The sequence below is a fragment of the Chromatiales bacterium genome, assembly GCA_014762505.1.
Taxonomy (GTDB): domain Bacteria; phylum Pseudomonadota; class Gammaproteobacteria; order SpSt-1174; family SpSt-1174; genus SpSt-1174.
This window is the reverse complement of the sequence record JABURS010000035.1, coordinates 110,976-166,794: the sequence shown is the minus strand read 5'-3', so window position 1 is coordinate 166,794 and position 55,819 is coordinate 110,976. Positions and strand designations below refer to the sequence as shown.

General features: G+C 67.5%; 56 protein-coding genes (2 of these 56 only partly in view). 34 read left to right on the top strand and 22 right to left on the bottom strand.

Going from position 1 to position 55,819, the window contains the following annotated elements; genetic code table 11:
* Together HUJ28_07715 and lnt are read left to right on the top strand one after the other, a co-directional pair.
* Positions 1-690, top strand: the 3' portion of a protein-coding gene (locus HUJ28_07715) for a CBS domain-containing protein (protein MBD3619343.1). It extends 183 nt beyond the left edge of the window; the window shows 690 of its 873 coding nt (coding positions 184-873); its start codon lies off the left edge, out of view; its stop codon occupies positions 688-690.
* Between the two features lie 6 nt (positions 691-696).
* A complete protein-coding gene (gene lnt, locus HUJ28_07710) occupies positions 697-2,205 on the top strand; it encodes an apolipoprotein N-acyltransferase (GenBank protein ID MBD3619342.1) in 1,509 nt (502 codons plus the stop codon).
* An 11-nt stretch (positions 2,206-2,216) separates the two neighbouring features.
* Here lnt and HUJ28_07705 read toward each other — a convergent pair whose 3' ends face one another.
* Positions 2,217-2,735 carry a zinc ribbon-containing protein gene (locus HUJ28_07705; protein MBD3619341.1) on the bottom strand — a complete coding sequence of 173 codons (519 nt, stop codon included), beginning with the start codon at positions 2,733-2,735 and terminating at the stop codon, positions 2,217-2,219.
* 151 nt (positions 2,736-2,886) lie between these two features.
* Between HUJ28_07705 and HUJ28_07700 the strand changes: the two genes are divergently transcribed.
* The 3 genes from HUJ28_07700 to HUJ28_07690 all read left to right on the top strand — a co-directional run bounded on the left by HUJ28_07700 (position 2,887) and on the right by HUJ28_07690 (position 6,907).
* Positions 2,887-5,478, top strand: coding sequence for a leucine--tRNA ligase (locus HUJ28_07700; protein ID MBD3619340.1), 2,592 nt, complete (start codon positions 2,887-2,889; stop codon positions 5,476-5,478).
* Between the two features lie 103 nt (positions 5,479-5,581).
* Positions 5,582-5,974, top strand: coding sequence for a hypothetical protein (locus tag HUJ28_07695; protein MBD3619339.1), 393 nt, complete (start codon positions 5,582-5,584; stop codon positions 5,972-5,974).
* Between the two features lie 69 nt (positions 5,975-6,043).
* Positions 6,044-6,907 (top strand): NAD(P)-dependent oxidoreductase, encoded by an 864-nt coding sequence (locus HUJ28_07690; GenBank protein MBD3619338.1) that lies wholly within the window; start codon positions 6,044-6,046, stop codon positions 6,905-6,907.
* A 76-nt stretch (positions 6,908-6,983) separates the two neighbouring features.
* On the opposite strand, the gene HUJ28_07685 is transcribed toward HUJ28_07690, so the two are convergent.
* The 3 genes from HUJ28_07685 to HUJ28_07675 form a co-directional block, all read right to left on the bottom strand.
* Positions 6,984-7,427: a DsrE family protein gene (locus HUJ28_07685; GenBank protein ID MBD3619337.1), complete on the bottom strand. Its 444-nt coding sequence runs from the start codon at positions 7,425-7,427 to the stop codon at positions 6,984-6,986.
* 182 nt (positions 7,428-7,609) lie between these two features.
* Complete coding sequence (locus HUJ28_07680; GenBank protein MBD3619336.1) at positions 7,610-8,080, bottom strand: YbaK/EbsC family protein; 471 nt, start codon at positions 8,078-8,080, stop codon at positions 7,610-7,612.
* Positions 8,081-8,132: 52 nt separating this feature from the next.
* Positions 8,133-8,531: an OsmC family protein gene (locus HUJ28_07675; protein ID MBD3619335.1), complete on the bottom strand. Its 399-nt coding sequence runs from the start codon at positions 8,529-8,531 to the stop codon at positions 8,133-8,135.
* Positions 8,532-8,636: 105 nt separating this feature from the next.
* Between HUJ28_07675 and HUJ28_07670 the strand changes: the two genes are divergently transcribed.
* Positions 8,637-10,226, top strand: a complete 1,590-nt coding sequence (locus HUJ28_07670) for an inorganic phosphate transporter (GenBank protein ID MBD3619334.1) — start codon at positions 8,637-8,639, stop codon at positions 10,224-10,226.
* Between the two features lie 134 nt (positions 10,227-10,360).
* On the opposite strand, the gene HUJ28_07665 is transcribed toward HUJ28_07670, so the two are convergent.
* Positions 10,361-11,161, bottom strand: coding sequence for a ZIP family metal transporter (locus HUJ28_07665; GenBank protein MBD3619333.1), 801 nt, complete (start codon positions 11,159-11,161; stop codon positions 10,361-10,363).
* A 31-nt stretch (positions 11,162-11,192) separates the two neighbouring features.
* Positions 11,193-12,290, bottom strand: a complete 1,098-nt coding sequence (gene amrS, locus HUJ28_07660) for an AmmeMemoRadiSam system radical SAM enzyme (protein MBD3619332.1) — start codon at positions 12,288-12,290, stop codon at positions 11,193-11,195.
* 257 nt (positions 12,291-12,547) lie between these two features.
* Here amrS and amrB point away from each other — a divergent pair, with 257 nt between their 5' ends.
* Together amrB and amrA are read left to right on the top strand one after the other, a co-directional pair.
* Positions 12,548-13,354: an AmmeMemoRadiSam system protein B gene (amrB, locus tag HUJ28_07655; GenBank protein ID MBD3619331.1), complete on the top strand. Its 807-nt coding sequence runs from the start codon at positions 12,548-12,550 to the stop codon at positions 13,352-13,354.
* Positions 13,355-13,359: 5 nt separating this feature from the next.
* Entirely contained in the window at positions 13,360-13,932 is a 573-nt protein-coding gene (gene amrA, locus HUJ28_07650) for an AmmeMemoRadiSam system protein A (protein ID MBD3619330.1), read from the top strand.
* Positions 13,933-14,140: 208 nt separating this feature from the next.
* Here the strand turns inward: amrA and HUJ28_07645 are convergent, their stop codons facing one another.
* The 7 genes from HUJ28_07645 to HUJ28_07615 are packed head-to-tail and all read right to left on the bottom strand — an operon-like array spanning position 14,141 to position 20,956.
* The gene (locus HUJ28_07645; GenBank protein ID MBD3619329.1) at positions 14,141-15,163 is read right to left on the bottom strand and encodes a succinylglutamate desuccinylase/aspartoacylase family protein; all 1,023 of its coding nucleotides are present in this window, start codon (positions 15,161-15,163) and stop codon (positions 14,141-14,143) included.
* Positions 15,164-15,177: 14 nt separating this feature from the next.
* Complete coding sequence (locus HUJ28_07640) at positions 15,178-16,599, bottom strand: glutamate--cysteine ligase (GenBank protein MBD3619328.1); 1,422 nt, start codon at positions 16,597-16,599, stop codon at positions 15,178-15,180.
* Positions 16,600-16,621: 22 nt separating this feature from the next.
* Positions 16,622-17,077, bottom strand: coding sequence for a hypothetical protein (locus HUJ28_07635; GenBank protein MBD3619327.1), 456 nt, complete (start codon positions 17,075-17,077; stop codon positions 16,622-16,624).
* A gap of 52 nt (positions 17,078-17,129) precedes the next feature.
* Positions 17,130-17,810, bottom strand: coding sequence for a nucleotidyltransferase family protein (locus tag HUJ28_07630; protein ID MBD3619326.1), 681 nt, complete (start codon positions 17,808-17,810; stop codon positions 17,130-17,132).
* On the bottom strand, positions 17,807-18,802 hold the full coding sequence (locus HUJ28_07625; protein ID MBD3619325.1) for a phosphotransferase: 996 nt from the start codon (positions 18,800-18,802) through the stop codon (positions 17,807-17,809). Before HUJ28_07625 ends, HUJ28_07630 begins: the two co-directional genes overlap by 4 nt.
* Positions 18,799-20,064, bottom strand: coding sequence for an MgtC/SapB family protein (locus HUJ28_07620; protein ID MBD3619324.1), 1,266 nt, complete (start codon positions 20,062-20,064; stop codon positions 18,799-18,801). Before HUJ28_07620 ends, HUJ28_07625 begins: the two co-directional genes overlap by 4 nt.
* 58 nt (positions 20,065-20,122) lie before the next feature.
* On the bottom strand, positions 20,123-20,956 hold the full coding sequence (locus tag HUJ28_07615; protein ID MBD3619323.1) for a tetratricopeptide repeat protein: 834 nt from the start codon (positions 20,954-20,956) through the stop codon (positions 20,123-20,125).
* Positions 20,957-21,089: 133 nt separating this feature from the next.
* On the opposite strand from HUJ28_07615, the gene HUJ28_07610 reads away from it, so the two are divergent.
* From HUJ28_07610 to HUJ28_07600, 3 genes are read left to right on the top strand one after another with little or no spacing between them, the layout of a single operon-like run.
* The gene (locus tag HUJ28_07610) at positions 21,090-21,890 is read left to right on the top strand and encodes a hypothetical protein (GenBank protein MBD3619322.1); all 801 of its coding nucleotides are present in this window, start codon (positions 21,090-21,092) and stop codon (positions 21,888-21,890) included.
* Positions 21,887-22,684, top strand: coding sequence for a hypothetical protein (locus tag HUJ28_07605; protein MBD3619321.1), 798 nt, complete (start codon positions 21,887-21,889; stop codon positions 22,682-22,684). Before HUJ28_07610 ends, HUJ28_07605 begins: the two co-directional genes overlap by 4 nt.
* Before the next feature lie 10 nt (positions 22,685-22,694).
* The gene (locus HUJ28_07600) at positions 22,695-23,360 is read left to right on the top strand and encodes a class I SAM-dependent methyltransferase (GenBank protein ID MBD3619320.1); all 666 of its coding nucleotides are present in this window, start codon (positions 22,695-22,697) and stop codon (positions 23,358-23,360) included.
* A 56-nt stretch (positions 23,361-23,416) separates the two neighbouring features.
* Here the strand turns inward: HUJ28_07600 and argA are convergent, their stop codons facing one another.
* Together argA and argE are read right to left on the bottom strand one after the other, a co-directional pair.
* The gene (gene argA, locus HUJ28_07595; GenBank protein ID MBD3619319.1) at positions 23,417-24,706 is read right to left on the bottom strand and encodes an amino-acid N-acetyltransferase; all 1,290 of its coding nucleotides are present in this window, start codon (positions 24,704-24,706) and stop codon (positions 23,417-23,419) included.
* A gap of 112 nt (positions 24,707-24,818) precedes the next feature.
* Entirely contained in the window at positions 24,819-25,973 is a 1,155-nt protein-coding gene (gene argE, locus HUJ28_07590; GenBank protein MBD3619318.1) for an acetylornithine deacetylase, read from the bottom strand.
* 135 nt (positions 25,974-26,108) lie between these two features.
* Here argE and HUJ28_07585 point away from each other — a divergent pair, with 135 nt between their 5' ends.
* Both HUJ28_07585 and HUJ28_07580 read left to right on the top strand, forming a co-directional pair.
* Entirely contained in the window at positions 26,109-27,224 is a 1,116-nt protein-coding gene (locus HUJ28_07585) for a peptidase C39 family protein (protein ID MBD3619317.1), read from the top strand.
* The gene (locus tag HUJ28_07580) at positions 27,221-28,714 is read left to right on the top strand and encodes a RimK family protein (GenBank protein MBD3619316.1); all 1,494 of its coding nucleotides are present in this window, start codon (positions 27,221-27,223) and stop codon (positions 28,712-28,714) included. Before HUJ28_07585 ends, HUJ28_07580 begins: the two co-directional genes overlap by 4 nt.
* A 6-nt stretch (positions 28,715-28,720) precedes the next feature.
* Here HUJ28_07580 and HUJ28_07575 read toward each other — a convergent pair whose 3' ends face one another.
* Positions 28,721-28,921 carry a heavy-metal-associated domain-containing protein gene (locus tag HUJ28_07575; protein ID MBD3619315.1) on the bottom strand — a complete coding sequence of 67 codons (201 nt, stop codon included), beginning with the start codon at positions 28,919-28,921 and terminating at the stop codon, positions 28,721-28,723.
* A 128-nt stretch (positions 28,922-29,049) separates the two neighbouring features.
* On the opposite strand from HUJ28_07575, the gene ilvD reads away from it, so the two are divergent.
* The 3 genes from ilvD (at position 29,050) to HUJ28_07560 (ending at position 31,849) form a co-directional block, all read left to right on the top strand.
* Positions 29,050-30,957, top strand: a complete 1,908-nt coding sequence (ilvD, locus tag HUJ28_07570; GenBank protein ID MBD3619314.1) for a dihydroxy-acid dehydratase — start codon at positions 29,050-29,052, stop codon at positions 30,955-30,957.
* Positions 30,958-31,081: 124 nt separating this feature from the next.
* A complete protein-coding gene (locus HUJ28_07565; GenBank protein MBD3619313.1) occupies positions 31,082-31,459 on the top strand; it encodes a hypothetical protein in 378 nt (125 codons plus the stop codon).
* Positions 31,460-31,570: 111 nt separating this feature from the next.
* Positions 31,571-31,849 (top strand): calmodulin, encoded by a 279-nt coding sequence (locus HUJ28_07560; protein MBD3619312.1) that lies wholly within the window; start codon positions 31,571-31,573, stop codon positions 31,847-31,849.
* A 325-nt stretch (positions 31,850-32,174) separates the two neighbouring features.
* On the opposite strand, the gene rep is transcribed toward HUJ28_07560, so the two are convergent.
* Entirely contained in the window at positions 32,175-34,199 is a 2,025-nt protein-coding gene (gene rep / locus HUJ28_07555; protein ID MBD3619311.1) for a DNA helicase Rep, read from the bottom strand.
* Between the two features lie 161 nt (positions 34,200-34,360).
* Between rep and HUJ28_07550 the strand changes: the two genes are divergently transcribed.
* The 4 genes from HUJ28_07550 (at position 34,361) to HUJ28_07535 (ending at position 36,841) form a co-directional block, all read left to right on the top strand.
* Positions 34,361-34,693 carry a thioredoxin family protein gene (locus HUJ28_07550; protein ID MBD3619310.1) on the top strand — a complete coding sequence of 111 codons (333 nt, stop codon included), beginning with the start codon at positions 34,361-34,363 and terminating at the stop codon, positions 34,691-34,693.
* 2 nt (positions 34,694-34,695) lie between these two features.
* Positions 34,696-35,256, top strand: coding sequence for a 1,6-anhydro-N-acetylmuramyl-L-alanine amidase AmpD (ampD, locus tag HUJ28_07545; protein ID MBD3619309.1), 561 nt, complete (start codon positions 34,696-34,698; stop codon positions 35,254-35,256).
* A 90-nt stretch (positions 35,257-35,346) separates the two neighbouring features.
* The gene (ampE, locus tag HUJ28_07540; protein MBD3619308.1) at positions 35,347-36,222 is read left to right on the top strand and encodes a regulatory signaling modulator protein AmpE; all 876 of its coding nucleotides are present in this window, start codon (positions 35,347-35,349) and stop codon (positions 36,220-36,222) included.
* Positions 36,223-36,241: 19 nt separating this feature from the next.
* The gene (locus HUJ28_07535) at positions 36,242-36,841 is read left to right on the top strand and encodes a histidine phosphatase family protein (protein ID MBD3619307.1); all 600 of its coding nucleotides are present in this window, start codon (positions 36,242-36,244) and stop codon (positions 36,839-36,841) included.
* A 124-nt stretch (positions 36,842-36,965) separates the two neighbouring features.
* Here HUJ28_07535 and HUJ28_07530 read toward each other — a convergent pair whose 3' ends face one another.
* Positions 36,966-37,739, bottom strand: coding sequence for a hypothetical protein (locus HUJ28_07530; GenBank protein MBD3619306.1), 774 nt, complete (start codon positions 37,737-37,739; stop codon positions 36,966-36,968).
* A gap of 182 nt (positions 37,740-37,921) precedes the next feature.
* On the opposite strand from HUJ28_07530, the gene HUJ28_07525 reads away from it, so the two are divergent.
* The 11 genes from HUJ28_07525 to tldD all read left to right on the top strand — a co-directional run bounded on the left by HUJ28_07525 (position 37,922) and on the right by tldD (position 50,693).
* Positions 37,922-38,971: a DNA polymerase III subunit delta gene (locus HUJ28_07525; GenBank protein ID MBD3619305.1), complete on the top strand. Its 1,050-nt coding sequence runs from the start codon at positions 37,922-37,924 to the stop codon at positions 38,969-38,971.
* A gap of 117 nt (positions 38,972-39,088) precedes the next feature.
* On the top strand, positions 39,089-40,372 hold the full coding sequence (locus HUJ28_07520; protein MBD3619304.1) for a glutamate-5-semialdehyde dehydrogenase: 1,284 nt from the start codon (positions 39,089-39,091) through the stop codon (positions 40,370-40,372).
* 8 nt (positions 40,373-40,380) lie between these two features.
* Positions 40,381-41,046: a nicotinate-nucleotide adenylyltransferase gene (gene nadD / locus HUJ28_07515; GenBank protein ID MBD3619303.1), complete on the top strand. Its 666-nt coding sequence runs from the start codon at positions 40,381-40,383 to the stop codon at positions 41,044-41,046.
* Entirely contained in the window at positions 41,046-41,417 is a 372-nt protein-coding gene (gene rsfS, locus HUJ28_07510) for a ribosome silencing factor (protein ID MBD3619302.1), read from the top strand. Before nadD ends, rsfS begins: the two co-directional genes overlap by 1 nt.
* Before the next feature lie 6 nt (positions 41,418-41,423).
* Positions 41,424-41,894 carry a 23S rRNA (pseudouridine(1915)-N(3))-methyltransferase RlmH gene (gene rlmH / locus HUJ28_07505; protein MBD3619301.1) on the top strand — a complete coding sequence of 157 codons (471 nt, stop codon included), beginning with the start codon at positions 41,424-41,426 and terminating at the stop codon, positions 41,892-41,894.
* A 7-nt stretch (positions 41,895-41,901) separates the two neighbouring features.
* Entirely contained in the window at positions 41,902-42,525 is a 624-nt protein-coding gene (gene maf, locus HUJ28_07500) for a septum formation inhibitor Maf (protein ID MBD3619300.1), read from the top strand.
* Positions 42,519-44,003: a ribonuclease G gene (gene rng / locus HUJ28_07495; GenBank protein ID MBD3619299.1), complete on the top strand. Its 1,485-nt coding sequence runs from the start codon at positions 42,519-42,521 to the stop codon at positions 44,001-44,003. The genes maf and rng overlap by 7 nt, the downstream gene beginning before the upstream one ends.
* Positions 44,004-44,107: 104 nt before the next feature.
* The gene (locus HUJ28_07490) at positions 44,108-47,998 is read left to right on the top strand and encodes a TIGR02099 family protein (GenBank protein MBD3619298.1); all 3,891 of its coding nucleotides are present in this window, start codon (positions 44,108-44,110) and stop codon (positions 47,996-47,998) included.
* 67 nt (positions 47,999-48,065) lie between these two features.
* Positions 48,066-48,419: a hypothetical protein gene (locus HUJ28_07485; GenBank protein MBD3619297.1), complete on the top strand. Its 354-nt coding sequence runs from the start codon at positions 48,066-48,068 to the stop codon at positions 48,417-48,419.
* Positions 48,416-49,240 carry a carbon-nitrogen hydrolase family protein gene (locus HUJ28_07480; protein MBD3619296.1) on the top strand — a complete coding sequence of 275 codons (825 nt, stop codon included), beginning with the start codon at positions 48,416-48,418 and terminating at the stop codon, positions 49,238-49,240. The genes HUJ28_07485 and HUJ28_07480 overlap by 4 nt, the downstream gene beginning before the upstream one ends.
* Positions 49,241-49,247: 7 nt before the next feature.
* On the top strand, positions 49,248-50,693 hold the full coding sequence (gene tldD, locus HUJ28_07475) for a metalloprotease TldD (protein MBD3619295.1): 1,446 nt from the start codon (positions 49,248-49,250) through the stop codon (positions 50,691-50,693).
* A 141-nt stretch (positions 50,694-50,834) separates the two neighbouring features.
* Here the strand turns inward: tldD and HUJ28_07470 are convergent, their stop codons facing one another.
* Positions 50,835-51,098 (bottom strand): hypothetical protein, encoded by a 264-nt coding sequence (locus tag HUJ28_07470; GenBank protein MBD3619294.1) that lies wholly within the window; start codon positions 51,096-51,098, stop codon positions 50,835-50,837.
* A 304-nt stretch (positions 51,099-51,402) separates the two neighbouring features.
* Positions 51,403-51,903: a DUF615 domain-containing protein gene (locus HUJ28_07465; GenBank protein MBD3619293.1), complete on the bottom strand. Its 501-nt coding sequence runs from the start codon at positions 51,901-51,903 to the stop codon at positions 51,403-51,405.
* Between the two features lie 62 nt (positions 51,904-51,965).
* Between HUJ28_07465 and pmbA the strand changes: the two genes are divergently transcribed.
* The 3 genes from pmbA to HUJ28_07450 all read left to right on the top strand — a co-directional run bounded on the left by pmbA (position 51,966) and on the right by HUJ28_07450 (position 54,056).
* On the top strand, positions 51,966-53,309 hold the full coding sequence (gene pmbA, locus HUJ28_07460; protein MBD3619292.1) for a metalloprotease PmbA: 1,344 nt from the start codon (positions 51,966-51,968) through the stop codon (positions 53,307-53,309).
* A 92-nt stretch (positions 53,310-53,401) separates the two neighbouring features.
* A complete protein-coding gene (locus HUJ28_07455; protein MBD3619291.1) occupies positions 53,402-53,782 on the top strand; it encodes a rhodanese-like domain-containing protein in 381 nt (126 codons plus the stop codon).
* Between the two features lie 10 nt (positions 53,783-53,792).
* Positions 53,793-54,056, top strand: a complete 264-nt coding sequence (locus tag HUJ28_07450; protein MBD3619290.1) for a hypothetical protein — start codon at positions 53,793-53,795, stop codon at positions 54,054-54,056.
* A gap of 139 nt (positions 54,057-54,195) precedes the next feature.
* Here the strand turns inward: HUJ28_07450 and HUJ28_07445 are convergent, their stop codons facing one another.
* Both HUJ28_07445 and purN read right to left on the bottom strand, forming a co-directional pair.
* Positions 54,196-55,608 carry an NAD(P)/FAD-dependent oxidoreductase gene (locus tag HUJ28_07445; GenBank protein ID MBD3619289.1) on the bottom strand — a complete coding sequence of 471 codons (1,413 nt, stop codon included), beginning with the start codon at positions 55,606-55,608 and terminating at the stop codon, positions 54,196-54,198.
* A 39-nt stretch (positions 55,609-55,647) separates the two neighbouring features.
* Positions 55,648-55,819, bottom strand: the final stretch of a protein-coding gene (gene purN, locus HUJ28_07440) for a phosphoribosylglycinamide formyltransferase (protein MBD3619288.1). 539 nt of this gene lie beyond the right edge of the window; 172 of the gene's 711 nt are visible here — the last part of the coding sequence; its start codon lies off the right edge, out of view — the gene reads right to left on this strand; it ends in the stop codon at positions 55,648-55,650.

The following is a 55,819-nucleotide window of genomic DNA, read 5'->3' as shown; positions in this document are numbered from 1 at the left end:
GAGATGCAGGTACGGGACATCATGATCCCGCGTTCGCAGATGGTGGTGGTGGAGCACGATGCGCGGGTGGCGGAGATGCTGCCGGTGATCATCGACTCGGCCCATTCGCGGTTCCCCGTGGTGGGCGACAGTCGCGATGACGTGGAGGGCATCCTGCTGGCCAAGGACCTGCTGCGCTTCTACGCGGCGGAGCAGCGCGAGGAGGACTTCGACATCCAGGACTACCTGCGTCCGGCGGTCTTCATCCCCGAGAGCAAGCGTCTCAATGTGCTGCTCAACGAGTTCCGCAACAGCCACAACCACATGGCCATCGTGGTGGACGAGTACGGCGGCGTGTCGGGCCTGGTGACCATCGAGGACGTGCTCGAGCAGATCGTCGGCGAGATCGACGACGAGCATGACATCGTCGACGATGGCCACGACATCCTGCGTCACACCGACAACCGCTATACGGTCAAGGCGCTGACGCCGATCGACGAATTCAACGAATACTTCGGCACCGAGTACAGCGACGAGGAGTTCGACACCATCGGCGGCCTGCTGATGAACCGCTTCGGCCACGTGCCCAAGCGCGGCGAGGAGATCACGGTCGACCGCTTCGACTTCAAGGTGCTGCGCGCCGACAATCGCCGCATCCATCTGCTGCAGCTCAGCCTGCGGGCCAACGGCGGCGACGAGCCCGAGGCCTGATCCCGCATGAACTGGCTGCAGTGGCTCGCGGCCCGGCCGCGACTGGGTGACCTGCTCGCGCTCGTGGCCGGTGCCCTGCTGCCGCTGGCCTTCGCCCCCTTCGAATGGCGGCTGCTGTCCATCCTCTCGCCCGCGCTGCTGTTCCTGCTCTGGCTGCAGGTCTCCCCGCGACGTGCCTTCTGGCGCGGCTACCTGTTCGGCCTGGGACAGTTCGGGGTGGGCGTGTCCTGGGTGTACAACAGCATCCATCTCTTCGGTAATGCGGTGGCGCCGCTGGCCGGGCTGTTCACCGCGCTGTTCATCGCCGTGCTGGCACTTTATCCCGCGATCATCGGCCGCCTGCTGGCGGGCCTTGGCCGCCGTTTCAGGTTGGGTACGCCGGCCCTGCTGATGGCACTGCCCTTCGGCTGGGTGCTCCACGAGTGGGTGCGCGGCTGGCTCTTCACCGGCTTTCCCTGGCTGTTGCTCGGCCATCCGCAGGTCGATTCCTGGCTGATGGGCTATGCGCCGGTGCTCGGTGCCTATGGCGCGAGCCTGGTGGCGGCGCTGCTGGCCGCGGGGCTGGTCGGTCTGCTGGTGCTGTCCGGTCGGCGACGCTGGGTGGCCGGTGGTGGCGTCGTGGCCCTGGTCCTGGGCGGGCTGTTGCTGACGGCGCTGCCCTGGACGCGACCGGTGGGCGAGACGCTGAGCGTGAGCATCGTTCAGCCGTCCATCGCGCAGGAGGACAAGTGGCGGCGCGAGCAGTTCCAGCCGACCCTCGCGCTCTACGAGAAGCTGACCCGCGCGCACTTCGGCCGTGACGTGATCGTGTGGCCGGAGTCGGCCATCCCCGCCACCCTCGGGCAGGTGGCCGAGGACTACCTGCTGCCGCTGGCCGCCGATGCCCATGCCCAGGGGACGGCGCTGGTCACCGGGATCTTCGTGCGGGACCCGCAGGACGGTACCTACTACAACAGCCTGGTCGCCCTGGACGGCGAGCTCGACGTCTACCACAAGCGCCACCTCGTCCCCTTCGGCGAGTACACGCCGCTGCGCGGACTGCTGGGCTGGCTGGACCGCTTCGTCGTCATTCCCATGTCCGACCTGGGTACCGGCAGCGGCCGGCCGCTGCTGCAGGTCAACGGCCACCCCGTCGGCGCCTCGATCTGCTACGAGGACGCCTTCGGCGAGGAAGTGATCGAGGCCCTGCCCGAAGCGGCCTATCTCATCAACGTCAGCAACGACGCCTGGTTCGGTGACAGCCTCGCCCCCTGGCAACACCTGGAACTCGCACGCATGCGTGCCCTGGAGAGCGGGCGCTGGATGGTGCGTGCCACCAACACGGGGGTGTCCGCCATCATCGACGCCAGGGGGCGGCTGGTCGCCGTCTCCCCCCAGTTCGAGCGGCATGTGCTCAATGCCGAGGTGCAGCCCTACGAGGGCATGACGCCTTATGCCCGCTGGGGGAACTGGCCGGTGGTGGTGATGGCGGCCCTGGTGCTGGGGCTGCTGGCCGCCCTGCGGTGGAGGTTGTAAGGTGGACCGCCTTAGGGCCTCTTGCGGGTGAAGGTGGTGGCGTGGCACTTGGGGCAGGGCGGGACGTGGCCGGCCTTCTTGAAGTGCAGTTCCTCGCCGCATTCGCTGCAGGTCAGGGTGCCGGGGCCGGTGATCTCGCCGGTCTGGTAGATGTTGGCGACCTGGGCGCGGGCGGCGATCTCGGCGAGTTCGACGCGGGTACGGTCGGCCACGGAGGTGATGAGGTCGAGCAGGTTGGCCTCGATCAGTTCCAGGTCCATGTGGAACCAGGTGCCGATGTCCTCGCCACTCTCGTGCAGGTAGGCGCCGATCTCGGCAAGGTCGCGCCGGATGTACTCGGCGATCTCCTCAGCCTCCTCGCGGGTGGTCTCCCCGAGCTCGATGCTCTTCTCGCGCGCCGCCTCCAGGGCATGCTCGATGCGCGGTCGGGCCTTTTCCTCCGCCTCTTCGATGGAGTGCTTCACCCGCTCCATCATCCGGTGATAGAGATCGAGGCGGTGCTCTTCGTGCGGCTTCTGGCTTTCGGTCATCGCAAACGCTCCTGTCTGGTGGTTGCTTATAGCATAAAGGCTTCGCCGGACCTTGCCCATTGATCCGGATCAGGCGCGGACCGCGAGTTGTGGCGGGCTCGCGGGCGCTGGTATGCTTCCATCCCCATGCAATCCAGCCATGACAGGCCCCATGCACGAACAATACGATCCCCAGGCGATTGAGTCGCAGGCCCAGAATTACTGGGACAGTCACCATGTCTTCCGTGCGCGCGAGGACGCGGGGCGGGAGAAGTTCTACTGCCTCTCCATGTTCCCGTACCCCTCCGGCCGCCTGCACATGGGGCATGTGCGCAACTACACCATCGGCGACGTGATCGCCCGCTACCAGCGCATGCAGGGCAAGAACGTGCTGCAGCCCATGGGCTGGGACGCCTTCGGCCTGCCCGCCGAGAACGCGGCGCACAAGAACAAGGTGCCGCCGGCGAAGTGGACCTACGAAAACATCGCCTACATGCGCGAGCAGCTGAAGAGCCTGGGTTTTGGCTACGACTGGGGGCGCGAGCTCGCCACCTGCCGGCCCGAGTACTACCGCTGGGAGCAGTGGTTCTTCACCAAGCTCTACGAGAAGGGGCTGGTGTACAAGAAGAAGGCCACGGTGAACTGGGACCCGGTGGACCAGACGGTACTGGCCAACGAGCAGGTGATCGACGGCAAGGGCTGGCGCTCCGGTGCGCCGGTGGAGCGCCGCGAGATCCCGCAGTGGTTCCTCAAGATCACCGACTACGCCGACCAGCTGCTGGACGACCTCGGTCAGCTCGACGGCTGGCCCGAGCAGGTGCGCACCATGCAGGCCAACTGGATCGGACGCTCCGAGGGGGTGGAGATGCAGTTCGTGGTGGCGGGCGAGACCGACCCGCTCACCATCTTCACCACCCGCCCCGACACCCTGATGGGCGTGACCTACGTGGCCGTGGCGCCGGAGCATCCCCTGGCCCTGCGCGCCGCCGGGGGCAATCCCGACCTCGCCGCCTTTGTCGAGGCCTGCCGTTACACCAAGGTGGCCGAGGCCGACATGGCCACGCTGGAGAAGCAGGGCATGGATACCGGCTTTCGGGCCGTGCACCCGGTCACGGGCGAGACGGTGCCGGTGTGGGTGGCCAACTTCGTGCTCATGGAATACGGCTCGGGCGCGGTGATGGCGGTGCCGGCCCACGACCAGCGCGACTGGGAGTTCGCAAAGGCCTACGGTCTGCCGATCCGCCAGGTGATCTTCCCGCGCGACGGGGCCGAGACGGTCGATCTCGAGGCCGGCGCCTATACCGAGAAGGGCATCCTGGGCGAGTCCGGGGAGTTCAGCGGGCTGTCCTCCAACGAGGCCTTCGCGGCCATTGCCAGCCACCTGGAGCAGGCCGGCCACGGCCGCATCAAGGTGAACTACCGCCTGCGCGACTGGGGCGTCTCGCGCCAGCGCTACTGGGGCTGCCCGATCCCCATGATCAACTGCCCGAGCTGCGGCTCGGTGCCGGTGCCCGAGGACCAGCTGCCGGTGGTGCTGCCGGAGGACGTGAGTTTCGAGGGCGTGGGTTCGCCGATCAAGCAGATGCCCTCGTTCTATGAGACCACCTGCCCGAGTTGTGGCGGCAAGGCCGAGCGCGAGACCGACACCTTCGACACCTTCTTCGAGTCGAGCTGGTACTACGCGCGCTACGCCTGCCCGGACAACGACCAGGCCATGCTCGACGAACGCGCCACCTACTGGACCCCGGTGGACCAGTACATCGGCGGTATCGAGCACGCCGTGCTGCACCTGCTGTACGCGCGCTTCTTCCACAAGCTGATGCGCGACATGGGCCTGATCGGCGGCGACGAGCCCTTCAAGCGCCTGCTCACCCAGGGCATGGTGGTGGCCGACACCTACTACCGCCAGGACGCCAGCGGCCGCAAGGATTGGTTCAACCCGGCCGACGTGGAGGTGACGCGCGACGAGAAGGGACGCCCCGTGCAGGCGGTGCTCCGCTCCGATGGCCAGCCGGTGGAGATCGGCGGTACCGAGAAGATGTCCAAGTCCAAGAACAATGGCGTGGACCCGCAGGCACTCATTGCCCGCTACGGCGCCGATACCGTGCGTCTGTTCACCATGTTCGCCGCCCCACCGGATCAGTCGCTGGAGTGGTCCGACTCGGGGGTGGACGGTGCCTCGCGCTTCATCAAGCGCCTGTGGCGGCAGGTCTTCGAACACGTGAACCGCGGGCCGGCCGATCTGGTCGATCCCGCCGCCATGAACGACGCGCAGAAGGCCCTGCGCCGCAAGCTGCACCAGACCATCCAGAAGGTGAGCGACGACGTCGGTCGCCGGTATACCTTCAACACGGCCATCGCCGCGAACATGGAGCTGCTGAACGACCTGTCGAAGTTCGAGGACGACTCGGTCCAGGGCCGCGCCCTGATGCAGGAGGCACTGGAGGCCGTGGTGCTGATGCTCTCGCCCATCATCCCGCATGCCTGCCACGCCCTGTGGCAGGCCCTCGGCCATGCCGATGCGGTGATCGACGCGCGCTGGCCCGCGGTCGACGAGTCGGCCCTGGTCTCCGACAGCATCGAGCTGGTGGTGCAGGTCAACGGCAAGCTGCGCGCCAACATCCAGGTGCCCGCCGCGGCCAGCAAGGAGCAGATCGAGGAGGCCGCGCTCGCCAACGGGAACGTGCAGCGCTTCCTCGAGGACAAGACGGTGCGCAAGATCATCGTCGTGCCCGGTCGCTTGGTGAACGTGGTGGTGGGCTGAGGTGTCGCGCCGCGCCTCGCGCCTGGTCCTGCTCCTGCTCGCCGCCCTGTTGGCCGCGGGCTGCGGTTTCCAGTTGCGCGGTGCGGCCAACCTGCCGCCCGAGATGGCGCGTACCTACATCAGCGGCCTGGATGCGCGCGACGTCCTGTTCCTGGAGCTCAAGCGCCAGCTGCGCGCCATGGGCGTCGAGGTGGTGGATGGGCCCGAGCAGGCCACCGCACAGCTGCGATTCCTGGAACGGCGCGATACGCGTCGCGTACTCTCGGTCGGCAATCAGGCCACGGTGCGTGAATACGAGCTCATGACCAGCGTCCGCTTCGACGCGCGTGGCATCGGCAATGACTTCAGGCGTGCCCCTGTCACCCTCACCGCCACCCGCGAACTCAGCTTCGACGAGACCAATGTACACAGTACCGCCGGCGAAGAGGCCCTGCTACGCGAGGACATGCAGCGGGACATGGTGCAGCGCGTGCTGCGCCGGCTGGAGACGCACTAGAAGCACACTTCACACTTCACCTCTCTCCCTCCGCTTGCCTGAGTACCCTCCGGGGGCTAACTTAAGTCCATGACCTCTCTCGCCTTTATCGGCCCCGGCATCATGGGGCGCCCCTTGGCGCTGAACCTGATGGGCGGTGGCCACGACATGCATGTCTATGCCCGCCGGGCCGAGGCGGCCGAGCCGCTGGTGGCGGCAGGCGCCAGGGCCTGGGACTCGCCGGCCGAGGCCGCCGCGCAGGCCGAGGTGATCTTCACCTGCGTGTCCGACACGCCAGACGTGGAAGAGGTGCTGCTCGGTGACCAGGGTGTCGTCCACGGGGCCCGACCCGGCAGTGTCGTCGTCGACATGAGCACCATCTCCCCCAGCGCCACCCGCGAGATGGCGGCCCGGCTCGCCGGGCAGGGCATCGAGATGCTCGACGCCCCGGTCTCCGGGGGCGAGCAGGGCGCGGTTGCCGGCACGCTCTCCATCATGGTGGGGGGCAAGGCCGAGGCCCTGGCGCGGGTGCGGCCGCTGCTGGACCTCATGGGCAGGAACATCGTGCACGTCGGCGACAACGGGGCAGGGCAGGTGGCCAAGGCCTGTAACCAGATCGTCGTCGCCCAGACCCTGGTCGGCGTGGCCGAGGCCCTGCAGCTAGCCCGGCGCGAGGGGGTGGATGCCGCCCGTGTGCGCGAGGCCCTGCTCGGCGGCTTTGCCGGTTCGAAGATCCTCGAGGTCCACGGCCAGCGCATGCTGGACGAAAACTACACGCCGGGCTTCAAGGCCCGCCTGCATACCAAGGACCTGGGTATCGCCCTGGCCGAGGCCGAGTCCCTGGGGCTCGATGTCACGGCCGTGCGCGCCGCTGCCGATCTCATCCGGCGGGTGGTCGAGGAGATCGACGGCGAGCTGGACCACTCAGCGGTGTTCCGGTTGCTCGGCGAATGAATCGGTTGATGTCTGCCCAACGCAAAAGGCCCGGTAGATCCCGGGCCTTTTGCGTGGTGACGACTGCTGCCGCCGATCAGGGCTTGACGTAGGTGTAGCCCTGGCCCTGCAGGTGGGAGAGATGGGCGACGCCGCTGGGGACGATGTCGCTTTCCTTCACGTCGTAGAGGTCCTTCTTGTAGTCGATGCCCTTGCCCTTGAGGGTGTTGGCGCAGACCTGGAACTCGACGTTCTGCATCTTCAGGCTGTCGACGCGGGAGCGCAGGTCCTCGTTGGCCTTGGCGCCCTTGAGCAGGTCGACACCGCCGCTGTGCATCACGACCTTGATCTCCATGTTCTCGGCGCCGACGGCGTTGATGTGGTTCTGGATGTTGCGCAGGGCGGCCATGTGGGTCTTGGCGTCGCCGGAGTTGATGTGGTAGACGGCCTTCTGCTTGCCGTAGTCGCCGGCAAAGGCAGCGCCGGAGAAGGCAATCATGACGGCAGCGATGGATATCAGTGACATGACGAGTCTTTTCATGGGTAGAACTCCTTCCATTCCTGTCTGTTTAGGGTTGGCCATGCGTTATGCATTGTTTTTATGTGCCCGGCCAGGGCCAGTGGACCGGGCTGTGATCGTGACGATACGAGACGAACGCCCGATCACTGACTGTAAAGACGTATGGATGGAGGTGCTTATTCCATCCCGGGTCATGCGGTGCTTCAGATATGGACACTGAAGTCGCCGTGGCGAGCCTTGCCCAGCAGGTTGCGGAATGCGGACCCGCTCAGGTGGACCAGGGATTCATGGTCGCCGGCCTCGAGATAGATGTCGTCCTGGGTGTCGAGGCTGCTATCGACCAGGGTCTCCATGCCATAGGCCGGACCCAGGGCCGGGACGGCGCCGGGGGCACAGTCGGCGAACAGGGCGCTCACCTCCCGTTCGGTGGCCAGTCCCACCAGTTCGCCCAGCTCGTGGTGCAGGCGGGCGAGCTGGAGGCGGTGGGTGGCGGGCAGGGCAGCGAGCAGGTAGTGGCCGGCGTCTTCCAGTACCACGGCCTTGGCCAGACGGTCCCCCGGGATGTGGGCGGCCTCGGCGCTGCGGTTGGCCGAGGGCGTGGGGTCGTGGTGTACGAGCTCGTAGGCGATGCCGTGGTCGTCGAGATACTGTTTTAGCGTGGTGCTGATGCCCATGGCGTGACCTCCTCGGCAGATGGGCCATCCACCGAGTATAGTCCGGTGCGCTTCAGGCGTGGCGAATGCGCCCCGAGAGTTCGGTGCCCGCGGACAGGGTGCGGTAGATGGTGCCCTTCTGCACATTGCGATGCAGGAGGTCGAGCGTCTCCTCGTCGGCCCCGGTCGCCACCGTGATCGTGTACTCGATGCGGGCGATGGCCGGCGGGCTGTCCTGGCGCCAGCCGCGCAGCTCGATGCGCAGGCTGCCGATCTGCATGCGCAGCAGGGGCAGGGCGCGCTGGATGGCGCGCACCATGCACGCCGCCAGGGCGGCGAGCAGTAGCTCGGGCGGGCTGAGGGCGTCGTCGCGACCCTGCATGTCGGTATCGAGGGTGAGCTGTGCGTCACCGGCCTGCGCCAGCGTGCCGTGCTCGTCGATGCGCTCGGCCACGAGATGGTATTCGAGCATGCCTTTCTCCAGGGTGGTAGGTCGTGCCAGGGAGGAGTGTAGCCCCTGTCCCGGCTGTCATATTAATGTAACATTCGGGCCAGTATTCAAACCGGGCGAGACACCATGAGCACAGGCAAGTCGACGAACGTGGCCAGCATCCGCAACCCCGAGTACCTGCGTCTGACCGCGGGGCTGATCTTCATGATCGGCGTCTTCGTGTACGCCCTGTGGCATACCGACGGGATACCGGACCTCGGTGCCCAGGCCCTGCTGCTGCTGATCGCCGCGGCGGTGGTGGGGGCCTACATGGCCATGAACATCGGCGCCAACGACGTGGCCAACAACCTCGGCCCGGCGGTGGGTTCGCGGGCCGTGACGCTCGGCTGGGCTATCGTGATCGCCGCCGTGTTCGAGGCCATGGGCGCCATCGTGGCCGGCGGGGAGGTGGTGAGCACCATCAAGGGGGGGATCATCGATCCCGCCCAGATCACGCAGGTGGGCGACTTTGCCTGGCTGATGCTGGCGGCCCTGCTGGGGGCGGCGCTGTGGCTGAACCTGGCCACCGCCCTGGGCGCCCCGGTCTCCACCACCCATTCCATCATCGGCGCGGTGATGGGCGCCGGCATCGCCGCCGGCGGCTGGGGGCTCGTCAACTGGGCGACCATCGGTTCCATCGTCGCCAGCTGGGTGGTTTCGCCGCTGCTGGGCGGGGTGATCGCGGCCGCCTTCCTCTACCTCATCAAGCGCACCATCACCTATCGCCGCGACATGCACCTGGCCGCCGGACGCGTGGTCCCCTGGCTGGTGGCGGTGATGGCGCTGGCCTTTACCACCTACATGTTCATCAAGGGACTGGGCGCGATCGCGCGACTGCCCATCGGTTATGCCCTGTTGACCGGCCTGGGCGTGGCTATTGCGGTGTATTTCCTGGTGCGCCTGCCGTTGCGGCGCCGCGCCGTGGTGAGCGAGAACAGCAAGGACGGCGTGAACGGGCTGTTCACCTGGCCACTGATCTTCGCTGCTGCCCTGCTGAGTTTCGCCCACGGCGCCAACGACGTGGCCAATGCCATCGGTCCGCTGGCGGCCATCTACGAGGCCATCATCAGCGGGCAGGTAGCGAGCAAGGCCCCGGCACCGCTGTGGATCATGGTGCTGGGCGCGCTGGGTCTGGCCGCCGGCCTCGCACTCTACGGCGCCCGCCTCATCCGCACGGTGGGGCGCGAGATCACCGAGCTCGACCGCATGCGTGCCTATGCCATCGCCATGTCGGCCACGCTCACGGTGATCGTGGCCGCCCAGCTGGGCATGCCGGTCTCCACCACGCACGTGACCATCGGCGCCCTGTTCGGCGTGGGCTTCCTGCGCGAATACCTCAAGACCAACTACGCGAAGATGGAGGCCATCATCATCGCCGGCCACAAGGGCAAGGACCGGACCGCCGTGGAGGCCTATCTCAAGGTCTTCGAGGCCGCGCCGGTGGCGGAGAAGCGCGTGATGCTGGCGGAGATGAAGCAGCGTGCGAAGGAGAACGACGCGGGGCTGGTGTTCGCCAAGAAGGAGCGCAAGGCCATGAAGAAGGCCTACAAGAGCCAGCTGGTGAAGCGCTCCATGGTGCTGTGCATCGTCGCCGCCTGGGTGATCACGGTGCCGGCCACCGCGGTGCTGGCGGCGATCCTCTACCGTGTCACCACCTTCTGGGACGCGGGGTTCTAGCAGCGGGGACAAGCCCTTTTGCCACAGAGTGCACAGAGATCACAGAGGTGATCGGGATGACATGCGCCCTTGAGGCGATCCACTGACGACCCGCCAGCCCGCTGCCCGGCAGTCGGGCTTTCGCTGCTGCGTGGTCAGGCCCCCAGGGCCTGGTCGAGGACCATCATCAGGCCAAAGCCCGCGAGCAGGGTGAAGGTCACCGGGGCCTGGTTGCCGCGGCGGTGGGTCTCGGGGATGATCTCGTTGCTGATGACGAACAGCATGGCGCCGGCCGCCACGGCCAGCCCCCAGGGCAGCAGGGCGTCGGCGAAACCGACCGCCGTCACCCCCACCAGACCGCCGACGGGCTCCACCAGCCCCGTGAGCAGGGCCAGCAGGAAGGCCTGCGTGCGACTGTAGCCGGCGGCCAGCAGGGCCACGGCGACCACCAGCCCCTCCGGCATGTTCTGCAGGCCGATGCCGATCATCAGCACGATGGCGTTGTTGATGTCGGGCCCGCCGAAGCCCACCCCCACCGCAAGTCCTTCCGGAAAGTTGTGCAGCGTGATGGCGAAGACGATCAGCCACATGCGCTGGATGCCCTGAATCTCGGGCCCGTCGTGGCCCATGATGAGATGTTCGTGGGGCACGTGCTTGTGGATGAACCACAGGCCCGCCGCACCCAGCAGGATGCCGCCGAACATCACCAGCGGCGGGCTGAGTAGGCTGTCGGCCGCCACGCTTTCCAGGCCCGGCAGCAGCAGCGAGAAGAAGGTGGCCGCCAGCATGATGCCGGCGCTGAGCCCCAGCAGCAGGTCCTGGGCGCGGGGCGTGAGGCGTGGGGCCACGTACATGGGCAGCGCCCCGATGCCGGTGCCGAGGCCGGCCACCAGGCTGCCGAGCAGACCGAGGGTGATGGGCGAGAGGGTGAGCAGATGGGCGGTCAGCGATTCCATGCCACCATTGTGACGTGTTCGCCGGGCTGCGTCATGCGGGTTTGTGCGTGGCGGCGTAGTTGGCCAGCCGTACCGGCATGCGTTTGGCACCCCAGTGACCCGGTTGCGCCTCGAAGACGCCGGCACAGGCGGTGCCGCACTGCGGGCAGTGGCCGTCCCCGGTCAGTGCCCAGTCGGTGATCACGTAGCCGTCGCGCCCGATCAGGCGTGTCCCGCAGCCGTGGCAATAGGTGCTGCCGCCCTGCGGATCGTGCACGTTGCCGGTGTAGACGTACCGCAGACCATTTTTCAGGCCGATCTCACGGGCGCGGGTGAGGGTGGCCGGCGGGGTCGAGGGATGGTCCATCATCTTCCAGTCCGGGTGGAAGGCGGTGAAGTGCCAGGGGACATCCGGGCCGAGCTCCTTCATCCCCCAGCGGGTCATGGTGTCGATCTCCTCGTCGGAGTCGTTCTCGCCCGGGATCAGCAGCGTGGTGATCTCCAGCCAGCAGTCGGTCTCGTGGCGGATGTATTTCAGGGTGTCGAGCACCGGGTCGAGGTGGCCGCCGCAGATCTTCCAGTAGAAGGCCTCGGTAAAGCCCTTGAGGTCCACGTTCGCCGCGTCCATCCACCGGAAGAGCTCGGCGCGGGGTTCGGGGGTGATGTAACCGGCCGTGACCGCCACCGACTTGATGCCCTGCTCGCGGCAGGCCTTCGCCGTGTCGATGGCATATTCCATGAAGATCACCGGATCGTTGTAGGTATAGGCCACGCTGCGGCAGCCCAGCTCCTTCGCCGCCCGCGCCAGGGTCTCCGGTGAGGCCTCGTCCATCAGCGTGTCCAGTTCGCGCGACTTGCTCATGTCCCAGTTCTGGCAGAACTTGCAGGCCAGGTTGCAGCCGGCGGTGCCGAAGGAGAGCACCGGCGTGCCCGGCAGGAAGTGGTTGAGCGGTTTCTTCTCGATGGGGTCGACGCAGAAGCCCGAGGAGCGGCCGTAGGAGGTGAGCACGATCTGGTCGCCCTCGTTGGCCCGCACGAAGCACAGGCCGCGCTGGCCCTCGTGCAGCTTGCAGAAGCGGGGACAGACGTCGCACTGGATGCGGCCGTCCTCGAGGCGGTGCCAGTAACGGGTGGGGATGGTGGTCTGCATGCGCTCTCGCTCCCTGCGTCAAACGGGTGTCACAGCCTGACTATAGGTTGCTGGTCAGGCCGGAACCAGCGATTTTTCCGGTTGTCGCATGACTACAATCAATGCAGAGGCGATGTCTGTCGACTAAGCTTTCACAGCGAGCCATTGTCATGCCCGAGGCTGTTTTCTGACCTGCTTCGGGCGAGCTCTCAAAGAGCATGTAGGGAAAAACATGCCTCAGTGACGCCCTGATCACTTACACCAAAGGACGAACCACCATGAATGCACAAGCCCAGCCTGCCCCCCTGATTCGCCGCGCCGCCGTGGCCGGCATGTTCTACCCGGCCGGTGCGGCCGAGTTGCGCGAGATGGTCGAGGGGTTTCTCGACCAGGCCCGCAGTGACGAGCTCCCGCCCAAGGCCGTGATCGCCCCCCATGCGGGCTATATCTACTCCGGCGCCGTCGCCGCCTCGGCCTATGCCCGCCTGCGCAATCGCCGGCGGCCCATCGAGCGGGTGGTGTTGCTGGGGCCGGCCCACCGGGTGGGCTTTTACGGTGTGGCCGCCAGCAGCGCGGATTACTTCGAGACCCCGCTCGGGGACGTGCCGCTGGACCGTGAGGCCATCGAGCGGGTGGTATCCCTGTCCGATGTCTTCGTCTTCGATCCGGCCCACGAGCAGGAGCACAGCCTCGAGGTGCATCTGCCCTTTCTGCAGGTCGCGCTCGGCGACTTCGCACTCGTGCCTCTGGTGGTGGGATCGGGCGAGGCCGCGGAGGTCGACCGTGTGATCGAGGCCCTGTGGGGCGGGGACGAGACGCTGATCGTGGTGAGCTCCGACCTCAGCCATTACCACGACTACCAGACCGCGCGGCGCATGGACGAGCGGACCACCCGGGCCATCGAGGCGCTGGAGCCAGGGAAGATCCGCCCCGAACAGGCCTGCGGCCGCCTGCCCATCCAGGGGCTGCTGAATGCGGTGCAGCGCCATGGACTGCAGTGCCGGAACATCGACCTGCGCAGCTCCGGCGATACCGCCGGGCCGCGTGATCAGGTGGTGGGTTACGGGGCCTATGTCTGCGAGTGAGCGCCGTGCCTGAGGCCGCGCTCGACGCCGGCGAGCGTCGGCAGCTGCTGGATGTCGCGCGGCAGTCCATCGAGCAGGGCCTGCATGGCGGGCAACCCCTCCGTCTCGCGCACGACGACTTGCCGCCCCGCCTGCGAAAGACGGGCGGCACCTTCGTCACCCTCAGGCGTCACGGCGAGCTGCGCGGTTGCATCGGCACGCTCGAGCCGCATCAACCCCTGGCGCAGGACGTGGCCGAACATGCCTTCGCCGCCGCCTTTCGCGATCCCCGCTTTCCCCCGCTGCGAGCCGATGAGCTCGACGACCTGACAATCGATATCGCCATCCTCGGCCCACCCGAAGAGCTGGTGTTCGAGGACGAGTCCGACCTCGTCCGCCAGCTGCGTCCCGGAGTCGATGGCCTAATCCTGCAGGAAGGCGCGCGACGCGGGACCTTCCTGCCGAGCGTATGGGAACAGTTGCCCGACCCCGCCGAGTTCCTGCGCCAGCTCAAGCGCAAGGCCGGTCTGCCGGCCGACCACTGGTCGGACACGCTCAGGGTCTGGCGGTACCTGGTTGAAACTGTGACCGAGGAGTAGTCGTGTGCAGCAGGGGCTGGTATGCCCGCCTGCCTGAACGCGCCGTCCGTTGTCAGTGGTCCGTCGTCCGTCGTGGGAGGACACGTGAGGCGTGAGGCGAAATGTCTATTCGCCACAGAGGACACAGAGCGCACAGAGGGAAGGCAAACCCCGTTTATTCTGTGACCTCTGTGACAATACCCGCTTGAATGGCCCGGCCCTCCCTACCTCACACTTCACCCCTAAGTCCCGCCCCCATTCGCTCCATCAGGTAACAGAGGCAGTCCTGCCGCACCACCCGTTCGTCCAGCGTGAGCATGGAGGGCATCATGGCGCGCCTGAGCAGGATGCGCTGGTCGCGGATCTCGAAGTAGTCGTCGGTGACGTCGGCGCCGGTCTCGTCGTAGGCGACGAGTCGCGCATCGGCGAGTGCGTCGATGACACCGAACTCGGTGCCGGCCGGCACCTCGCGGAAGTTCATGCGTTCGAGTTCCGGGTCGAAGGCGATGTGGGCGGCGCTATGGCCGAAGCTGAAGCTGAATGCGTCCGGCACCTTCACCTGGGCGACGGTGTGGAAGAGATCGATGTCATGTTCGCTCACGGCATGCGAGGGGATCTCGGCGAGATGCAGGCAGGCGTCGAGGTATTCGACGGCATGTTCCACGCCGTAGACCTGGCCGGGCTTGCCGCATTCCAGGGTGGTGGACGGACAGAGCTCGGCCATGGCCATGGAGGCGACGCCGCGCGGGCGGATGAAGTAGACCACGGTGCGGCCGAACAGTACGGCGAGCTGCAGGAAGGCGTTGTCCAGCCGGTTGATGCAGGCGTAGTGGGGGTTGAGGCCGGTGTTGTTGTGGACGTCCACGCTGGCAAAGGCCCGGCGTCGGCGCATGGTTTGGACGATGTAATCCATCATGCGCGTTTCCTCGCAGGACGGCAGCTCGGTGCCGGGCCAGCAGCGGTTGTAGTCGGGCTGGCCGTCCAGACGGCGGCGACCCTCGCGGGCGGCGGCGACGTTGCCGATGAAGAGCGACAGGGCGCGTGGCAGTTCCTGCCCGGCGTAGCGTTGCAGCAGTGTCTGGATCGCGACCAGCCCCGTGTCTTCGTTGCCGTGCAGCAGCACGGAGACGAACAGCGGTGCCTCCCGCCGTCCCGGCAGGTGGATGAGCGTCGGGCCGTCCAGCACCCGATGCAGGTCACGGGCCGCGGTGTCGAGCAGGCCGTCGGGCAGGGTGTCGGTCTCGGTGAGCAGTGCGGGTCGCATGATTACAGGTCCCATTCGTGTACTGGCTGTCCCTGCCACTGTTTGCGCAGATAGTCCTCGGTGAGTCTGGCCATGTTACGGCCGTGCACGGTGACCCAGCGCCGCTGCCATTCAGCGCCGTTCTGCGTGGTCTCGGCGCGTGCCTGGATGATGTCCAGATAGCGTGCGATGTCATCCGGTGCGATGCCCAGTTGCCGCAGACCCTTGCGTGCCGCGGGCAGCAGGGTATGCAGGATGAGTTCACGCATCGGCACGTGCCGGTCATCGTCCCAGCGGATGGTAGCGGCCAGCCCGCGACGGGCGGCCGCATAGAAATTGTCGCGCGCCCGGGCGAAGGGGAGCGCTTCCCTGTCGTCGGCGGCCAGGGCCTGCACCAGGCCGTAGAAGAAGGCGGCGTTGGCGACCTGGTCGACCACGGTGGGTCCGGCCGGCATGACGCGATGCTCGATGCGGATATGTGGCCTGCCGTCCTCGTCGAAGCCGAGCAGCGGACGATTCCAGCGCCAGATGGTGCCGTTGTGCAGGCGCAGGTGTGGCAGCGTGCCGTCGTCGGCCAGTGCCATGGGCAGCAGTACCGGGTAGTGTTCCAGGTTCTCGCGAAAGCACTCGAGGATGGAGTGGCGCGCGTACCCCGAGCCGAAGCCCACGCGCCACAGCGGGCCCCGCGTGACCCCGGCATAGCCGCCGATCTCCACGGCCTGCTCGAACAGCGGGATGCGCGTCTCCTCCCACAGCTCGTGGCCGAAGAGATAGGGCGAGTTGGCGGCGATGGCCACCATCGGCGCCGAGACCCGCATGGCGGTGTTGTACACGCGCACGGCCTGTTCGATGGGCGTCTGCAGGTGCAGCTGGAAGGAGGTGGTGGCGGACTCGAGCATCACGTCGTGATGCTCGCAGCGCAGGTGCTCGTGGCCAGCGATGTCGAGCCGCAGCGGGCGGTGCTCGCGCTGGCGGAACACCTGGGCGTTCAGCGCCCGGTAGCGATTGAGATTCGACATGTTGGCCATGCTGAGATCGGCCGCCGTGACCGTGGGCAGGATGCCGGTCATCACCAGGCGGGTACCGATGGCCTCGGCGATCTCGCTGGCGTGTTCCCAGGTCTGGGCGATGTCTGCCTCGAGCAGGCTGAAGGCGCGATCGCAGAGAGGCTGCGGACGGTTGTTGAGCTCGACGTTGAAGCGGGCGAGTTCGGGCGAGGTGAGCTGGTCGTCGCTGGCGGCGAGAAACGCGTCGTTGCGCGGAGCGGGGCGGGCGTCGCGGTCGATCAGCCAGGCCTCGATCTCGAAGCCGGCGACCGGGCCGCGTTGCGAGAGTCGTCCCCCCGTCTCCCACTGCTGCAGGGTTTCGGTCTCTCTGACGAGTCGGGCGTGGAAGGCGGCGAAGTCGGCCGGCGTGAAGTCGCTGCTGTCGATCTCCTGTCCCATCCGGCCTCTCCCTGCCTAGTACTCAGTCGTCATCGTCTTCATCGTCGAGCGGCTCGTCGTACAGCGATTCCAGCAGGTCCCCCCAGAGCCGTTCGTGTTTTTCGATGAAGACCAGCAGCTGCTGGCGAAAGTCGAGCAGGTCCGTCTCGAAGCGGGCGAAGTCCTCGCCGCCGTCGATGACCTGGGCGGCGCGTTCGAGCTGCAGCAGGGCGTCGCGCAGGTTGAGCATGGCGCCCATGGCGCCCTTGATGCGCTCGCGTTCCTGCGGGATCCAGCGGCGGTCGTTGATCACCGAGCGCAGGTTCTCGCCGAGTTCCAGCAGGCGTTTGCGCAGGCGGGGTACGGCACCGATCTTCTGCGTCTTCAGGTCGCCCCAGACGGCGAGGTCGAGCAGGTCGCGCCAGCCCGTGCGCAGCGCGTCGATCTGCGCGGGGTCGAAGGCGAAGGATTCGGCGACGCGTTGTTCGTCAAAGGGCATGGAGTATCGTCTCGTGCATGTGCAAAAACCTTAACACGACCGGCTCCCGGTATCAGGCCGGTGTCTGCCGTTCGCCGGCGAGGAAGGCATCGAGCGCGGCCAGGCGTTCGGGCGTACCGACGTCGCTCCAGTGGCCGCGGTGGTGTTCGCCACTCACGCGACCGGCCTGCATCGCCTCGCGCAGCAGCGGCGCGAGGGGGAAGCGTCCGTCTTCCAGTTCGCGGAACAGGGCGGGGTGGTAGTAGCCGATGCCGCTGAAGGTGAGGCGTGGCTCGCCGCTGCAGTGCACGCGACCGGCGGCGAGATGAAAGTCGCCCTGCGGGTGATGGGCGGGATTGTCTACCAGCACCAGGTGGGCGAGGTCGTTCCCGGCCAGGTCGTGCGCTGCGAGCGGGTAGTCGCACCAGACATCGCCGTTGACGACGAGAAAGGGGGCATCGCCCAGCAGCGGCAGTGCGTGCCGGATGCCGCCACCGGTCTCCAGCGCGCCCGGCGGTTCGTGGGAATAGGTGATGCTGAGTCCATGATCCCTGCCGTCGCCCAGGGCGTCCTCGAGCTGGTGGCCGAGGTGGGCGGTGTTGATGACCACTTCGTGGAAGCCACCGGCACGCAGGGCGTCGAGATGGTATTCGATGAGCCGCCTGCCACCGGCCGCAAGCAGCGGCTTGGGCGTGGTGTCGGTGAGCGGGCGCATGCGTTCGCCGCGCCCGGCGGCGAGGATCATGGCCTTCATGCGGTCAGCCGCCGACGGATGTCGAGCTGCTCGATGAGCCGGCACAGGGGCAGGGTCTCGTCGTACAGCCGGCCGGCCGCGAGCACGTAGTCGAGGGTGCGCGGGATGTCGGAGAGATAGCCCGGCTTGCCGTCACGGTGGTTGAGGCGGGCAAAGATGCCGATGGCCTTGAGGTGACGCTGGATGCCCATGAGGTCGAACCAGCGCAGGAAGTCGCGGTCGTCCACGGCCCCGATGATGCCGGCCGCCACGGCGCGATCGCGATAGCCCAGCGCCCAGCCTTCCACGCGCTGGCGCGGCCAGGCGATGTAGCAGTCGCGCAGCAGCGAGACCAGGTCGTAGGTCAGGGGGCCGTGGACGGCGTCCTGGAAGTCGAGCACGCCCGGGTTTCGTTCGGGCACGACCATGAGATTGCGCGAGTGGTAGTCGCGGTGCACGAACACCCGCGGCTGTTCCAGGGCCGCCCGGATCAGGGCCTCGAAGGCCCCGTCCAGGGCGGCATGCTGGGTGGCGTCGAGGCGCAGCCCGAGGTGGGTGCCGAGGAACCAGTCGCGGAACAGCTCCATCTCGCGCCACAGCAGCTGGCGGTCGTAGTGCGGCAGGTCATCGGTCGGGGCCTGCTGGATGCGCAACAGGGTGGCGAGCGCATCGCCGTATAGCGCTTCGACGCTGTCCTCCACGAGGGCGCTGAGGTAATGGCGGTTGCCGAAATCGGACAGCAGCAGGTATCCCTCATCGAGCCCCAGGGCGTGGATGTGCGGCACGTTAACGCCCGCGGCCTCGAGCAGCCGGTCGATGGCGACGAAGGGGCGCGAATCCTCCTTCTCGGGCGGGGCATCCATGGCGATGTAGCTGGTCCCGTCCGCCGTCACGCGGAAATAGCGGCGAAAGCTCGCATCGGCCGAGGCCGGGGCGAGCGCAAAGTGCTTGAGGTCGGTATGCTGCGTGAGCCAGTCGCGCAGACCATCGAGGCGTGTGTCGTCGGTCGTCATGGCGTAGTCGAAATCAGCCACCAGGTGGCGAGGCCGGAGGATACTACAGCAAGCAGGGTCAGGCCGACACGGCTGCCGAAGCGGCGGCCGCCGATGCCGAGCGCGAGCCCGCCCTTGACCAGCGAGTTGGCGACGGCGGTGATGAGGATGGCCAGCGCGGCCGTGGAGACGGTCAGGCCCTCGCGTACCATGTTGGCCAGGGAGAGGGTGATGGCGTCCACGTCGGCCAGTCCCGAGGCGGCGGCCAGCAGGTAGAGACCGGCGTCGCCCAGGGAGGCCTCCAGTGCACGCGACAGCAGCAGGATGGCGGTGAGCAGCGCGGCGAAGATCACCGCGGGCCTGAGTTCGAAGGGGTTGCTCAGACGGGCGCGCTCACCGCCCGGGTGGCTGTCGGCGCGCTGCCAGAAGGCCCAGGCGGCAAGGTAGTTGACGACCATCATCACCAGCACCGGCCACAGCAGGGCGAGGGCCAGCGACCAGCTGAAGATGCCGGCGACCACCAGCATGCGCGGGAACATGGTGGCGCAGGCCACCAGGGTGCCGGCGGCGAGCACGTTTTCCAGGCCGCGCTCGCCGCGGGCGATACGGGCGAAGTTCACTGTCACCGCGGTGGAGGAGGCCAGCCCGGCAAACAGCCCGGTGGCCAGGATGCCGCGGCGTTCGCCGACGATCTTCATGGCGAAGTAGCCGATGAAGGAGATGCCGGCGATGAGCACCACCATCCACCAGATCCTGTAGGGGTTGAGTACCGCCCAGGGGCCGTATCCCTCGTTGGGCAGCAGCGGCAGGATGACCACCGAGATCAGCAGCAGCTTGAACGTGGCGTAGAGTTCCTTCTGCTCCAGGCGGTTGATCCAGGAATGCAGCACGGGTTTCACGCCGAGCAGGATGGTGGTCACCACGGCCCCGGCCGCCGCCAGCGAGGTGTGCCCCAGCGTGGCCATGGCGCCGAAGGCGAAGGCCAGCAGGCCGGCGATGATGCCGGTGATGCTGATGTCGGTGTCCAGCCGCTGGCTCAGGGCATAGGCCCCCACCAGCACGGCCGCGAGCGTGGCGAAGGCCACGGCCAGCACCGCGGTGCCCAGTTGTTCGGAGAGCAGGCCCCAGACCCCGCCGAGCAGGCCGATGAGGGCGAAGGTGCGGATACCGGCCACGCGCCGGCCCTCGGCCAGCTCGCGCTCCTTCCAGCCGCGCTCCACGCCGATCAGCAGGCCGAGCGCGAGGGCCACGCCCAAGGTGTAAAAGGTCTCGAGGTCGTTCATGCGCACAGTATCGCACAGGGCCGCGGGACATTCGCAGCCGGGCGATGGCATGCCACGGTCAGTGCAGGCGCTGGGGCTCCTCGGCCAGTTCCGCGATCAGGGCGCGGATCGCGTCCGCATCCTCGTCGGTGGGGTAGTGGGTGAGGTAGTGATCGAGGTCGGCGGCGGCCGCCCGGTTGCAGTCGAGTTCGGTGAGGATCAGCCCGCGGTCGCGGTACTCCGGCAACTGCGTGGGGTCGATGGCCAGGATCAGGTTGACGATCTCCAGGGCCTTCTCGGTCTGGCCGTCGCGTTGGTAGACGGCCTTGAGGTTGCGCAGCAGGCGGATCACGATCTCCGGCTTGCGCGCCGCGGCCAGCAGCCGGCCGAGGTCGTCCGGGCGATCGCTGGCCACGTCCTGGAGCAGCCGGTCGAGATCCTCCTCGGAGAGGCTCATGCCGCGGTTGAAGGGATCGAGCACCAGGGCGCCGTCCTCCATGCTGAGGCGGACGAGGAAGTGCCCCGGGAAACTCACGCCCTCCAGCGGCAGGCCGAGCCGCCGGCCGAGTTCGATGTAGATGATGGACAGGGTGAGCGGGATGCCGCGGCGCTGGTCGAGGACGTCGTTGATGAAGCTGTTGCGCGGATCGTAGTAGTTCTCGAGGTTGCCGGCAAAGCCCTGTTCGGTGAACAGGAACTGGTTGAGCGCGCGCAGGCGTTCCTCGATGCCGGGGTCCGCCGGCAGGCGCCGGTGCAGGGTCCTGGCCCACTCGTCGAGCCGGCGACGGTAGGCCTGCCGGTCCAGGTTCGGGTATTCCAGCATGGCAATGGCCAGGGCGGTATCCAGCAGGGGCACCTCCCCTTCGGGGGCGCGGGCCGTCTCGATCAGCTGATGCAGCAGCTTGGCTTGCACGGGGCATCCTCTGTCGGGCCTGCCGCGGTCCTGGCTGACCGGCAGGCATTTGCAGGTAACGGGTGCGACTGGCATCGCAGCCGGGGTTGCGCGTAGACTCTTCAAGCATAACAACAACAGGGACGCCGCGCGTATGACCCAGGAAAACCCCTACCAGCCACCGGAATCCCCGGTCTCCGATCCCACGGGGCGCGTACGCCCCGGCAACACCCTCGCCGGCGGGCTGGCCGGTGACTACCGTCTGGAGATCGGCGAGGTGCTGGGCGAGGCCTGGCGGCTCACCGGCGGGATGAAGGGCAGCTTCTGGGGGGCGGCCCTGGTCGTCGGCCTCATCGCCATCGTGGCCAGCGTGGTGATCAACTTCATGGGGCTGATGTGGATGGGCTCCATGGAGGCCTTCAATGCCAGTATCCCCGCACAGTACCTCACCCAGCTGTTGCTCAATGCGGTCCTGGCCCCCTTCGGTGCCGGGCTCCTGATGATCGGCGTGCGCCGTGCGGCGGGGCTGACGGCATCCTTCGATACCGCCTTTGGCTATGTCGGCCTGTTCCTGCCGCTGGCCGGGCTCATGCTCCTGCAAAGCCTGCTCACCGGCATCGGCTACCTGCTGCTGATCCTGCCCGGTATCTACCTGGCCATTGCCTACACCCTCGCGCTGCCGCTGGGCGCCGATCGCCGTCTGGGGCCCTGGCAGGCGCTGGAGACCTCCCGGCGGGGGATCACACGCCACTGGTTCCAGGTCTTCGTGCTGCTGCTGGTGAGCTGGCTCATCCTGCTGCTGGGCATCGTCTCGCTGATCGGCTGGATCTGGGCCGCGCCGTTGCTGGTCAACGTGCACGGCGTGCTGTATCGGGAGGTCTTCGGCGTGGCCGAGGCCGGTGCCGATCAAGAGGTTGCAACCACTACCACGAACGAGGGAGGCCTGTCGGCATGAACGAGACCACCAACCCCTACCAGGCCCCGGAGGCCAATCTGGTGACGGCATCCGGCGGCGACTGGGCCCTGGTGGAGCCGCGTCGCGTGCCCATCGGCCACGGCTGGAAGTGGATCGCCGATGCCTTCCGCCTGTTTGGCCGCAGCCCGGTCATCTGGATTCTCAACGGCCTGATCTTCATGGTGATCACCATCGTTCTCAGTATTCTTCCCATGGTGGGTCTGCTGGCCACCATCCTGATGGCCATCATGACCGGTGGCCTGATGCTGGGGGCATGGACACTGGATCGCGAGGGGACGGGCCTGCGGGTGGACCACCTCTTCATCGGCTTTCGCGACCGCCTGGGACGGCTGGCGGCCATCGGTGGTCTCTACCTGCTCGCGACCATCGTCATCACCGCGGTCGTGATGGTTCCCGTCCTGTTCGGTATCGGGTTTCTCGCCGCCAACAACGGCGAGGGCATGAACCCGGCCAGCATGATGCTGCCCATGATCCTCTTCGGCCTGTTCATCTTCCTGCTCAGCGTCCCGGTGCTCATGGCCTACTGGTTCGCCCCCTCGCTGGCGATGTTGCACGACGACGTCGACGCCATCCGGGCGATGAAGCTGAGCCTGGTGGGCTGCCTGCGCAACATCCTGCCGTTGATCGTCTACGGGCTGATAATGACCCTGTTCTTCGTGCTCGCTGCCATTCCCTTCTTCCTCGGTCTGCTGGTCATGGTGCCCGTCATGCTGGCGAGCATGTACACGGGGTATCGCGACATCTTCGTCGGCGACGGGGACGAGGCGGCATGAAGGAGGAGGCATGTCGACGCGCACGCTGGGGCTGTCCGACGAACTCTACGACTACCTGAAGCAGGTCTCGCTGCGCGAGGACGCGCTGCTTGCACGCCTGCGTGAGGAGACGCAGGCGCATCCGCACGGGCGCATGCAGATCTCGCCCGAACAGGGCCAGTTCATGCGCCTGCTTGTGGGGGTGCTGGGTGTGCAACGCGCCGTGGAGATCGGCACCTTCACCGGGTACAGTGCACTGTGTATCGCCCGGGCCATGGACGAGACGGGCGAGCTCATCTGCTGTGATACCAGCGAGGAGTGGACGCAGATCGCCCGTCGCTACTGGCAGGAGGCCGGCCTGGAGGGGCGCATCCGGCTCGAGATCGGTCCCGGCATCGACACCCTCAACCGGTTGCTCGCCGAGGGCGAGGCCGGGCGCTTCGACTTCGCCTTCATCGATGCCGACAAGCAGAACTATCCTGCCTACTACGAACGCTGTTACGAGCTGCTGCGCCCCGGCGGTGTGATCGCCATCGACAACACCCTCTGGGGCGGCGCCGTCGCCGACGAGACCGACCAGCAGGCCAGCACCCGCGCCATCCGCCGCTTCAACGAGGCGGTGCACCGGGACGAGCGGGTGGAGCTGTCGCTGCTGCCGATCGGGGACGGGCTCACGCTGGCGCGGAAGAAGTCTTGAGTCTCAAATTACAAGTTACGAGTCGCAAGTTACAAGTCGGCCAAATGACTAGCGACCTATGACTCCCGACTTGCGGCTTTGTAGAGAATCTTCGAGTTCCGCTGGTAGTTGTACAGCTCGCGCCGCTTCACCGGCAGGTCGTCGAGCGAGCCGGGGTTGAAGCCGCGTTCGCGGAACCAGTGCAGGGTCTCGGTGGTGAGCACGAACAGGCGCGCGAGCCCGAGCTTGCGGGCGCGGGCCTCGAGGTAGGCGAGCAGCACGTCGCCGCGGCCTCCGCGCCGGTAGTCCGGGTGGATGGCCAGGCAGGCAAGTTCGCCGACGCCCTCGGCCTCGAAGGGATAGAGGGCGGCGCAGCCGATGATCATGCCGTCGCGCTCCACCACCACGAAACGCTGGATCTCCAGCTCCAGCTGTTCGCGCGAGCGACGCACCAGCGTGCCGGCCTCTTCCAGCGGACGGATGAGTTCCAGTATCCCGGCCACGTCGTCGATGCGTGCATCGCGCACGCCCTCGTAGATGTCGGCGGTCACCAGCGTGCCGTCCCCATCGCGGGTGAAGAGTTCCAGCAGCAGGGCGCCGTCGCGCTGCTGCTGGACGAGATGGATGCGGCGCACGCCCTGTTGCGCAGCGTTGATGGCATTTTCCAGGTGCAGGCGCGTCTCGGGATGCAGCTGCTTGCGGCGCTTCAGCAGCTGTTCGGCATCGCTCAGGCCGAGCTGTCCCGGCAGCGGGCGTTTTTCGCGGGCGCTGCCGAGGTAGATGAGCTTGTCGGCCTTGAGCGCGATGGCGGTCTCGGTGGCGACTTCCTCGGCGCTCAGGTTGAAGGCCTCGCCGGTGGGCGAGTAGCCGAGCGGCGAGAGCAGCACCAGGTTGTTCAGCGCCAGCTGCGCGCGGATGGCATCCGCATCGATGCGGCGGACCTTGCCGGTGTGGCAGAAGTCCACGCCGTTGCGCACGCCGATGGGCCGTGCGGTGACGAAGTTGCCGGAGGCCACCCGCAGGCGTATGCCCGACATGGGCGTGTTGACCAGGCTGGTCGACAGCCGCGCCTCGATCTCCACACGCACGCAACCGGCGGCCTCCTTCACCGCGCCCAGCGCCTTTTCGTCGGTCACGCGCAGGCCCTCGGCATAACGCGGTTCGATACCCTCCAGGCGCAGACGGCGCTCGATCTGCGGGCGGGCGCCGTGTACCAATACGAGGTGGATGCCCAGGCTGTGCAGCAGGGCGATGTCGTGGATCAGACTGGCAAAGCCCTCGCCCTCCAGTGCCTCGCCGCCGAAGTAGAGCACGAAGGTGCGGCCGCGGTGCGCGTGGATGTAGGGCGCGGCGTTGCGAAACCACATGACGTGCTGGTCGATCTTGCCTGGCTGCTGGGGCACGGTGCTGTCCTGGGAAAACGAATCTGTAGGAATAATAAGGAATTGCGCGGGCGAGCGAAACGTTCGCCCGCTGGCCCTATTGCAGGCAGAAGCGTTCGATCATCTGCCCGAGGATACGGCGCATGGGATCGATGCGGTCCACGCGCAGGTATTCGTCTGGCTGGTGTGCCTGCTCGATGTCGCCGGGGCCGAGCACGATGGTCTGGATGCCGAGCTTCTGCAGGAAGGGTGCCTCGGTGCCGAAGGCGACCGAGCGGGCCGGCTGTCCGGTGAACGCCTCGGCGGCGGCCACCAGGGGCGAATCGGCCGGCGTCTCGAAGGCCGGCACCTCGACGTCGAGGTTGCGCATCTCGATGTGCAGCCCGCTCTCGTGCAGGCGTCCACCCAGACGCTGCTTCAGTTCCTCGCGCAGCGGCGTCATCTCCATGCTCGGCATCAGGCGCATGTCGAAGTGCAGCTCGCAGAGGCCGCAGATGCGGTTCGGGTTGTCGCCGCCGTGGATGTGGCCGAGGTTGAGCGTGGGTACGGGTACGGCGAAGGCCGGGTTGCGGTAGCGCTCGCCCAGTTCCCGTCGCCAGTCCATCAGTTCGCCGATCACGGTGTGCATGCCGTCGATGGCGTTGATGCCGAGACTCGGGTCGCTGGAGTGGCCGGCACGGCCGATGAGCCGGATCGCCTCCATGGCCACGCCCTTGTGCATGCGCACGGGGGTGAGGCCGGTGGGCTCGCCGATGATGGCGTAGCGCGCCTTCGGTCGGCCGAGATGGGCGAGCAGCTGTGCACCGTTCATGGTGCTCTCCTCGTCGGCGGTGGCGAGGATGATGAGCGGACGCTTGAGTCTTGTCGGGTCCACCTCGCGGGCCACGTCCACGGCGATGGCGAGAAAGGCCTTCATGTCGGAGGTGCCCAGGCCATAGAGCCGGCCGTCCTCCTCGACCACCGTGAACGGGTCGTGGCGCCACTTGCCCTCGTCGTAGGGGACGGTGTCGGTGTGGCCGGCCAGCACCAGGCCATCCTCGCCCTCGCCGAGGGTGGCGATCAGGTTGGCCTTGAAGGGGGAGTCGGAGACGGGGATAACCTCGGTGCGGAAACCGAGGGCATCCAGCCAGCCCGCCAGGCGTTCGATCACGCCCCGGTTGCCCATGTCGAATTCGGGGCTCACGCTGCTCACCGAGGGCTCGGCGACCAGTTCGGCTATCATCTGTTGAAGGCTTGGGAACCTGGCGGTCATGGTCGTGTCTTTGGCTGTGATGGGGGCGTCTGCCCGGTTCGCTGATACTAGCACCAAGACCCGTGACAAGGGTCTACACCCGGCGCATACTGCGCCGACTTTTTTCGCCTGACCGGGGGAAGGCCACCCGCTTCGATGATTCGCACCGCCACGCTCGACGATATTCCCCGTCTGCTCCGCCTGGAGGAGACCTGCTTCGACACCGACCGGCTGTCGCGGCGCCAGTTCCGCTACATGCTCACCAAGGCCAACGCCGTGGTCTTCGTCTACGAGGAAGACGAGGTACTGCTGGGTTACGTACTGATCCTGTTCAGCCGCGGCACCTCCATGGCGCGGCTCTATTCCATTGCCGTCGATCCCGCCGCCCGCGGACGCGGCGTGGGCCGTGCCCTGGTGGAGGCGGCCGAACACGAGAGCCGCGAGCGCGAATGCGCCTATTTGCGCCTGGAGATCCGCAAGGACAATACGGCCTCGCTGGGTCTGTTCCAGGCCATGGGCTACAAGCAATTCGGCGAGTTTCCGGACTATTACGAAGACCACATGGATGCCTGGCGATTCGAGAAGTCGCTGGCACCCGATCTCGCCCCCGAGCTGGCGCGCGTCCCCTACTACGAGCAGACCCTGGATTTCACCTGCGGACCCGCCGCGCTGATGATGGCCATGAAGTCGCTGGCGCCGACCCTGCCGCTGGATCGCAAGCTGGAGCTGCGCCTGTGGCGCGAGGCCACCACCATCTACATGACCTCCGGTCACGGCGGTTGCGGGCCCTTCGGCCTGGCACTCGCGGCCGCGCATCGCGGTTTCGACGTGGAGGTGTACGTGAGCGACGAGGGCGTCCACCTGGTCGACACGGTGCGCAGCGAGGAGAAGAAAGAGGTCATCCGCCTGGTGCAGGAGGATATGCGCGAGGAACTGACACAGCGTGGCGTGCCCGTCCACTATGCCACCCTCAGCCTGGAGGAGATGGAGCAGCGCTTCAATGCCGGCGGTATCCCCGTGGTGCTGATCAGCTCCTACCAGATCTACGAGGAGAAGTTTCCCCACTGGGTGGTCGTCACCGGTTTTGACGAGCACTTCGTCTACGTGAACGACCCGTACGTGGACTACGAGAACGACGAGACGCTGGTGGACTCGATCAACATGCCGATCCACAAGCGCAACTTTCAGCGCATGGCGCGCTATGGCCGGGCCGGCCTGCGTGCCGTGCTGATGCTCTATGCTCCACCGAACACGCAAGGGATGAGCGCATGACCGAACACGTCATTCTGATAGAAAACGCCAGCGACTGGAAACCGCACTACCCGAAGCTGCCGGTGGTGGAGGCGCGCGACTACCTGGCCGGTGCGGCGGGGCTCAACAAGTCCGGTGTACACGTGGTCAACCTCTGCCGCAGTCAGCGTTATCTGAGCGAGGGATATTACTGCTCGCTGCTGGCCGAGGCGCGCCGGCATCGCGTGATTCCCTCGGTGCGCACGTTGCAGGACCTGAGCCGCAAGTCGATCTACAGCCTGGACACGGGCGACCTCGACAAGATCGTGCAGAAGATCTTCCGCAAGCGTCGCCAGGACCTCACCACCACCGGTTTCGAGCTCGACATCTTCTTCGGTCAATGTGCCGTGGCCGAGATGCAGGACTTCGCGCGCCAGCTGTTCGAGACCTTCCCTGCGCCCATGCTGCGGGTGGAGTTCCGCCTGGCCGGCCAGTGGCGCATCGCCAGCATCAAGCCGCTGGTGTTTCGCAGCCTCGACGCCGCGCAGGAGGAGTCTTTTTTCGCCGCGCTGGACCAGCACCTCGCGCGTCGCTGGCGCAGGCGCCGGACGCCGTCGGCCTCGCGCTACGACCTCGCCATCCTGCACAACCCGGACGAAGTGCTGCCGCCCTCCGATAGCCGTGCCCTGCAGAAGTTCATCCGTGCCGCACGCGAACAGGGAGTGAATGCCGAGCTCATCGAGCGGCGCGATTATGCGCGCCTGGCCGAATACGATGCGCTGTTCATACGCGAGACCACGCAGATCGATCACTACACCTATCGCTTTGCCAAGAAGGCCGACAGCGAGGGCATGGTGGTGATCGACGACCCGGACTCCATTCTCAAGTGCACCAACAAGGTGTATCTGGCCGAGCTGCTGGGCAATAACAAGATCGGCACGCCGCGCACGGTGATCGTCAGTCGCGACAACGTGAAGACGTTGGACGAGCAGCTCGCCTATCCGATCGTGCTGAAGATCCCGGACGGCTCTTTTTCGCGTGGCGTGTTCAAGGCCGAGAATCCGCGCGAGCTGAAGGATATCGCCACGCGCCTGTTCAAGGAATCCGATCTCATCCTCGCGCAGGAATTCGTCTATACCGAGTTCGACTGGCGCGTGGGTGTGCTCAACCGCGAACCCCTGTTCGTCTGCCAGTACTTCATGTCGAAGAAGCACTGGCAGATCGTCAATCACAGCAAGCAGGGTCGCCCGGACGAGGGCACCTTCAAGACCTGGGCAGTTGAGGACGCGCCCGCGCAGGTGGTGAAGACGGCGCTCAAGGCCGCCAACCTGATCGGCGACGGCTTCTATGGCGTGGACGTGAAGGAGACGGCGCGCGGGGTCATGGTCATCGAGGTGAACGACAACCCGAACCTCGAGGCCGGCGTGGAGGACCAGGTGCTGAAGGACGTGCTTTACCAGCGCCTGGTCGGCGAGTTCGTGCGCCGCCTGGACGTGCGCCACGACCGGCGCGATGCGCCGTCCGGCGGCTGAGGGCGGTCAGCCCTTCGGCGGGTAGCCCAGCGCGGCGAGCCGTTGCTCGATGTCGGCGCGGATGTCGCCGTCCGCCTCCACCGTCACCCGGCCGCTGGCGATGTCGACGTTCACCTCGTTGATGCGGGGGTCTTCCAGCAGCCCCGTGCTGATGGCGCTGGCGCAGCCGCCGCACTTGATGTTCTGGGCATCGATCTCGATCTGCATCTGATTCTCCTGGCCGGCGGTCGAAGGCTGCGCGGCGACTGTGGTTTTGCACGTGAGGTTTCGCCCCGCATTATATCCGGGTGTAGAATACAGGGTTCAACCTCAAGCCGTCGTACCACGGAGCCAGCATGCCGCAGTATCGTTCCCGCACCACCACCCATGGCCGCAACATGGCCGGCGCCCGCGCCCTGTGGCGCGCCACCGGCATGAAGGATGGCGATTTCGACAAGCCGATCATCGCCATTGCCAACTCCTTCACCCAGTTCGTCCCGGGCCACGTCCACCTCAAGGACCTGGGCCAGATGGTGGCGCGCGAGATCGAGGCGCATGGCGGCGTGGCCAAGGAGTTCAACACCATCGCGGTGGACGACGGCATCGCCATGGGCCACAGCGGCATGCTGTACTCGCTGCCCTCGCGTGAGGTCATCTCCGATGCGGTGGAGTACATGGTCAACGCCCACTGCGCCGACGCCCTGGTGTGTATCTCCAACTGCGACAAGATCACCCCCGGCATGCTCAACGCCGCGCTGCGCCTGAACATCCCCACCGTGTTCGTCTCCGGCGGGCCGATGGAGTCCGGCAAGGCCATCATCGGCGGCAAGGAGGTGCACCTCGACCTGGTGGATGCCATGGTCTCGGCCGCCAACCCCAACGAGAGCGACGCCGACGTGATGGAGATGGAGCGCTCGGCCTGCCCGACCTGCGGCTCTTGCTCGGGCATGTTCACCGCCAACTCCATGAACTGCCTGACCGAGGCCCTGGGCCTGTCGCTGCCGGGCAACGGCTCGACGCTGGCCACCCACGCCGACCGCAAGGAACTCTTCCTCAAGGCCGGCCGCCTGGCCGTGGACATCGCGAAGCGCTACTACGAGCAGGACGATGCCTCCGTGCTGCCGCGCTCGGTGGCCACCTTCGAGGCCTTCGAGAACGCCATGAGCCTGGACATCGCCATGGGCGGGTCCACCAACACCGTGCTGCACCTGCTGGCCGCGGCCCAGGAAGCGGGCGTGGACTTCACCATGGCCGACATCGACCGCCTCTCGCGCAAGGTGCCCAACATCTGCAAGGTGGCCCCGGCCACTCAGAAGTACCACATGGAAGACGTGCACCGCGCCGGTGGCGTGATCGGCATCCTCGGCGAACTGGACCGCGGCGGGTTGCTGCACCGCGACGTGCCCACGGTGCATAGCAAGACCCTGGGCGAGGCGCTGGAGAAGTACGACGTGATGCGCACCAGTGACGAGGGCGTGAAGACCTTCTTCCGCGCCGGTCCCGGCAACGTTCGCACCACCGAGGCCTTCAGCCAGGACAAGCGCTGGCCGGAGCTGGATCTGGACCGCGAGAACGGCTGTATCCGCGACATCGCGCACGCCTACAGCAGGGACGGCGGCCTGGCCGTGCTCTACGGCAACATCGCTCCCGAGGGCTGCGTGGTGAAGACCGCGGGCGTGGAGCAGAGCATGATCGAGGCCCACGAGCTGCGCTACACCACCAGCGTGCCCACCTCCACGCTGCGCGGCTTCGCCGGCCCGGCGCGCATCTTCGAGAGCCAGGAGGCGGCCGTCGAGGCCATCCTGGGCGACCAGATCAAGGCCGGTGACGTCGTCATCATCCGCTACGAGGGGCCGCGCGGCGGGCCGGGCATGCAGGAGATGCTGTACCCGACCAGCTACCTGAAATCGAAGGGCCTGGGCAAGGAGTGTGCGCTCATCACCGACGGGCGCTTCTCCGGCGGCACCTCGGGCCTGTCCATCGGCCATGTCTCGCCGGAGGCCGCCGAGGGCGGTCCCATCGGCCTGGTCGAGGAGGGTGATCTCATCGAGATCGATATCCCGAACCGCGGCATCAACGTGGTGCTGACCGACGAGGAACTCGCGGCCCGTCGTGCGGCCATGGAGGCGAAGGGCGTGGACGCCTGGAAGCCGGTCGGCCGCGACCGCGTCGTCTCCGACGCGCTCAAGGCCTATGCCGCCATGACCACCTCCGCCTCCCGCGGCGCGGTGCGCGACGTCAGCCAGCTGGAGCCGAAGACCTGAGGCACTGCGCCTGCGCGCAAGCCCAGCCGCAACAGGGGGCCGGATCATCCGGCCCCTTTTTTTGTGCGGTCATGCGGCCATGGCATCCCCGGGCTGCTGTGCTATAGGTTCAGCAAACACCCGAATGAAGCCTGTCAGCCCGGCCGCCGCCGGCGGCCGTCAGGATCGTTATATGCGTGAGGACTACCAGGACTACCCGCTACTCGACTGGGAGGACGACTACAGCGCGGCCAAGGCCGCCGCCTGCATCCTCGACGAGGAACACCTCATACTCCTCATGCCGCGCGAGCTCGACCTTGCGGTCGACCCGGAGGAATGCGGCTGCGACCTCGAGGAGGACGACGGCATGCTGTATGGCTGCGATCCTGGTGAGGCGCTGGAGATCCTGGCCGAGGCCACCGGTATCGAGAGTCTGATCGAGGTGGGCGAGGCAGCCGCCGAAGTTGGTGTGGTGCTCGATATCGACCTCGAGGGCAGGCGTCTCATTTTCCGCGCTCTCTGACGGGGGCCATGAGGTGACCTGGATCAGCTTTCCCCGATAAAGACCTGGCGCATGTCAATCTGCAGCCCATACTCAGTCCACCCCAAGCAACAAAACGAGGAGGGGTGAACTATGAAAGGAATGCTTTTCATGGCCATGGTCGTGGCCTTTGGCACGGCCGCCATGGCCGAGGTCCCCATGACCTTCGAGGATCTGGATCGCGACGCCAACGGTTACATCAGCCAGTCCGAGGCCGCTGCGCGCAAGGACCTGAAGGCCGGCTTTGCCGCCATCGACAGGGATGGCGACGGGAGGTTGACCATCGGGGAATATCAGGCCTACGAAGGCAAGGGGCGGATGAGCCCGCCGGAAGAGAGTGAGGTGCCCGAGCCGGGTGCCGCGCCGTACTGATCGGCGGCACTCGAAAGGAACACCAAAGCCCCCGCAACGCGGGGGCTTTTTGTTTGCGCTCAGGTGAGCCGCTGATGCTTTCGTCCTTATGGGGCTGGTGCGATCTTTTTCGGCGTGTGGTGGATACGGGCGAGGTACTTTTGTTCGGCGCGTCCATGCGCGTAACCCTTCGGGTTGATCCTCCCTCCACTGCGATGCTCGGCGAGATGAAGGGGGAGGAACGTCAAAACCGCTTCGATGACCCGTAGCCGGGATGAGGCGTCAGCGGAATCCGCGAAAGCCGGTGATGAAAAGAAGGGGCCGGCGTTGCCGCCGGAAACTGCGGTTAGCTGAACAGGCTGCGCAGATTGTCCAGGTGCGCCCTGCCGGTCTCCTTGCGTTCTTCCTCGCTGACCTCGCGGCTGCCGTCGTCCCAGACGACGTGTTCGGCCGGCAGTTCGTCGAGGAAGCGACTGGGTTCGCAGTCGATCTCCTCGCCGAAGCGCTTGCGCTGGCTGGCGTAGGTGAAGGCGAGGCTGCGCTGGGCGCGGGTGATGCCCACATAGGCCAGACGGCGCTCCTCCTCGATGCCGTTCTCCTCCAGGCTCACGCGGTGAGGGAGGGTGTCCTCCTCCATGCCGACGATGAACACGTGCGGGAATTCCAGGCCCTTGGCGGCGTGCAGGGTCATGAGGTTGACGCCGTCGAGTTCGTCCTCGCTGCTGTTGCGGTCGAGGATGTCCATCAGCGTCATGTGGCGCACGATGTCGCTCAAACCCTTGCCTTCCTCTCCCTCGACACCTTCCTTGGACAGCCGCGCCATCCATTCCAGCACCTCGAGGACGTTTTCCATGCGCTTCTCGGCGATCTTCGGGTCCTTGCTCGTCTCCTGCAGCCAGCCCTCGTAGTTGATCTCCTCGATCATCTGGCGGGCGAGCTTCGCCGGCGGCTCGTCCTCGGCGCGCAGGTGCAGCTCGCGCAGCCAGTCGGAAAAGCGCTGCAGGCGGGCCCGCGCGCGGGCGCTGAGCTGTTCGGCCAGGCCGAGCTCGAAGCTCGCGGCGAACAGGCTCACGTGGCGCTGGCCGGCGTATTCGCCGAGCGTCTCCAGCGTGGCAGGGCCGATCTCGCGGCGCGGCGTGTTGACGATGCGCAGGAAGGCAGCGTCGTCGTCGGGGTTGGCGAGCAGTCGCAGGTAGGCCATGGTGTCCTTCACCTCGGCGCGCTCGAAGAACGAGGTGCCGCCGCTCACCTTGTAGGGGATGTTGTGCTCGCGCAGCATCTTCTCGAACAGGCGCGACTGGTGGTTGCCGCGATACAGGATGGCGTAGTCGCGGTAGTCGCAGCGGTGCTTGAACTTGTGCTTGAGGATCTCCGAGACCACGCGGCTCGCCTCGCCGTCGGCATCCGGGCAGGGGATGATGCGGATCGGTTCGCCCTCGCCGAGGCTGCTCCACAGCTGCTTGTCGAACAGGTGCGGGTTGTTGGCGATCAGGTGGTTGGCGCTCTTCAGGATGCGGTCGGTGGAGCGGTAGTTCTGCTCCAGCTTGACCACCTTGAGTTGCGGGAAGTCGGTCTTGAGCAGCGAGATGTTCTCGGGCCGCGCGCCGCGCCAGGCGTAGATCGACTGGTCGTCGTCGCCCACCGCGGTGAGCCGGCCGTGCAGGCCGGCGATCAGCTTGATCAGCTCGTACTGGCAGGTGTTGGTGTCCTGGTACTCGTCCACCAGCAGGTAGCGCAGGCGGTTCTGCCAGGTCTCGCGGGTCTCGGCGTCCTCCTTCAGCAGCTTCACCGGCAGACCGATGAGGTCGTCGAAGTCCAGGGCATTGTAGGCCTTGAGCTGGCGCTGGTAACGGGCATAGAGGCGGGCGTGGGCCGCCTCCTTGTCGTCCTTCGCCTGGGCCAGCGCCTCGTCGGGCGAGATGAAGTCGTTCTTCCAGCGCGAGATGCGCCAGCGCGGTTCGTCGTCGGCGGCCAGACCGGAGTCGTCCTTGCGCGTGAGCTCTTTCAGCAGCGTGCCCGTGTCCTGTGCGTCGAACAGCGAGAAGCCTGCCTTGTAGCCGAGCTTGCGGTGCTCGCGACGGATGATGTTGAGGCCCAGGGTGTGGAAGGTGGAGACCACCAGGCCCTTGCCCTCGTCGCGTGCCAGCAGCTTGCTGGCACGCTCGCGCATCTCGCGTGCCGCCTTGTTGGTGAAGGTGATGGCCGCGATGTTGTGCGGCGCGATGCCGCCCTCGCGGATCAGGTAGGCGATCTTGTGCGTGATCACGCGCGTCTTGCCGGATCCGGCACCGGCGAGCACGAGCAGGGGGCCGCCGATGTCGAGGACGGCGTCGCGCTGCTGCGGGTTGAGGAGGTCGAGGTCGGTCTTCATGGGGGCCACGCGTGATCGAGGGGGTATTCTATCGGCTCCCGGCGGCCAGCGGCATATTGACATCCGCCAAACCCGGCCCCGGTCACGCGCTGATGCCCTCCGCCCGATATAATGCCCGCATGACCACCAGCGACACGTCCCTGGCCGGTACCCCTCCGGGCATCGTCCGGCTCGACCAGTTCCACTTCCACCATGTGCTGGAGGAGACGCCGGGGCTTGCCCTGGTGTTCTTCACCGGCCCGCACTGCGGGGCCTGCAAGCTGCTGCGGCGGGTGCTGGCCGACTACCTCGAGACGCGCCCGGTCAGCGTGTTCGAGGTGGATGCCGAGCGCGACCTGGCGCTGGCCCGCGAGTTCGGGGTGTTTCACCTGCCGAGCATGTACCTCTACCAGGACGGCGTCTTCCACTGTGAACTGCACAGCGAACCGCGGGCGCCGGCCCTGGATGTGGCGATCGCCGCGGCCCGCGCCCGCCCGGCCGAGGAGGCGCCGTGAGGATGGACGTGGCAGGCGGCTGGCTGGCGGGGGCGCGCCGCGTGCCCTCGCCGAACTGCAACGAACGGCCGGCGGGGATGGCCCCGGAGCTCATCGTCATCCACAACATCAGCCTGCCGCCGGGCGAGTTCGGCGGGCCCTGGATCGATGCCCTGTTCACCAACACCCTCGATCCGCAGGCGCATCCGTATTTTCGCGAGATCGCCGGGCTCGAGGTCTCTGCCCACCTGCTGATCCGCCGCGACGGCGAGTGCGTGCAGTACGTGCCCTTCGACGCGCGCGCCTGGCATGCCGGCCGGTCGAGCTACTGTGGGCGCGAGAACTGCAACGACTTCTCCATCGGCATCGAGCTGGAGGGGGCCGACGACATCCCCTTCGAGGAGCTGCAGTACCAGAGCCTCGCCGGGGTGATCGCGGCCCTGCTGGCCGCCTACCCGGGACTCTCGCCCGAGCGCATCGCGGGGCACAGCGATATCGCACCGGGGCGCAAGACCGACCCGGGGCCGGCCTTCGACTGGGCGCGACTGCATGCCGCGCTGGCGACGCGACTTGCAAGCCGCTGAGCGAACGACGACACTTTAACCCTGCTGTTTTCCGGACAGACCGCGGTTCGCGGACACAGAACAACAAGACGCAGAATCCAAGGACGCCCCATGACACTGATCACCGTTCTCATCGGCCTCGTGCTCGAGCGCTTCGTCGGCTATCTCGACGACTTCCGCCAGCTGGGCTGGTTCCGCCAGTATGGCGAGTGGCTGCAGGCGCGCCTGGGCAGCCTGGCCGACGGTGCTCCGGGCGTGGCCCTGATACTCATCGGTCCCGCCCTGGTGATCTGGGGCGTGAGCGAGCTCTTCGACGACGCCCTGTTCGGCCTGCTGGAGCTCATCTTCGGCGTGGCCGTGCTGCTCTACTGCCTGGGGCCGCGTGATCTGCGGCAGGACGTGGAGTCCTATACCGAGGCCCTGGAGTCCGGCGACGAGGCCCGCATCGAGCGGGCCACCGCGCGCCTGGTCGATGGTCCCCTGCCCGAGGAACCGGTGGCGCGCCTGCGGGCCGTGGTCGAGGGTGTGTTCATCGAGGCCAACAGCCGGCTGCTGGCGGTGGTGTTCTGGTTCGTGATCCTGGGGCCGCTGGGCGCGGTGATCTACCGCCTGAGCCATGCGCTGGCGCAGCAGGCGGCCGCCGACAGCGGCCTGCTGCGTGCCGCCATGCACTGGCTGGGCCTGCTCGACTGGGTCCCCGCGCGTCTGGTGGCCCTGTTCTACGGCCTCACCGGCCACTTCGACGACACCCTGGCGGTATTGCGCCGCCATCTGGTCGGCCCGCTCGATGCGCTCCCTGCCACCAACCGTGCCCTGCTGGCCGAGGCCGGCATCGCCGGGCTGCAGTTCGACGAGCTGGCCAGCGAAGAGCTGGATGCCGAGCAGGTGAATCTCATCTTCACCACCACCAGCACCATGGTGCTGCGCACCCTGGCGCTGGCCGTCACCCTGCTGGCCGTCGCCACGCTGGGCGGCTGGGCCTCCTGATTTCACCGCCTACCCGCCCGTGCCGGCCACGGTCCTCGACCTGCTGCGCCACGGCGAGCCCGTCGGCGGCCGCTGCTATCGGGGCAATGGCGTCGACGACCCGCTGAGCGAGGCCGGCTGGGCCCAGATGCAGGCCGCGGTGGACGCCGCTCCCGGTCCCTGGACACGCATCGTCACATCCCCCTTGATCCGTTGCCGGGCCTTCGCCGAGGCGCTGGGCGAACGCCTCGGTGTCCCGGTGGACGTCGAGGCGGACCTGCGGGAGGTGGGGTTCGGGGTCTGGGAGGGACTCACGCCGGAGGTGGTGGCCGCGCGCTACCCGCAGATGCTGGCAGCGTTTCGCACCGATCCGGTGGGTCGGCGGCCCGAGGGCGCCGAGCCCGCGCAGGCCTTCTTCGATCGCAGCGTCCGGGCGCTGGAGGCCATCGCCCGCCGCCACCCGGGCGGGCGGCTGCTCATCGTCGCCCACGCCGGCACCCTGCGCGCCGCCACCGCCTGGGCCGTACAGGCGCCCCTGGCCGAGGTCTTCCGCATCAAGGTGGGCTACGCCGCACGGCTGCGGCTGCGCTACGCGGATGGACGTCCCTGGCTCGAGTTGGGTGAGGGCGATAGGCGTTAGGCGAAAGGTCTAAGCGCCACAGAGGTCACAGAGAACACAGAGGGAATGCGTGGCTGGTTTTACTCTGTGATCTCGGTGTCCTCTGTGGCAGGTAGAACAGGGTGGGCCATGACCGTCTCACCCCTCACGCCTTCCGTCCCTGCGCCGCGATCTCCCGGAGCTTCTTCACCTCCAGCCCGGCCTCGTCGGCGATCTGCAGGGCGCGTTCCAGGCGCGCGGGGGCGGTGCGGCCCAGGCACTTGTGCTCGGGGTCGCCGAAGAAGGCCTCGGCCGTGCCGGCGATGACCTTGTCGCGGTCGTTCTCGCAGCCGGTGAGGTGGTCCTGGATGTCGAGCACGTCGGCCAGCACCTCGCGGGCCAGTGTCTCGTGCTGGTTCCACAGCTCGCTGGTGGTGCCGCCCACCACCAGGCCGGCGATGTTGGCGGTGAGGATGTAGGCATTCTTGCGCACCAGCTCGTAGCGCATCTCGTCGGCGTCGTCGACGCGGTAGTTGGGGATGTCCAGGGCATCCAGGGCGGCGTTCACCAGCCCGGCATGCGGGCCGTGCACGGGCGTGGGCACCACGATCTTCACGTCCTGCCCCTTCTTCTTCTCGAACCACACCGATGCCACGGTGGGCTGCTTCAGGTCGTGCGCCGCCCAGTCGCGCGGCAGCAGCTCGTTCTGCACCAGCGCCAGGCGGTCGCGCCACACCGGCGGGACGGCCTCCAGCGCCGGGTGCAGGTCGGCCTCGGCCACGGCCAGTACCGCCAGCGCCGGCTCGGGGATGTGGCGCGACTCGTCGGCCATGTCCATGTCGCGGGTGACCGGGTAGACCGGGTGCCCGGCCTTGAGAAAGCCATTGGCGAAGGTGCAGCCGATCTGGCCCAGGCCGATGATGACGATGGGGTCTTTCATGGGGACTCCTGACGTTGTGCGCGCAAGTTGAAGTAAAGAGTGGGCGATAGCTTAGCTGACGGGGGTGGATGGGCCAAAGCATGCCGCGGTCTGTGCGGACGCCTCCCGCGCCATCAGGTTGAACCTGACTCCCTGCCCATGACATGAAATAATGTCCCGCTACACCTCTATACCGGACCTCCATGCGCCTGAGACCCGAACAACTCGAGACCGAGCTGGCCAAGGGGCTGGCCCCCATCTACATCCTGAGCGGGGATGAGCCGTTCCAGCTGATGGAGGCCGCCGACGCCGTGCGGGCGGCGGCACGGGCGGCGGGGTATACCGAGCGCGAGGTGATGAATGCCGAGGCCGGTTTCGACTGGGACACGCTGACGGCATCGGCGGATGCACTGTCGCTGTTTGCCGAGCGTCGTCTCATCGATCTGCGCCTGCCGTCAGGCAAGCCGGGGCAGCCCGGTGCCCGGGCCCTGCAGACCTACGCCGAGCGGCCACCGGAGGACACGATCCTGCTGATCCAGTCGGGCAAGCTGGATGGCAACGCCACGAAGTCGAAGTGGTATGGGGCGCTGGAGAAGGCCGGGGTGGCGGTGCAGGTCTGGCCCCCCTCGCCACAGGAAACGCGCGACTGGGTTGCGGGCCGCATGGCGAAGCGGGGCATGCAGCCGAGCGACGAGGCGGTGGGACTCATCGTGGAGCGGGTGGAGGGCAACCTGCTGGCGGCCGCCCAGGAGATCGACAAGCTGAGCCTGCTGCATGGCCAGGGCCCGCTGGACGCCGAGACGGTGCTGGAGGCGGTGGCCGACAGTGCCCGTTACAGCAGCTTCGACCTGGCCGATGCGGCCCTGGCCGCCGATCCCGCCCGCGCCGTGCGCATCCTCAACACGCTGCGCGGCGAGGGCGTCGAGCCCCCGCTCATCCTCTGGGCGCTCTCCCGCGACATCCGGCTGCTGGCCGAGCTGGCCTATGCCCAGGTGGCGAACAGGCGCGTGGACCTGCAGCGCAAGGGGGTGCTGAAAAAGCGTCACGGCCTGCTGCAGCAGGCCGCCCGCCGCGGCGACACCCGCCACTGGCGCCAGCTGCTCGCCGCCTGTGCCCGGGTCGATCGCTGCATCAAGGGCCAGGAAAGCGGCGATCCCTGGGACGAATTGCTACAATTGACCCTTTCGCTCAGCGGGCGGACGTTGTTTGGTGGGGCTGCGCCCCGTCCGTCGTCCGTGGTCGGTGGTCCGTAGTGGGGCTGCATCAGGTCTCCACCAACGGACAACGGACGACTGACAGCCACTGAATGCACTGCGCGACCGGCGTTGCCGGTGGCGAGCAAGCAATAGAACACCCAGGATGACAACTCAATGAACGCAACACCCGATACCCTGCAATCCGACGTGGCGGCTTACATGGCCGAGGTCGGCCGGCGCGCCCGTGCCGCCGGGCGCGCGCTGGCGCGTGCCGAGACGGGGGCGAAGAACGCGGCGCTGCTGGCGATGGCCGATGCCATCGACGCGGCTGCCGAGACCCTGAAGGCGGAGAACGCGAAGGACCTCGATGCCGGGCGGAAGAACGGCCTGGACGCGGCCATGCTGGACCGCCTGACGCTGGACGATGCGCGCATCGCGGGCATGGCCGAGGGGCTGCGCCAGATCGCCTCGCTGCCCGACCCGGTGGGCGCGATCTCGGATCTCAACTACCGGCCCTCGGGCATCCAGGTTGGGCGCATGCGCGTGCCGCTGGGTGTGATCGGCATCATCTACGAGTCGCGCCCGAACGTGACGGCCGATGCCGCCGGCCTGTGCCTGAAGTCGGGCAACGCCAGCATCCTGCGCGGCGGCTCGGAGGCCATCCATTCCAACATGGCCGTGGCGCGCTGCATCCGAGAGGGCCTGGCGGCGGCGGGCCTGCCGGCCGAGGCCGTGCAGGTGGTGGAGACCACCGACCGCGCGGCGGTGGGTGCGCTGCTGCGCATGAAGGACTGCGTGGACGTGATCGTGCCGCGCGGCGGCAAGGGCCTGATCGAGCGCGTGAGCAACGAATCCCTGATCCCGGTGATCAAGCACCTGGACGGCGTATGCCACGTCTACGTCGACGACGAGGCGGACATGGACAAGGCCGTGCGCGTGGCCGTGAACGCCAAGACCCAGCGCTACGGTACCTGCAACACCATGGAGACCCTGCTGGTGCACGCGGCGGTGGCCGACCAGGTGCTGCCGCGCCTGAAGGAACACTACGACGAGAAGGGCGTGGAGCTGCGCGGCTGCGAGCGCACGCGCAAGGTGCTGCCCGGCATCAACGCCGCCACCGAGGCCGACTGGTTCGAGGAATACCTCGCCCCCATCCTCGCCATCCGCGTGGTGGATGGCCTGGACGCGGCCATGGAGCACATCAACACCTATGGCTCGCATCACACCGACAGCATCGTCACGGAGAACCTGGCCAGGGCTCGCCGCTTCCTGCGCGAGGTGGACTCGAGCTCGGTGATGGTGAACGCCTCCACGCGCTTCGCCGACGGCTTCGAATACGGCCTGGGCGCGGAGATCGGCATCAGCACCGACAAGCTGCACGCCCGCGGCCCGGTGGGTCTCGAGGGCCTGACCACGCTCAAGTACGTGGTGTTCGGCGACGGACACATCCGCCAGTGACGCGGGGCATGATCGGCATCCTGGGCGGTACCTTCGACCCGATACACTTCGGTCATCTGCGCCCGGCGCTGGAGGTGTGCGAGGCGCTGGGTCTCGAACAGCTGCGCCTCATTCCCTGCCGCATCCCGCCGCACCGGCGCATGCCGCTGGCCCGTTCGGAACAGCGCGCGGCCATGGTGGAGCGGGCCATCGGCGGCGAGCCGCGCTTCGTGCTCGACCGACGCGAGTTCTTCCGCGAGGGCCCCTCCTACAGCATCGACACCCTGCGCTCGCTGCGCGGCGAGTTCGGCGACACGGTGCCGCTGTGTCTGATCATGGGTGCGGACGCCTTCGCCGGGCTCTCCAGCTGGTACGAGTGGGAGACGCTCATCGAACTGGCGCACATCGTGGTCTGCCAGCGCCCGGGCTACGGCGTGGAACTTCCGGACGAGATGCGCGACTGGGCGGCGGACCATCGCACCGAAACGGCGGGGGAGCTCGCTGCACGTCCGGCCGGCTGCCTCTGGTACCAGCCGGTCACGGCACTGGACATCTCCGCCACGCAGATCCGCGACCTGCTCGCGGGCGGGCGGGACGCGCGCTTCCTGCTGCCCGAGGCCGTGCGCGACTACATTCACGAACACGGGCTGTATCGCCCCGAAGCGGCCGACGATACGGTCCGAGACGACGACTGATGACTATCGATGAACTGAGAACCCTGGTGATCGACGCGCTGGAGGACATGAAGGCGCAGGACATCCGCGAGATCGACGTGCGCGACAAGACCTCGCTCACCGACCTGCTGTTCGTGGCCAGCGGCACCTCCAGCCGCCACGTGAAATCCATTGCCGACAACGTGGTGCTCAAGGCCAAGGCTGCCGGTGTGCAGCCGCTGGGCGTTGAGGGCGAGCGCGAGGGCGAGTGGATCCTCGTCGATCTCGTCGACATCGTCGTACACGTGATGCTGCCGCGCATCCGCGACTTCTACAACCTCGAAAAGCTCTGGCTGGCCGAGGAAGACGCCGAGACCCCGCCGCAGGCCGCCGGGGCCGACGACACCCCGTAGCCCGCCATGCGTATCCATCTGCTCGCGGTGGGTACGCGTATGCCCGCCTGGGTCCAGGCGGGCTTCGACGAGTACGCCGGGCGCCTGCCGCCCGAGTATGCACTGGTCCTGCACGAGATCCCCGCCGAGAAGCGTGGCAAGAACGCCGACACCCGCCGCATCCAGGAACGCGAGGCACAGAAGCTGCTCGACGCCGTGCCGAAGGGCGCGCGCGTGATCGCGCTGGACGTGAAGGGCAGGGGCCTGAGCACCGAAGGGCTCAGTGAACAGATGCAGCAGTGGGCGCTGGACGGGCGCGACGTGGCCCTGCTGGTGGGCGGCCCCGAGGGCCTGACCGATGCCTGCCGGACCGCCGCCGACCAGCTCTGGTCGCTCTCGCCGCTCACCTTCCCGCACCCGCTGGTACGGGTGATCCTGGCCGAACAGCTCTACCGCGCCTGGAGCATTCTGGCGAACCATCCCTATCACCGCGCATAATGGCGGCATGAGTACATCACCGACCCGTCCCCGCCTGCTGCTCGCCTCCGGCTCCCCGCGCCGTCGCGAGCTGCTGCACCAGATCGGCGTGGTTCACGAGGCGCGCGCGGTGGACATCGACGAGACACCGCATCCTGACGAATCCCCCGAGGATTTCGTGCGCCGGCTGGCCTGCGAAAAGGCGCGGGCCGGGCTCGCGGCCAGCGACGGCCGCCTGCCGGTGCTGGGTTCGGACACGGCGGTGGTCTTCGAGGGCCACATCCTGGGCAAGCCGCGCGACCGGGCCGATGGCTTGGCCATGCTCGCCCGGCTCGCCGGCCGGACACACCGGGTGCTCACCGCCGTATCGGTGGTGGACGGTGCGCGACACGAAGTACGGCTGAGCGAGAGCCTGGTGACCTTCCGCGCCATCGACCCGGCCGAGGCGGCGGCCTACTGGGCCAGCGGCGAGCCGGCCGACAAGGCGGGCGGCTATGCCATCCAGGGGCTGGGCGCGGTGTTCGTCGCGCGGCTGGAAGGCAGTTTTTCCGGCGTGATGGGCCTGCCGCTGTTCGAGACCGCCCAGCTGCTGTCGGCCTTCCAGATCAACGTCCTGCACGAATCGACGCACGGAGACGCACAGGCATCATGAGTTCCGAGATCCTCATCAACGTGACCCCACAGGAAGTGCGCAGCGCCGTGGTCGAGAACGGCGTGCTGCAGGAGCTGTGGATCGAGCGCACCCGCAAGCGCGGCATCGTCGGCAACATCTACAAGGGCCGTGTGAGCCGCGTGCTGCCCGGCATGGAGGCCGCCTTCGTCGACATCGGCATGGACCGCGCCGCCTTCCTGCATGCCTCGGACGTGGCCGTGGTGGAGAAGGAGGAGCTCGCCAGCGGCAACGGTAACGGCAATGGGCAGGAGCCCATCACACGCCTGCTGCACGAGGGCCAGCAGCTGCTGGTACAGGTGATCAAGGACCCGCTCGGCACCAAGGGCGCGCGCCTGACCACGCACATCACCGTGCCCTCGCGCTACCTGGTGCTCATGCCCGGGGCGAAGAACATCGGCGTCTCCACCCGCATCGAGGACGAGACCGAGCGCGAGCGCCTGCGCGGCATCGTCGAGCGCGGTGCGGCCGAACTCGGTGGCGACTACGGCTACATCGTGCGCACCGTGGCCGAGACGGCCGACGAGGACGCCCTGCTGCGCGACATGACCTTCCTGCACAAGCTCTGGGAGCGCCTGCAGCAGCGCGCCGCCAACGCCCACGCCGGTTCCGAGATCTACGCCGACCTGCCGCTGGTGCTGCGCATGCTGCGCGACCTGGTGGGCGCCGACATCGAGAAGGTGCGCATCGACTCGCGCGAGACCGCGCAAAAGGCCATCGAGTTCGCCCAGGCCTACGTGCCGGGCATCGCCTCGCGCATCGAGCACTACCCTGGCGAGCGGCCGGTGTTCGACCTCTACGGCGTGGAGGACGAGATCCAGAAGGCGCTGGAGCGCAAGGTGCAGCTCAAGTCCGGCGGCTACGTGATCATCGACCAGACCGAGGCGATGACCACCATCGACGTCAACACTGGCGCCTTCGTCGGCCACCGCAACCTCGAGGAGACGATCTTCAAGACCAACCTCGAGGCGGCCCAGGCCATCGCGCGCCAGCTCAGGCTGCGCAACCTCGGCGGCATCATCATCATCGACTTCATCGACATGACCCAGGACGAGCACAAGCGCCAGGTGCTGCGCGCCCTGGAGCGGGCCCTGGAGAAGGACCACGCCAAGAGCCAGCTCTGCGACGTCTCGCCGCTGGGCCTGGTGGAGATGACGCGCAAGCGCACCCGCGAGAGCCTGGAGCACGTGCTCTGCGAGCCCTGCGGCACCTGCGCCGGGCGGGGTTTCCTCAAGACCGCCGAGACCGTGTGCTACGAGATCTTCCGCGAGATCCTGCGCGAGGCGCGGCAGTTCGACGCCCGGGAGCTGCTGGTGCTGGCCTCGCAGGAGGTCGTGGATCTGCTGCTGGACGAGGAGTCGGCGAGCCTGGCGGAGCTGCAGGAGTTCATCGACACCCCCATCAAGTTCCAGGTCGAGCAGCTCTATACCCAGGAACAGTTCGACGTGGTGCTGCTCTAATCCCTGATGGCCGACCTTCCGTCGGCCGCGTGACGCAATGCCGGGCTTTCCCTGCCCGGCTCGTCTTTAATGCTTCATAAACGTACCCGGCCCGGCCCCTTCCCATGCTGAAACGGCTTTACGCCATCACAACCTGGACCATTGCACTCGCCTTCATCCTGCTCGCGGTGACGGTGAGTGTGGCGCGTGCCTTCCTGCCGCTGCTGGCCGAGGAGCGTGCCCTGGTCGAGGCACGGGTGGGGGAGATGCTCGGCCAGCCCATCCGCATCGCCGCGGTGGAGGCCGAGATCCGCTGGCTGATCCCCCGCATCCACCTGCAGTCGGTGCAGATGCTGGACCCGGCAGGTGAGCAGGTATTGCTCGAGGCGGAGCAGTTCATCGTCGATATCGATCCCCTGGACAGCCTGCTGGCACTGGCGCCGCGGATTCGCCAGGTGAGCGTGCGCGGCGTGGATCTCGAGGTCACGCGCACGACGGACAACCGCCTCGTGGTACTGGGTGTCTGGGAGCAGTCGCTCAGCGAGGCGGCGCGGAAGCGGCCGGGCGAGGTCGGTGCCGGCTGGGAGGGGCTCAGGGATCTGCGCTTCAACGTGGGCGAGAGCCGAGTGCACTGGGTGGACGAGCCCACCGGCCGTGACCTGGTGTTCGAGAACATCCAGCTGGCGATTGCACGCGACGGCCAGCGCCTGCGTGTGGCCGGCCGTCTGACCCCGCCGACGGAGATGGGCGAGTCGCTGCAGCTGGTGGCCGACCTGCGCGGCGACCTGCACCGCCCGGGTGGCTGGTCCGGCAGTCTCTATGCCCGGGGCGACTCGCTGCACTTCCCGTTGCTGCCTGCCGCCACGCTGCTCGAGCAACAGGGTCTGGAGGAAGGCCGGGGTTCGGTGGAGCTATGGAGTCGCTGGCGCAATGGGCGCCCCGTACGCATCGCGGGCGAGGTGACGCTGGAGGACCTGCGGTTCCGCCTCGCGGCGGACGCCGGCACGCATCGCCTGGAGCGGGTGTCCGGCGCCTTTCTGTGGGAGGACCGCGCCGCCGAGGGCTGGTGGCTGCAGGGTCGTGAGCTGACGGTGGAGCGGGCTGGCCGGCGCTGGCCGGTGAGTGGTTTCGAGGCCGCCTTTCGTGCAGGCGAGGGCGAGCGCTCCCTCGCGCTATCCGCCGATATGCTGCGCCTGGAAGACGTGGCCCCCCTGGCCGGGGTGGGCGAACACCTGCCGGTCCTGACGCGCGAGCGTCTCGTTCGCCTGGCGCCACAGGGTGATCTGCGTGACCTGTGGCTGGAGCTGACCTGGCGGGATGGCGAGCTCGGCTGGCTGCAGGCCGACGGGAGGGTGGGCAATCTCGGGTTTGCGCCGCTGCCGGAGCTGCGTCTGCCGGGGGTGAGTGGCGTCGACGCACACTTCGCGTTCACGCGCGAAGCGGGTGAACTGCTGCTGGCCACCGGCGGCCTGCAGCTGGAGTACCCCGAGGTGTTCGAGCAGCCGCTGGCGGTCGACGAGCTGTTCGGCACCCTACACTGGAGCCATGGCGACGCTGGCTGGCGTGTACAGACCGACCGCCTGGCGCTGGCCAATGCCGATCTGCGGCTCGCCGGTACCCTTGAGCTCGCGGGGCGGAAGGGCGAGAGCCCGGCCATCGACCTGCGGCTGGACTTCGAGGAAGGACAGCTGCAGGCCGCCCCGCGTTATCTGCCCAAGATCCTGCGACCGAACGTGCGCGCCTGGCTGGAGACCGCCCTGGTAGAGGGGCGTATCGCGCAGGGGCAGCTGCGCATGAAGGGACCGCTGGATCGTTTCCCCTATCGGGATGGCGGCGGCGAATTCGAGGTGCGCTTCGATGTCGCGGATACCACGCTGCGCTATCGGCCCGACTGGCCCCTGATACGGGATCTCGCCGCCGAGGTCGTCTTCGATGGCCCGGGGCTCGCGGTGTCGGTCTCGGGCGGACGCCTGTTCGACAGCCAGATCCAGGGCGGGACCGTGCACATCGACGATTTCCGTTCTCCACTGCTGGTGATCGGGGCGCGCTCCCGCGGCCCGGCCGGCGACATGCTGCGCTACCTGGCCGAGAGTCCGCTGGCCCGTGCCCAGGCCGACCAGCTCGCCCGGCTGCAAGCCACTGGCCCGGCCGTCTACGAGCTGGGGCTGGAGATCCCCCTGTCGCGCCGGCTCGGGCGCGAACTCAGTCTCGACAGCCGCCTGCAGCTTGAGGGGGTACGGCTCGAGCTGCCGGATGCCCAGGTCACGCTGACCGACCTGCAGGGCCCGCTGACCATCACCCGTGACGACATCCGTGCCGATGGCCTGCAGGCCCGTTTCGGCGACGCCCCGCTGCAGCTGTCCGCCAGGCGCCAGGACAATGGCGACCTGCTGATCCGGGGGGAGGGCGCGATGCCGCCGTCCGGGTTGCTGGCCCCCTACGCACCGACGCTGGCCAACGCCTTCGAAGGGTCGTCCACCTGGCTGGTCCACCTGGTGCTGCCGTTGCGCAGCGGCAATGCCACCGAGCTGGCGCTGAGCTCCGATCTCGAGGGTGTGCGTGTGGCCCTGCCGTCGCCACTCGGCAAGTCGCCGGGGGAGGGCCGTAACCTGCAGCTGAGGGCCTGGTTCGAAGGGCAGGCCGAACCGCGCTTCCGGGTAAGCTACGGCGCCCGCCTCGAGAGTGTCTTCACCCTCGGCAAGGGGAGCGAGGCGGGCATCTCGCGGGCCGAGATCCGGCTGGGTGACGGCCCGGCGCAGCTGCCGGCGCGCGGCGTGCGCCTGGCCGGTCGCCTGGCCCATTTCGATCCGGACGACTGGCGGCAGGCACTGGCCCCCGCATCGACTCCGGGGGAAGCGGCGCCCGCAGGCGAGGGCGAGGGCCTGCCGGATTGGGTCACGGAGCTGGAGCTCGAGATCGGCGAGACCGAGGTGTTCGGTCGACCGCTCCATGACCTGCGCATCAGTGCCGAACGCGAGCCGCAGGCCTGGCGTGCCCTGGTGAGCGCGCCGGCGATCTCGGGCCTGATCACCCTGCCACATACCCTGAGCGCGGCGGTACCGCTGCAGCTGGAACTCGAGCACCTGGACCTCGACCGGCTGGGCGGCGGAGAAGGCGGCGATATGGTTGCCGGGGAGAATGGGGGCGCTGCCCGGCAGGACCCCCGTGCGCTGCCCTCGCTGCGGGTTGCCAGCGGGCTGGTGGTCTTCCAGGGGCAACGCTACCGTGACCTCAAGCTGGAAACGGCCCGCCAGTCCAGCGGCCAGCAGATCCATGCCTTCCAGGTCGCGCATGCCCATGGCGAGCTGCGTGCCTGGGGGGAATGGCGGGTGCTGCGGGACGGTGGGCAGCGCTCGAGCTTCCGTTTCGAGGCGGGCAGCTCGGACCTGGGCGAACTGGTCACCCAGCTCGGATTCGCGACCGGGATCTCCCGCGGGCAGGCGCAGGCTAGCGGCGATCTCGCCTGGTCCGGTGCCCCCCAGGAAATAAGCCCCGAGGGCCTCACGGGCAAGGTGCATCTCGTGGTGGAGAAGGGACAGCTCACCCAGGTCGACCCGGGGGCCGGACGGTTGCTGGGGTTGTTCAATTTGTCGAACCTGCCTCGGCGGCTGAGTCTGGATTTCTCGGACATCTTCCGCGAGGGATTCGCCTTCGACCGTATCGAGGGCAATCTGCGCTTCGCCGACCAGTCCATGTATACCAACGACCTGCGTATCGAGGGGCCGGCGGCCCGGCTCCAGCTCACCGGTCGCACCGGCATCGCCGAGCGCAGCTACGACCAGACGGTGGTGGTGCATCCACAGGTCGGCGGCACACTGCCGGTGGCCGGCGCGCTGGTGGGCGGTCCGGGTGTGGGCGCTGCCGTGTTCTTCCTGCAAAAGCTCCTGCCGGCCCGGTCTTCCGACGATGACGGCGGCATCGAATATCGCGTCACCGGCAGCTGGGATGATCCCGTCATCACCCGGGTATCCGCGCCTCCGCCTCCTGCTGCCGACGCCACCAGTCCCTGGCCATAGGCGGCAGTTCCTGTTCACCCCCCACTCAGTCCGGCAGGCAGCTGGTATACTGCCGCGGGAGATTCCGATGACACGACTTGCCCCCACCATCCTGTTGTTCGCCTGCGTCCTCTGTACGGCAGAGGCCGCCGAGCGCCAGTTCCAGCTCAGCGCCGAGGAATGGTCCCGTCCGCGCCAGGGCGACCAGCTCGTGGCCTACCCGGGCCTCAACGAGGCCGTGCGTGAATGGAGCCAGCACGGCGCTGACCGGCTGCGCATCCGCTACCCGGCCGGCGAGGCCGGCGAGCTGTGGGCCGAGGAACTGCGAGACTGGCTGATCGCACTGGGCATGTCGTCGGCGCGCATCGAGACCGAGTCCGGGAGTCCGGATGCGGCCAACATTGATCTCATATTCCATACCCGCGAGGATCGAACACCGTGAATCTGGTCGCCGCCATACAGATGGCCTCTGGCCCCAACCTGCAGGCAAACCTGGCGGAGGCCGAGCGCCTCATCGCCGAGGCCGCGAAGGCCGGCGCGCGCCTGGTCGTGCTGCCGGAGAACTTCGCCCTCATGGGCATGTCCGAAAAGGACGTGCTGAAGATCCGCGAGGACGACGGCGGCGGACCGCTGCAGGCCTTCCTCGCCGCCCAGGCGCGCCAGCATGGCATCTGGCTGGTGGGGGGCACCATCCCCCTGCGGGTGACCGATTCCGATCGCGTGCGTTCCGCCTGCCTGCTCTTCGACGACCAGGGCAAGCGTGTCGCACGCTACGACAAGATCCACCTGTTCGACGTGACCCTGGAAGAGAGCGGCGAGAGCTACAACGAGTCGGCCACCTTTCAGCACGGGTCGGAGATCGTGGTGGTGGATACCCCGGTCGGCAAGCTGGGCCTGGCCGTGTGCTATGACCTGCGCTTCCCGGAGCTGTTTCGCGGCATGCTGGATCGGGGGGTGGAGATCGTGGCGCTGCCGGCGGCCTTCACCGCCATCACCGGCAAGGCGCACTGGGAAAGCCTGATCCGCGCCCGCGCCATCGAGAACCTGATCTACATGGTGACGGCCGCCCAGGGTGGCTACCACGTGAGTGGCCGCGAGACCTACGGCGATAGTATGGTGGTCGATCCCTGGGGTACGGTGCTCAATCGCCTGCCACGGGGCAGCGGCGTGGTGCTCGGCAAGGTCGACCTCGATCGCCTGCACAGCACGCGCCGCAGCTTCCCGACCATCGCGCACCGCCGCCTGACCTGCAAGATAACGTGAGGAACGCATGACCCAACACGCCCTCGACATCGCCCGCGAACGCATCCTGTCACCCGCCGGTATCGGCGAGAACGAGCTCAACGACGTGCTCGGCCGCATGCTGGGCGGGGCCGTCGACGCCGGCGACCTCTACTTCCAGGTGAGCCGCCAGGAGTCCTGGGTGCTGGAGGACGGCATCGTCAAGGACGGCTCGTATAACATCGAGCAGGGCGTGGGCGTGCGTGCCATGAGCAGCGAGAAGACCGGCTTCGCCTATTCCGACGAGATCGTGCTGCCGGCCCTGCTGGATGCCTCGCAGGCCGCCCGCGCCATCGCCCGTTCGCACGCCGACGGCGCCCTCAGGGCCTGGCAGCCGCGCGAGGGTCGCGCCCTGTACCTGCCCATGGACCCCATCGGCACGCTCAGCGAGGCCGACAAGCTCGACCTCATGCAGCGCGTGGACGCCGAGGCGCGCCGCCAGGACCCGCGCGTGAACCAGGTGATCGTGAGCCTGGCCGGCACGCACGAGGTGATGCTGGTGGCCAACAGCGAGGGCACCCTGGCCGCCGACGTGCGTCCGCTGGTGCGCATGAACGTGACCGTGATCGTCGAGGACAAGGGCCGGCGCGAGCAGGCCTCCTCCGGCGGCGGCGGGCGCGTGGGCTACGACTACTTCATCGAGAACGACCGCGCCTTCGGCTATGCCCGCGAGGCCGTACGCCAGGCCCTGGTCAACATGGAGGCGGTGGACGCCCCCGCGGGCAGCATGAAGGTGGTGCTGGGCCCGGGCTGGCCCGGCGTGTTGCTGCACGAGGCCATCGGTCATGGCCTGGAGGGCGATTTCAACCGCAAGGGCACCTCCGCCTTTGCCGGGCGCATCGGCGAGCAGGTGGCAGCGCGCGGTGTCACCGTGGTCGACGACGGCACGCTGGCCAATCGCCGCGGCTCGCTCAACATCGACGACGAGGGCAATCCCACCCAGTGCACCACGCTGATCGAGGACGGGGTGCTCAAGGGCTACATGCAGGATGCCATGAACGCGCGCCTGATGGGCGTGGCCTCCACCGGCAACGGTCGGCGCGAGTCCTATGCCCACCTGCCCATGCCGCGCATGACCAACACCTACATGCTCGCCGGCGAGCACGACCCGCAGGAGATCATCGCCTCGGTGGACAAGGGGCTCTATGCCGTCAACTTCGGCGGCGGCCAGGTGGACATCACCTCCGGCAAGTTCGTGTTCTCCGCCAGCGAGGCCTACCTGATCGAGAACGGCAAGGTCACCCGCCCGGTGAAGGGGGCCACGCTGATCGGCAACGGCCCGGACGTCCTCACCCGCGTCTCCATGGTCGGCAACGACCTGGAACTCGACAGCGGCGTCGGAACCTGCGGCAAGGAAGGGCAGAGCGTGCCCGTGGGCGTGGGCCAGCCGACGCTGCGCATCGATGGCCTGACCGTGGGTGGGACGAGCGCCTGAGGGGGCAGTGAGGCCTGAGGGGATAGGCGTCAGGCGAAAAGTCCAGGCGCCACAGAGGTCACAGGGATGATCGCGAGCGAGGTGTGCCCTCTGCGGCTAGAGCGGTTTTGTATCGAGCACGGTACCTGCGCCTGACCCGGGCTAGTAGCTCGCTGCGTGCTTGTTCACCGCCTGACCGTTGCCCCAGCGGGCGAGGTCGTCCACCTGTACGCCGATCCACCAGAGTGCGCCGACGCTGTCACGGGTGCGACCGCCGACCAGTTGCTGGCCCTCGCCCAGGCGGATGTTTTCCATGAAGTGTCTGGCCTTGTCCTGCGAGCGGAATACGTGCCACTGCACGACGCGGTCGTGACCGTGCCCCTCGGGCAGGTTCAGTTCGTGCGAGAGTATGTCGATGTCCTGCATGGGCCTTTCTCCTCCGGATGAAAGGGTACAGGCATGGTATAGCACAGCGGATGGGAGGTTGTTTTCAGAAAGATCGCTCGCCACAGAGCCCACAGAGAGGTAAAAGCCCTACACGTAGAAGCCGAGCCCCCTCGGCGATAGCGGTCTTGGGTAGCCAGGAGGTGTGAGGGGAAAGGCGTCAGGCGTGAAAGTCCAAATCGCCACAGAGGTCACAGAGTACACAGAGGAAAACCGGGCTTTATTCTTCCTCTGTGATCACTGTGTTCTCTGTGGCTAAAACGCCTTTGCATCACACACCCAGCGCCTAAGTCCCATCCAGCGCCTGGACGAAGCGGAACAGCTTGCGGCCGGCGCCGGCGGGTTTGCCGGTGTCGCGTTCCTGCCGGGCATGGCGGACGAGCTGGCGCAGTTCGGCGCGATCGACCTCGGGGTAGGTGTCGATCAGCGCAGCCATGGCCTCGTCGCCCTCCGCGATGAGGCGGTCACGCCAGGCCTCGATGACGTGCAGCCGCTTCGCCTGCTGGCGCTGCGCCCGCTGACGCTCCTCCAGCATGGCCCGGATCGGCTCCGGGTCGATACCTCGCATCAGTTTCCCGATATACTGGATTTGACGCTTGCGGGCGCCATGTTGTTTGATGTGCCGCGCCTGATCGAGTGCGTTGAGCAGGTTGTCCGGCAGGGAAAGGGGCGCCAGCAGCTCGGGTGAGAGGTCGATGAGGGCCTCGCCGAGTTTTTGCAGGGCCTCGGCCTCGCGCTTCAGCTGCGACTTGCTCGGCGGCTCGAAATCCGGATCGAATTCATTCATGGCGCATAGGGTAGCGGCTGGCGGCCGTCTTGTCCTGTGCGTTGTCACACAGAGGTTGCTACATGGCGGAATCACGCGGGGCCCTGCGCTCCAGATCGGAACTCGAATCCCTGGTCTCCCAGGTGCTGGACGAGGCGAAGGCCCAGGGAGCGACGGCGGCCGAAGCCGCGGTGAGCGTGGACAGCGGCCTGTCGGTGACGGTGCGCCTGGGCGAGGTGGAGACGCTGGAGTACCACAAGGACCAGGGCGTGGGCATCACCGTATACTTCGGTCAGCGCAAGGGCAGTGCCAGTACCTCGGACCTGTCACGCACCTCGCTGCGCGAGGCCGTGACGGCCGCCAGCCGCATCGCGCGCCACACCGCCGAGGACGGCTGCGCCGGCCTGGCCGATGCCCGGCTGATGGCGACCGACTACCCGGACCTTGATCTCGACCACCCCTGGGAGGTGGCGGCGGAGGCGGCCATCGAGATCGCACGGGCCTGCGAGGATGCAGCCCGTGGCCAGGACGCCCGCATCACCAATTCCGAGGGAGGCAGCGTGAACAGCTTCCGCGGCACCGCCTTCTACGGCAACTCCCATGGCTTCATCGGCGGCTACTCGGCCACCCGTCACTCGCTCAGCTGCTCGGTGATCGGCCAGCAGGACGGCGCCATGCAGCGCGACTACTGGTACACGGTGGCGCGCAACCACGCCGACATGGAGAGCCCCGAGGACGTCGGCCGCGAGGCGGCCCTGCGTACCGTGCACCGCCTGGGCTCGCGGCGCCTGTCCACACGCCAGGCCCCGGTGATGTTTGCACCGGACGTCGCGCGCAGCCTGCTCGGGCATTTCGTCGGTGCGATCCGCGGCAGCGCCCTGTACCGCAAGGCGAGCTTCCTGCTCGATCATCTGGAAAAGCCCGTGTTTCCCGACTTCGTGCACATCCACGAACAGCCCCTGCTGCCACGCGCGCTCGGCAGCGCCCCCTTCGACAACGAGGGCGTGGCCACCCGCAACCGCGACCTGGTGGTGGACGGGGTGCTCAGGAGCTATGTGCTCGACAGCTACGCAGCGCGCAAGCTCGGGATGACCAGCACCGGCAACGCCGGCGGCACCCGCAACCTCACCATCGACCCGGGCACGCTGGACTTTGCCGGCATGCTGCGCGAGATGGGCACCGGCCTGCTCGTGACCGAACTCATCGGCCACGGCGTGAACAACGTCACCGGCGACTACTCGCGCGGGGCGGCCGGTTTCTGGGTGGAGAACGGGGAGATCGTCTATCCGGTGGAGGAGATCACCATCGCCGGCAACCTCCGGGACATGTTCATGGGCATCCGCGCCGTGGGCACCGACGTGGACCGGCGCGGCAACATCCGCACCGGCTCCATCCTCATCGAACGCATGACGGTGGCCGGGGAATAATCGCGCGGATTCGACGCGGTTATTTGCCCGTATTAGGGTTGGCTAATATACTGCTGCCATTCCTTTTCCTGATTCGACCGGAGGTTAAGCACATGAGCATGACGGCAATGGACCTGGTGGCGGAAGCCAGGAAGGTGATCAAGGAAGTCGACGTGGAGGGCGCCAAGCGCCTGATGGCCGACAAGGCCATCGTGCTGGACGTGCGCGAGCCGGCCGAGGCCGCCCAGGGGCATCTGTCCGGCGCCGTGAACATCCCGCGCGGCGTACTGGAATTCAAGGTCAACGAGCACCCGGCCACCCAGGACCGGGACGCCACCTACGTCGTCTACTGCCGCACCGGCGGCCGTTCGGCCCTGGCCTGCCAGAACCTGCAGCGCATGGGCTATGCCAACGTGCACTCGCTGGCCGGCGGTTTCGAGGGCTGGGTGGGCGCCGGTCAGGCGGTGGAGAAAGACCCGGCCATCTGCGGCTGAGGTTGTTCCCGTGGATTTCACCGCGCTCGAACGGGCCGTGAAACTCATCGAGGCGGCACCCGATCGTGGGGTGCCGCTCGTGTTTTACGGGCTCATCAAGATGATGACCCTCGACCAGCGCGGCTGTGTCTTCGGCCTCGCGCGCCTGCGCGACCTCGACTGCGACCAGCGCCAGCTGGCCTACGACCTGATGGAACTCTACGTGGCGGGCGGCAACCGCACGCCGGAATGGGCCGAGGCGGTACGGCACCTGGATGCCGTCGTGAACGGGTAGCGGTCGGGAGGCGTCGGGCGTCAGGGGATGGGTGTCAAAGGCGTTTTAGCCACAGAGGACACAGAGATCACAGAGTAAAACCTGTCACGCATTCCCCCTGTGTTCTCTGTGACCTCTGTGGCGATTAGACTTTCACGTCTTACCCAAAGATCTCGTCCGCCAGTCCCCACTTGCTCGCCAGCGTCTCGGTGGCGTTGAGGAGTTCCTCGGCGCGGGCCGGGTGGTTGTAGGTGCCGCTGGCCAGCCACTTGAGCGCGGTGTGGCGGTCGGGGGCGAGCGAGAGCAGGTGAATGATCTCGCCGGCGTCGGCGCCGATGATCTCGCCGCCGAGCAGGGCGCCGGAATCCATGTCGCCGATCAGGCGCACGAAGCCCTCGGTCTCGTCCTGGCCCATGGCACGCGGGTTGGTCTCGAAGGCGGCAAAGCCCACCGCCGGCTCCAGTTCCTCGTCCTCGGCCATGTCCTCGTCCATCCCCAGGCGCGCCAGCTCCACCGCGCTGTAGACCACCAGCGGCACCCACAGGCCGTCCTGCTTGCGGGTGTTGCCGTCGATGATGTTGTCCACCGCCACGGTGGCGTCGGACAGGGCGTGGTTGGCGGTCATCCAGTCGCTGGCGACGTCGCCGATGGCGTAGATGTTCCCGGCGGCCGTCTGCAGCTGGTCGTTGCGCTTCACGAAGCCGCGGGCATCGGTCTCCACCCCGGCGTTCTCCAGGTCCAGGCCCTCGGTGTGCGGCACGCGCCCGGTGCCCAGGCACACCCAGTCGACCTCCACGGTCTCGCCGTCGCCGCGGTGGATGGTGACGCCCTCGCCCGAGGTGTCGATGGACTCGAACCGGCAGCCCTGGCGCAGTTCGATGCCGTGGGTCTCCAGGGCGGACCTGAGCGTGCCCATGGCCTGCGGGCTGAAGGGGAGCTTGCGCAGCATGGGCGAGCGTGCGAGCCACACGACCTCCTTGCCGAGCAGGGAGAAGATGTAGGCGAACTCGGTGGCGATCACGCCGCTGCCGATGATGGCCACGCGCTTGCCGCTGGGCGGGCGCTCGTCGAACAGCATGTCGCTGGTGAGCACCTTGCCCGGCACGGCCTCGAAGCCCTCCGGGATGTAGGCGGTGCCGCCGGTGGCGATGATGCTGTGCTTCGCGTGGATCTCCCGGGTGCCGTCCTGGCCGTCGATGGCGATCGTGGTGGCGTCGACGAAACGGCCGTGGCCCTCGAAGCTTGTCACCTTCAGGCGCTTCATGTAGTCGACGTAGCTCTCCTGCACGGTCTTCACCACGGCTTCCTGGTGGTCCCAGGCCTTGTCCATGTCGGCGGCGAGTTCGCCGCTGATGCCGCGGCCGGCGAAGTGGCGGCTGGCGGCGACCAGGCGGGCGGTGTGGTACCAGTCCTTCTTCGGCACGCAGCCGCGGTTGAGGCAGCAGCCGCCCCAGTCGGCCTTCTCGATGATGGCGACGGACAGGCCGCGCAGGGCGGCGAGGATGGCAGCGCGGTAGCCGCCGGGGCCGGAGCCGATCACGGCCAGGTCGAAGTGGTTGTTGGTCTCGGTCATGGTCCTGCTCGCGTGTGTCTTGCGGGGTTTGTGGGGAGGCTAGCGGCCGGGGCTGGCATTGCGGCTGGCGACGGGGGCGGCGAGTTCGGCCTGCACCGCCGGGTCTTCCAGCTGCAGCGGCGCGCTCAGCGGCCGGCCGTCGAAGACCACCCGGTGGTCATCTAGCCGCAGCCGCCCGGCGCAGAACCAGCGCACCGCCAGCGGGTAGATG

Coding starts and splice junctions, on each gene's coding strand:
- lnt (MBD3619342.1), top strand. CDS start 697: ATGAACTGGCTGCAGTGGCTCGCGGCCCGGCCGCGACTGGGTGACCTG.
- HUJ28_07705 (MBD3619341.1), bottom strand. CDS start 2,735: ATGACCGAAAGCCAGAAGCCGCACGAAGAGCACCGCCTCGATCTCTAT.
- HUJ28_07700 (MBD3619340.1), top strand. CDS start 2,887: ATGCACGAACAATACGATCCCCAGGCGATTGAGTCGCAGGCCCAGAAT.
- HUJ28_07695 (MBD3619339.1), top strand. CDS start 5,582: ATGGCGCGTACCTACATCAGCGGCCTGGATGCGCGCGACGTCCTGTTC.
- HUJ28_07690 (MBD3619338.1), top strand. CDS start 6,044: ATGACCTCTCTCGCCTTTATCGGCCCCGGCATCATGGGGCGCCCCTTG.
- HUJ28_07685 (MBD3619337.1), bottom strand. CDS start 7,427: ATGAAAAGACTCGTCATGTCACTGATATCCATCGCTGCCGTCATGATT.
- HUJ28_07680 (MBD3619336.1), bottom strand. CDS start 8,080: ATGGGCATCAGCACCACGCTAAAACAGTATCTCGACGACCACGGCATC.
- HUJ28_07675 (MBD3619335.1), bottom strand. CDS start 8,531: ATGCTCGAATACCATCTCGTGGCCGAGCGCATCGACGAGCACGGCACG.
- HUJ28_07670 (MBD3619334.1), top strand. CDS start 8,637: ATGAGCACAGGCAAGTCGACGAACGTGGCCAGCATCCGCAACCCCGAG.
- HUJ28_07665 (MBD3619333.1), bottom strand. CDS start 11,161: ATGGAATCGCTGACCGCCCATCTGCTCACCCTCTCGCCCATCACCCTC.
- amrS (MBD3619332.1), bottom strand. CDS start 12,290: ATGCAGACCACCATCCCCACCCGTTACTGGCACCGCCTCGAGGACGGC.
- amrB (MBD3619331.1), top strand. CDS start 12,548: ATGAATGCACAAGCCCAGCCTGCCCCCCTGATTCGCCGCGCCGCCGTG.
- HUJ28_07640 (MBD3619328.1), bottom strand. CDS start 16,599: ATGGGACAGGAGATCGACAGCAGCGACTTCACGCCGGCCGACTTCGCC.
- HUJ28_07635 (MBD3619327.1), bottom strand. CDS start 17,077: ATGCCCTTTGACGAACAACGCGTCGCCGAATCCTTCGCCTTCGACCCC.
- HUJ28_07630 (MBD3619326.1), bottom strand. CDS start 17,810: ATGAAGGCCATGATCCTCGCCGCCGGGCGCGGCGAACGCATGCGCCCG.
- HUJ28_07625 (MBD3619325.1), bottom strand. CDS start 18,802: ATGACGACCGACGACACACGCCTCGATGGTCTGCGCGACTGGCTCACG.
- HUJ28_07620 (MBD3619324.1), bottom strand. CDS start 20,064: ATGAACGACCTCGAGACCTTTTACACCTTGGGCGTGGCCCTCGCGCTC.
- HUJ28_07610 (MBD3619322.1), top strand. CDS start 21,090: ATGACCCAGGAAAACCCCTACCAGCCACCGGAATCCCCGGTCTCCGAT.
- HUJ28_07605 (MBD3619321.1), top strand. CDS start 21,887: ATGAACGAGACCACCAACCCCTACCAGGCCCCGGAGGCCAATCTGGTG.
- HUJ28_07600 (MBD3619320.1), top strand. CDS start 22,695: ATGTCGACGCGCACGCTGGGGCTGTCCGACGAACTCTACGACTACCTG.
- argA (MBD3619319.1), bottom strand. CDS start 24,706: ATGTGGTTTCGCAACGCCGCGCCCTACATCCACGCGCACCGCGGCCGC.
- argE (MBD3619318.1), bottom strand. CDS start 25,973: ATGACCGCCAGGTTCCCAAGCCTTCAACAGATGATAGCCGAACTGGTC.
- HUJ28_07585 (MBD3619317.1), top strand. CDS start 26,109: ATGATTCGCACCGCCACGCTCGACGATATTCCCCGTCTGCTCCGCCTG.
- HUJ28_07580 (MBD3619316.1), top strand. CDS start 27,221: ATGACCGAACACGTCATTCTGATAGAAAACGCCAGCGACTGGAAACCG.
- HUJ28_07575 (MBD3619315.1), bottom strand. CDS start 28,921: ATGCAGATCGAGATCGATGCCCAGAACATCAAGTGCGGCGGCTGCGCC.
- ilvD (MBD3619314.1), top strand. CDS start 29,050: ATGCCGCAGTATCGTTCCCGCACCACCACCCATGGCCGCAACATGGCC.
- HUJ28_07565 (MBD3619313.1), top strand. CDS start 31,082: ATGAAGCCTGTCAGCCCGGCCGCCGCCGGCGGCCGTCAGGATCGTTAT.
- HUJ28_07560 (MBD3619312.1), top strand. CDS start 31,571: ATGAAAGGAATGCTTTTCATGGCCATGGTCGTGGCCTTTGGCACGGCC.
- rep (MBD3619311.1), bottom strand. CDS start 34,199: ATGAAGACCGACCTCGACCTCCTCAACCCGCAGCAGCGCGACGCCGTC.
- ampD (MBD3619309.1), top strand. CDS start 34,696: ATGGACGTGGCAGGCGGCTGGCTGGCGGGGGCGCGCCGCGTGCCCTCG.
- ampE (MBD3619308.1), top strand. CDS start 35,347: ATGACACTGATCACCGTTCTCATCGGCCTCGTGCTCGAGCGCTTCGTC.
- HUJ28_07530 (MBD3619306.1), bottom strand. CDS start 37,739: ATGAAAGACCCCATCGTCATCATCGGCCTGGGCCAGATCGGCTGCACC.
- HUJ28_07525 (MBD3619305.1), top strand. CDS start 37,922: ATGCGCCTGAGACCCGAACAACTCGAGACCGAGCTGGCCAAGGGGCTG.
- HUJ28_07520 (MBD3619304.1), top strand. CDS start 39,089: ATGAACGCAACACCCGATACCCTGCAATCCGACGTGGCGGCTTACATG.
- nadD (MBD3619303.1), top strand. CDS start 40,381: ATGATCGGCATCCTGGGCGGTACCTTCGACCCGATACACTTCGGTCAT.
- rsfS (MBD3619302.1), top strand. CDS start 41,046: ATGACTATCGATGAACTGAGAACCCTGGTGATCGACGCGCTGGAGGAC.
- rlmH (MBD3619301.1), top strand. CDS start 41,424: ATGCGTATCCATCTGCTCGCGGTGGGTACGCGTATGCCCGCCTGGGTC.
- maf (MBD3619300.1), top strand. CDS start 41,902: ATGAGTACATCACCGACCCGTCCCCGCCTGCTGCTCGCCTCCGGCTCC.
- HUJ28_07490 (MBD3619298.1), top strand. CDS start 44,108: ATGCTGAAACGGCTTTACGCCATCACAACCTGGACCATTGCACTCGCC.
- HUJ28_07485 (MBD3619297.1), top strand. CDS start 48,066: ATGACACGACTTGCCCCCACCATCCTGTTGTTCGCCTGCGTCCTCTGT.
- tldD (MBD3619295.1), top strand. CDS start 49,248: ATGACCCAACACGCCCTCGACATCGCCCGCGAACGCATCCTGTCACCC.
- HUJ28_07470 (MBD3619294.1), bottom strand. CDS start 51,098: ATGCAGGACATCGACATACTCTCGCACGAACTGAACCTGCCCGAGGGG.
- HUJ28_07465 (MBD3619293.1), bottom strand. CDS start 51,903: ATGAATGAATTCGATCCGGATTTCGAGCCGCCGAGCAAGTCGCAGCTG.
- pmbA (MBD3619292.1), top strand. CDS start 51,966: ATGGCGGAATCACGCGGGGCCCTGCGCTCCAGATCGGAACTCGAATCC.
- HUJ28_07455 (MBD3619291.1), top strand. CDS start 53,402: ATGAGCATGACGGCAATGGACCTGGTGGCGGAAGCCAGGAAGGTGATC.
- HUJ28_07445 (MBD3619289.1), bottom strand. CDS start 55,608: ATGACCGAGACCAACAACCACTTCGACCTGGCCGTGATCGGCTCCGGC.